General features: G+C 73.5%; 37 protein-coding genes, 1 rRNA gene and 2 pseudogenes. 24 read left to right on the top strand and 16 right to left on the bottom strand.

The features are described 5' to 3' along the window. Nucleotides 1-976 (bottom strand): serine/threonine-protein kinase (locus ACYVO2_RS32550; protein WP_461011682.1); only part of this gene is annotated, 976 nt, incomplete at its 3' end. After that, entirely contained in the window at nucleotides 969-1,754 is a 786-nt protein-coding gene (locus ACYVO2_RS32545) for a serine/threonine protein kinase (RefSeq protein ID WP_461011681.1), read from the bottom strand. The genes ACYVO2_RS32550 and ACYVO2_RS32545, both read right to left, overlap by 8 nt. A 149-nt stretch (nucleotides 1,755-1,903) precedes the next feature. Between ACYVO2_RS32545 and ACYVO2_RS32540 the strand changes: the two genes are divergently transcribed. The 4 genes from ACYVO2_RS32540 to ACYVO2_RS32525 all read left to right on the top strand — a co-directional run bounded on the left by ACYVO2_RS32540 (nucleotide 1,904) and on the right by ACYVO2_RS32525 (nucleotide 5,430). After that, nucleotides 1,904-2,305 carry a peptidase inhibitor family I36 protein gene (locus ACYVO2_RS32540; protein ID WP_461011680.1) on the top strand — a complete coding sequence of 134 codons (402 nt, stop codon included), beginning with the start codon at nucleotides 1,904-1,906 and terminating at the stop codon, nucleotides 2,303-2,305. Next, complete coding sequence (locus ACYVO2_RS32535; protein WP_461011679.1) at nucleotides 2,290-3,222, top strand: hypothetical protein; 933 nt, start codon at nucleotides 2,290-2,292, stop codon at nucleotides 3,220-3,222. The genes ACYVO2_RS32540 and ACYVO2_RS32535 overlap by 16 nt, the downstream gene beginning before the upstream one ends. A 100-nt stretch (nucleotides 3,223-3,322) precedes the next feature. Continuing rightward, complete coding sequence (locus ACYVO2_RS32530; RefSeq protein WP_461011678.1) at nucleotides 3,323-4,030, top strand: response regulator transcription factor; 708 nt, start codon at nucleotides 3,323-3,325, stop codon at nucleotides 4,028-4,030. Next, nucleotides 4,027-5,430: a sensor histidine kinase gene (locus ACYVO2_RS32525; RefSeq protein ID WP_461011677.1), complete on the top strand. Its 1,404-nt coding sequence runs from the start codon at nucleotides 4,027-4,029 to the stop codon at nucleotides 5,428-5,430. Before ACYVO2_RS32530 ends, ACYVO2_RS32525 begins: the two co-directional genes overlap by 4 nt. Before the next feature lies 1 nt (nucleotide 5,431). Here the strand turns inward: ACYVO2_RS32525 and ACYVO2_RS32520 are convergent, their stop codons facing one another. Beyond that, a complete protein-coding gene (locus tag ACYVO2_RS32520) occupies nucleotides 5,432-5,851 on the bottom strand; it encodes an ATP-binding protein (RefSeq protein WP_461011676.1) in 420 nt (139 codons plus the stop codon). Nucleotides 5,852-5,960: 109 nt separating this feature from the next. Between ACYVO2_RS32520 and ACYVO2_RS32515 the strand changes: the two genes are divergently transcribed. The 3 genes from ACYVO2_RS32515 to ACYVO2_RS32505 all read left to right on the top strand — a co-directional run bounded on the left by ACYVO2_RS32515 (nucleotide 5,961) and on the right by ACYVO2_RS32505 (nucleotide 7,555). Beyond that, nucleotides 5,961-6,812, top strand: a complete 852-nt coding sequence (locus ACYVO2_RS32515) for a helix-turn-helix domain-containing protein (RefSeq protein WP_461011675.1) — start codon at nucleotides 5,961-5,963, stop codon at nucleotides 6,810-6,812. A gap of 10 nt (nucleotides 6,813-6,822) precedes the next feature. Continuing rightward, on the top strand, nucleotides 6,823-7,011 hold the full coding sequence (locus ACYVO2_RS32510; protein WP_461011674.1) for a DUF397 domain-containing protein: 189 nt from the start codon (nucleotides 6,823-6,825) through the stop codon (nucleotides 7,009-7,011). A gap of 133 nt (nucleotides 7,012-7,144) precedes the next feature. Then, nucleotides 7,145-7,555: a hypothetical protein gene (locus ACYVO2_RS32505; RefSeq protein ID WP_461011673.1), complete on the top strand. Its 411-nt coding sequence runs from the start codon at nucleotides 7,145-7,147 to the stop codon at nucleotides 7,553-7,555. A 57-nt stretch (nucleotides 7,556-7,612) separates the two neighbouring features. Here the strand turns inward: ACYVO2_RS32505 and ACYVO2_RS32500 are convergent, their stop codons facing one another. The 3 genes and pseudogenes from ACYVO2_RS32500 to ACYVO2_RS32490 all read right to left on the bottom strand — a co-directional run. Next, complete coding sequence (locus ACYVO2_RS32500; RefSeq protein ID WP_461011672.1) at nucleotides 7,613-8,554, bottom strand: DMT family transporter; 942 nt, start codon at nucleotides 8,552-8,554, stop codon at nucleotides 7,613-7,615. A 221-nt stretch (nucleotides 8,555-8,775) separates the two neighbouring features. Next, nucleotides 8,776-9,165 carry a VOC family protein gene (locus tag ACYVO2_RS32495; RefSeq protein WP_461011671.1) on the bottom strand — a complete coding sequence of 130 codons (390 nt, stop codon included), beginning with the start codon at nucleotides 9,163-9,165 and terminating at the stop codon, nucleotides 8,776-8,778. A gap of 191 nt (nucleotides 9,166-9,356) precedes the next feature. After that, nucleotides 9,357-10,052: pseudogene (locus ACYVO2_RS32490) on the bottom strand (SAM-dependent methyltransferase); the annotation flags it as partial. A gap of 547 nt (nucleotides 10,053-10,599) precedes the next feature. Here ACYVO2_RS32490 and ACYVO2_RS32485 point away from each other — a divergent pair. Beyond that, nucleotides 10,600-13,410 carry a helix-turn-helix transcriptional regulator gene (locus ACYVO2_RS32485; RefSeq protein ID WP_461011670.1) on the top strand — a complete coding sequence of 937 codons (2,811 nt, stop codon included), beginning with the start codon at nucleotides 10,600-10,602 and terminating at the stop codon, nucleotides 13,408-13,410. Nucleotides 13,411-13,496: 86 nt separating this feature from the next. Here ACYVO2_RS32485 and ACYVO2_RS32480 read toward each other — a convergent pair. Further along, nucleotides 13,497-14,921: pseudogene (locus tag ACYVO2_RS32480) on the bottom strand (S8 family peptidase); the annotation flags it as partial. Between the two features lie 379 nt (nucleotides 14,922-15,300). Beyond that, on the bottom strand, nucleotides 15,301-16,143 hold the full coding sequence (locus tag ACYVO2_RS32475; protein ID WP_461011683.1) for an NAD(P)-dependent oxidoreductase: 843 nt from the start codon (nucleotides 16,141-16,143) through the stop codon (nucleotides 15,301-15,303). Nucleotides 16,144-16,449: 306 nt separating this feature from the next. On the opposite strand from ACYVO2_RS32475, the gene ACYVO2_RS32470 reads away from it, so the two are divergent. Next, entirely contained in the window at nucleotides 16,450-16,779 is a 330-nt protein-coding gene (locus ACYVO2_RS32470; RefSeq protein ID WP_461011669.1) for a winged helix-turn-helix transcriptional regulator, read from the top strand. A 182-nt stretch (nucleotides 16,780-16,961) separates the two neighbouring features. Here ACYVO2_RS32470 and ACYVO2_RS32465 read toward each other — a convergent pair whose 3' ends face one another. Beyond that, on the bottom strand, nucleotides 16,962-18,788 hold the full coding sequence (locus ACYVO2_RS32465; protein ID WP_461011668.1) for a bifunctional metallophosphatase/5'-nucleotidase: 1,827 nt from the start codon (nucleotides 18,786-18,788) through the stop codon (nucleotides 16,962-16,964). 321 nt (nucleotides 18,789-19,109) lie between these two features. On the opposite strand from ACYVO2_RS32465, the gene mshD reads away from it, so the two are divergent. The 7 genes from mshD (at nucleotide 19,110) to pstB (ending at nucleotide 28,732) form a co-directional block, all read left to right on the top strand. Then, on the top strand, nucleotides 19,110-20,024 hold the full coding sequence (gene mshD / locus ACYVO2_RS32460; RefSeq protein ID WP_461011667.1) for a mycothiol synthase: 915 nt from the start codon (nucleotides 19,110-19,112) through the stop codon (nucleotides 20,022-20,024). A 697-nt stretch (nucleotides 20,025-20,721) separates the two neighbouring features. Then, a complete protein-coding gene (locus tag ACYVO2_RS32455) occupies nucleotides 20,722-22,959 on the top strand; it encodes an RNA degradosome polyphosphate kinase (protein WP_461011666.1) in 2,238 nt (745 codons plus the stop codon). Next, complete coding sequence (locus tag ACYVO2_RS32450; protein ID WP_461011665.1) at nucleotides 22,940-24,067, top strand: CHAD domain-containing protein; 1,128 nt, start codon at nucleotides 22,940-22,942, stop codon at nucleotides 24,065-24,067. Before ACYVO2_RS32455 ends, ACYVO2_RS32450 begins: the two co-directional genes overlap by 20 nt. A gap of 380 nt (nucleotides 24,068-24,447) precedes the next feature. Next, a complete protein-coding gene (gene pstS / locus ACYVO2_RS32445; RefSeq protein WP_461011664.1) occupies nucleotides 24,448-25,578 on the top strand; it encodes a phosphate ABC transporter substrate-binding protein PstS in 1,131 nt (376 codons plus the stop codon). Nucleotides 25,579-25,744: 166 nt separating this feature from the next. Beyond that, nucleotides 25,745-26,824 (top strand): phosphate ABC transporter permease subunit PstC, encoded by a 1,080-nt coding sequence (gene pstC / locus ACYVO2_RS32440; protein WP_461011663.1) that lies wholly within the window; start codon nucleotides 25,745-25,747, stop codon nucleotides 26,822-26,824. Continuing rightward, nucleotides 26,821-27,894, top strand: coding sequence for a phosphate ABC transporter permease PstA (gene pstA / locus ACYVO2_RS32435; RefSeq protein WP_461011662.1), 1,074 nt, complete (start codon nucleotides 26,821-26,823; stop codon nucleotides 27,892-27,894). The genes pstC and pstA overlap by 4 nt, the downstream gene beginning before the upstream one ends. A 61-nt stretch (nucleotides 27,895-27,955) precedes the next feature. Beyond that, nucleotides 27,956-28,732: a phosphate ABC transporter ATP-binding protein PstB gene (gene pstB, locus ACYVO2_RS32430; RefSeq protein WP_461011661.1), complete on the top strand. Its 777-nt coding sequence runs from the start codon at nucleotides 27,956-27,958 to the stop codon at nucleotides 28,730-28,732. Nucleotides 28,733-28,872: 140 nt separating this feature from the next. On the opposite strand, the gene ACYVO2_RS32425 is transcribed toward pstB, so the two are convergent. Together ACYVO2_RS32425 and ACYVO2_RS32420 are read right to left on the bottom strand one after the other, a co-directional pair. Further along, complete coding sequence (locus ACYVO2_RS32425) at nucleotides 28,873-29,868, bottom strand: inorganic phosphate transporter (protein ID WP_461011660.1); 996 nt, start codon at nucleotides 29,866-29,868, stop codon at nucleotides 28,873-28,875. Between the two features lie 5 nt (nucleotides 29,869-29,873). Then, complete coding sequence (locus ACYVO2_RS32420; RefSeq protein WP_461011659.1) at nucleotides 29,874-30,494, bottom strand: DUF47 domain-containing protein; 621 nt, start codon at nucleotides 30,492-30,494, stop codon at nucleotides 29,874-29,876. A 239-nt stretch (nucleotides 30,495-30,733) separates the two neighbouring features. On the opposite strand from ACYVO2_RS32420, the gene ACYVO2_RS32415 reads away from it, so the two are divergent. Then, nucleotides 30,734-31,144 carry a metal-sensitive transcriptional regulator gene (locus tag ACYVO2_RS32415; protein ID WP_461011658.1) on the top strand — a complete coding sequence of 137 codons (411 nt, stop codon included), beginning with the start codon at nucleotides 30,734-30,736 and terminating at the stop codon, nucleotides 31,142-31,144. Nucleotides 31,145-31,246: 102 nt separating this feature from the next. Here the strand turns inward: ACYVO2_RS32415 and ACYVO2_RS32410 are convergent, their stop codons facing one another. Both ACYVO2_RS32410 and ACYVO2_RS32405 read right to left on the bottom strand, forming a co-directional pair. Then, entirely contained in the window at nucleotides 31,247-31,432 is a 186-nt protein-coding gene (locus ACYVO2_RS32410) for a hypothetical protein (RefSeq protein WP_461011657.1), read from the bottom strand. 157 nt (nucleotides 31,433-31,589) lie between these two features. Beyond that, nucleotides 31,590-32,507, bottom strand: coding sequence for a hypothetical protein (locus ACYVO2_RS32405; RefSeq protein ID WP_461011656.1), 918 nt, complete (start codon nucleotides 32,505-32,507; stop codon nucleotides 31,590-31,592). Nucleotides 32,508-32,641: 134 nt separating this feature from the next. On the opposite strand from ACYVO2_RS32405, the gene ACYVO2_RS32400 reads away from it, so the two are divergent. Then, nucleotides 32,642-32,815, top strand: a complete 174-nt coding sequence (locus tag ACYVO2_RS32400; RefSeq protein ID WP_461011655.1) for a hypothetical protein — start codon at nucleotides 32,642-32,644, stop codon at nucleotides 32,813-32,815. A gap of 36 nt (nucleotides 32,816-32,851) precedes the next feature. Here ACYVO2_RS32400 and ACYVO2_RS32395 read toward each other — a convergent pair whose 3' ends face one another. Further along, complete coding sequence (locus tag ACYVO2_RS32395; RefSeq protein WP_461011654.1) at nucleotides 32,852-33,532, bottom strand: phosphatase PAP2 family protein; 681 nt, start codon at nucleotides 33,530-33,532, stop codon at nucleotides 32,852-32,854. A 133-nt stretch (nucleotides 33,533-33,665) separates the two neighbouring features. Continuing rightward, a complete protein-coding gene (locus ACYVO2_RS32390; RefSeq protein ID WP_461011653.1) occupies nucleotides 33,666-34,670 on the bottom strand; it encodes a C40 family peptidase in 1,005 nt (334 codons plus the stop codon). Between the two features lie 312 nt (nucleotides 34,671-34,982). Between ACYVO2_RS32390 and ACYVO2_RS32385 the strand changes: the two genes are divergently transcribed. The 6 genes from ACYVO2_RS32385 (at nucleotide 34,983) to ACYVO2_RS32360 (ending at nucleotide 42,077) form a co-directional block, all read left to right on the top strand. Beyond that, on the top strand, nucleotides 34,983-35,291 hold the full coding sequence (locus tag ACYVO2_RS32385; protein ID WP_461011652.1) for a hypothetical protein: 309 nt from the start codon (nucleotides 34,983-34,985) through the stop codon (nucleotides 35,289-35,291). 79 nt (nucleotides 35,292-35,370) lie between these two features. Beyond that, nucleotides 35,371-36,165 carry a hypothetical protein gene (locus ACYVO2_RS32380; RefSeq protein ID WP_461011651.1) on the top strand — a complete coding sequence of 265 codons (795 nt, stop codon included), beginning with the start codon at nucleotides 35,371-35,373 and terminating at the stop codon, nucleotides 36,163-36,165. After that, nucleotides 36,155-37,384 (top strand): hypothetical protein, encoded by a 1,230-nt coding sequence (locus ACYVO2_RS32375; protein ID WP_461011650.1) that lies wholly within the window; start codon nucleotides 36,155-36,157, stop codon nucleotides 37,382-37,384. Before ACYVO2_RS32380 ends, ACYVO2_RS32375 begins: the two co-directional genes overlap by 11 nt. Before the next feature lie 3 nt (nucleotides 37,385-37,387). Continuing rightward, nucleotides 37,388-38,920, top strand: a complete 1,533-nt coding sequence (locus ACYVO2_RS32370) for an SCO6880 family protein (protein WP_461011649.1) — start codon at nucleotides 37,388-37,390, stop codon at nucleotides 38,918-38,920. Between the two features lie 27 nt (nucleotides 38,921-38,947). Continuing rightward, the gene (locus ACYVO2_RS32365; protein WP_461011648.1) at nucleotides 38,948-40,303 is read left to right on the top strand and encodes an ATP-binding protein; all 1,356 of its coding nucleotides are present in this window, start codon (nucleotides 38,948-38,950) and stop codon (nucleotides 40,301-40,303) included. Between the two features lies 1 nt (nucleotide 40,304). Further along, nucleotides 40,305-42,077: a type IV secretory system conjugative DNA transfer family protein gene (locus ACYVO2_RS32360; RefSeq protein WP_461011647.1), complete on the top strand. Its 1,773-nt coding sequence runs from the start codon at nucleotides 40,305-40,307 to the stop codon at nucleotides 42,075-42,077. 136 nt (nucleotides 42,078-42,213) lie between these two features. Here ACYVO2_RS32360 and rrf read toward each other — a convergent pair. Then, a 5S ribosomal RNA gene (gene rrf / locus ACYVO2_RS32355) occupies nucleotides 42,214-42,282 on the bottom strand; the annotation flags it as partial.

The following is a 42,282-nucleotide window of genomic DNA, read 5'->3' as shown; positions in this document are numbered from 1 at the left end:
CCCCGCCCAGTACAACGGCATCAAGCTCTGCCGCGCCGGATCGCCGTGGGCGCCGGGGCCGGGCCCGGCCGCCGAGCGCGGCCACCCGCGCCGCCAGGGCGTCCGCGGTCAGCGGGGCGCGGGAGGCGTGGTCGGGCGCCAGGCACTCGGTGATCAGCTCCCGCCACGGCGCGGGCACCCGCTCGTCCAGGCGCAGCGGGGCCGCGCCGCGGGCGTAGGACTGGGCGGCCATGGCGCGGGCCCGCGCGGTGGCGCCGACGAACGGGTGCAGCCCGCCGGTGAGCACCTGGTGGGCGACCACCCCGAACGCCCAGATGTCCGCGGTGGGGCGCACGGCGGCGCCGCGTTCGCCGGTGCGCTGCGACCACCACTCGGGCGGCACGTGGTCGAGCGAGCCGAGCGGCGGCAGGTAGGCGTGGGTGCCCTCCAGTTCGGCGGTGAGGCCGAAGTCGGCCAGCCACACCTCGCCGGAGGGGGACAGCAGGATGTTGGCGGGCTTCAGGTCGCCGTGCAGCCAGCCGTGGGCGTGCATGTGGGCCAGGCCCGCGCCGACGCCCACCAGGATCCGGGCCGCGTCCGGCACCGGCGCGCCGGGCTCCGCGGCGGCCAGCAGGTCCGCGACGCTGCGCTCGGCGCGGGCCATGACCAGGGCGGTGACCCCGTCCAGGGCCGGGCGCTCGGGGTCGCGCAGGATGACGGCGGCGAGGGTGCGCACCAGGTTGGGGTGGTCGGCCTCGCGGCTGAACCGCACCTCGCGGCGGACCAGCTCCTCCATCGACGCCCGCTGGCCCGGCGACAGCAGGTCGGTGCGCAGCAGCTTGACGGCGGCCGGGGTGCCGTCGGCGATGTGCTCCGCGGCGTGCACGGTGCTCCAGCCGCCCGCGCCGATCCGGCCGGTGATCCGCCACTCGGCGATCCGGTGGCCCGGGGGCAGGTCGATCTCCCCGCCGGAGGTGGGGTCCGCGCCCTCACGCACCGCCGGTGTCCTTCCGGGCCGTCCCGCCGCGCGGGGGCAGCAGCGCCAGGTGCTCCTCGCGGACCAGGCCGAAGCGCAGCGCCAGCGACACCAGCTCCTCCCGCCTGCCGCGGCCCGGCGGCCCCTCGGCGTCGTCCTCGCGCAGCCGGAGCTTGGCCGTGGCCAGGTACTCCACGTGGTAGTTGACGGCCGAGCGGGTCAGGCCCGCGCAGGACGGCAGCGCGCGCAGCCGCTCCAGGACCTCGCCGACGCCGGGCACGGCCGCGCTGGAGGACCGGCGCAGCCGCGGCTCGCACAGCGCCACCAGCACCAGGAAGTACTTCGCCGTCACGTCCAGCGCGAACGGGCTGGTGGTCGGCTCGCCCCTGTGCGGGCCGCCCTGCCCGTCGAGGAAGGCGTGCTGGGGCGCGAACACCTTGAAGTGCGCCGTGCCGTCCGCGGAGGGCAGCACCACGCGGGAGAACTCGAACGGCACGGGCGCGCCGAGCCGCAGCGGCGCCACCTTGATGTGCTCCCCCGCCCCCTCCAGGTTCTCCACCACGTAGGTGGCGGTGCGGCTGAAGTTCGACAGCCGCCAGTAGTCCTCGGCGGCGGCCACCTCGCCCGCGCGGCGGGACACCCCCGGGTCGGGCAGCGGGATGTCGGCGGGGCTGCCCGGCTCGCCGCGCCCGAATCCGGCGGTCTGCCCCGGGCCCATGTGCAGCAGGCGGGGCCGGGCGGGAGGGTCGCCGGGCCGCCCGGGCGCGGGCTCGGGCAACTGAACGATCACCGTGTCCACTTTCCCCCTCTTCCCGCCCGAACGGACAAGGTATAGCGCACGGTCCTGACAGACGTCAGGACCCATGGGCCGGTTCCGTTCCTAGGCTGCCTGCGTCACCGACCCGGGACCGTGCCCCGGTCCCGGAACGACCGCATACGGGGGTACTCGTGAAGAAGCTACGGAGACTGCTCGTCGTGGGGGCGCTGACCGCCGCGGCCACGTTCGGCAGCATCGGCACGTCCCAGGCGTACCGCACCAACGGGGTGTGCGAGTACCCGGAGCAGTGCTTCTACTGGGACGGGAACCTCCAGGGCTCCATGTACGACGACTGGTACTACGAGTACGACTTCGCGGACCTGCGCTTCCTGAGCCCCGGCCTGGGCCAGGGCCAGCGGGTGAAGAACAACACCGCCTCGGTGCTCAACCGCTGCCCGCGCAACACCTACGTCTACTACGACGAGGGCTACCAGGGCGCCTACGACACCGTTCCGGGCAACAGTTGGATCAACCTGTTCCACACGTGGAACAACAACGCCTCGTACACGGCGCCCGGATGCGCCGACTACTGACCGGACCCGGCGGCCGGGCCCCGCTTCGCGGGGGACGGGGCCCGGCCGCCGCCGTCGCCGTGCTGATCGTCGCCGCCACCGCGGCCTGCGGCTCACCGGGCTCTCCCGCCGCCCGCGCGGACCGGCCGGACGTCACCGCGACGCCGCAGGTCACCGACGCCGCCCGCCTCACCCTGCCGGTCCGGCGCCACCAGTTCACCGCGGCCGAGCTGAACCGCGTCCTGGCGGCCCGCGACGTGCTGGCCGGGCGCTGCGTGCAGCGGTTCGGCCTGGACTTCCGCCCGCGGACGGAGCCCGCCGCGCGGCCGCCGTTCACCCCCACCGAGCGCCGCTACGGCCTCGCGGACGCGGAGCTGGCCGCCTCGCGCGGCTACCACCTGCCGCCGGACGCCCCCGCCGACACCGGGCAGCGGCCGCAGCGGCCCACCGCCGACGAGCAGCTCGTCCTGTTCGGCCCGGGGCCGTCCGACAGCACGGCCTCCTTCCGCGGCACCCCGCTCCCGGAGAACGGCTGCATGGGCGAGGCCGAGCGGAAACTGGCGGGCGACCGGCCGCTGGGCGACGCCGCCGAGATCCGCAACGTCAACGTGGGCAGCCTGAAGGACGCCCAGGGCGACCCGCGGGTGAAGGACGTGTTCGCCAAGTGGTCGCGGTGCATGGCCGAGCGGGGCCACACCTACGCGCACCCCTTCGAGCCCGCCCGGGAGTTCACCGGCCCGCGGCCGACCGAGCGGGAGATCGCCACGGCGGAGGACGACGTGGCGTGCAAGCGGCGCACCAACCTGGTCGGCGTCTGGTACGCGGTGGACGCCGCCCGCCAGCGCGAGATCCTCGCCGCCGGGGGCGACGAGCTCGAGGCCGCCGAACGCCACAAGGCGGCCCAGCTCACCGCCGCCCGGGAGGCGCTGGGGAAATGACGGGGAAGTGAGCGGGCGCGGGCGTGGCCCCGGGGCGAGCGCGGCGGATCCGGCGCCGCGTTAAGACGGCTCTCATCCTGGCGGCGCACAATCGTCTGCCATGGACGACACCGGTGGACGCGCCCGCGTCCTCGTCGTGGACGACGAACCCGCCGTGCGGGAGGCCCTGCGCCGCAGCCTGGCCTTCGAGGGCTACGAGGTGGACCTCGCCCCCGACGGCCTGGCCGCCCTGGAGCTGGTCGCCGCCCGCGCCCCCGACGTGGTCGTGCTGGACGTGCTGATGCCGCGCATGGACGGCCTCACCGCCGCCCGCCGCCTGCGTGCCTCCGGCAGTCGCGTCCCGGTGCTCATGCTCACCGCCCGCGACACCGTCGGCGACCGCGTCACCGGGCTCGACGCGGGCGCCGACGACTACCTGGTCAAGCCGTTCGAACTGGACGAGCTGCTGGCCAGGCTGCGCGCCCTGCTGCGCCGCAGCGCCCTGCCCGCCGCACCCGGCGCGGGCACCGTCCTCGCCCACGGCGGCCTGCGCATGGACTGCGCCGCCCGCGAGGTCACCCGCGCCGGGCACCCCCTGGACCTGACCCGCACCGAGTACTCCCTGCTGGAGATGTTCCTCGCCCACCCCCGCCAGGTGCTCACCCGCGAGCAGTTGCTGCGGGCCGTGTGGGGCTTCGACCACGAACCCGCGTCCAACTCCCTGGACGTGTACGTGATGTACCTGCGCCGCAAGACCGAGGCGGGCGGCCTGCCCCGGCTGCTGCACACCGTGCGCGGCGTCGGCTACGTGCTGAAGGCCGACGCGTGATCCGCGCCCTGCCGCTGCGCTCCCGGCTCGCGCTGCTCACCGCGGTCGCGGTCGCCGCCGCGGTGGCCGTCTCGGCGTTCGCCTGCTGGCTGATCACCCGCGGCCAGCTCCGCCAGGAGCTGGACCAGGCGCTGGTGGACAGCGCCCGGCCCCGGGTGTCCTCGGTGCTGCTGGAGGAGATCGGCTGCCACGACCGGCTGGTGCGGATCGGCACCCGCCCCCTGCTGCCCACCCCGTTCGACGTGGCCACGCAGTTCGTCACCCCGGACGGCACGCGCTGCGCGCTCACCCCCGGGGAGCCGGTGCGGGTCGCCGCCACCGACCGGGCCGTGGCGTCCGGGCAGCTCGGGACGGTGCTGCGGGACGGCGAGACCGAAGACGGCCGCCCGGTCCGGGTCCACATCACCCACGATCCCCGGCTCGGCGGCGCCCTGATCGTGGCCCGCCCGCTGGGCGAGACCAACGACGCCCTCGGCAGCCTCGCCCTGCTGCTGACGGCCGTCGCCGCGGTCGGCGTGCTCGGCGCGGGCGCGGCCGGGCTGCTGGTCGCCCGCACGGGCCTGCGGCCGGTGGACGAGCTGACCGGCGTGGTCGAGCACATCGCGCGGACGGAGAACCTGGACACGGCGATCCCGGTGCGGGGCGAGGACGAGATCGCCCGGCTGTCCCGGTCGTTCAACACGATGACGCGGGCACTGGCCCTGTCCCGGGAACGGCAGCGGCAGTTGATCGCCGACGCCGGGCACGAGCTGCGCACCCCCCTGACGTCGCTGAGCACCAACGTGGACCTGCTGCTGCGCAGCGAGGAGTCCGGCCGAGCCCTGCCCCCCGACGACCGGCGGACCCTGCTGGTGAGCGTGCGGGCGCAGATGCGGGAACTGGCCAGCCTGGTCGGTGACCTGCTGGAGCTGGCCCGGCCGCAGGGCACGGGCGGGCCGCCGCCGGGGGTGGTGGCGATGCACGAGGCGGTGGAACGGGCCGTGGAGCGGGCCCGGCTGCGAGGGCCGGGCCTGCGGATCCGCGCCGAGGTCGGGCCCTGGTACGTCCGGGCAGACCCGGGCGCGCTGGAGCGGGCGGTGGTGAACCTGCTGGACAACGCGGTGAAGTTCAGCCCCGCGGGCGGCGAGGTGACGGTGCGGCTCGCCGCCGGGGAGCTGACGGTCCGGGACCACGGCCCTGGGATCGCCCCCGACGAACTCCCCCACGTCTTCGAACGCTTCTGGCGCAGCCCCTCCGCGAGGAGCCTGCCCGGCAGCGGCCTCGGCCTGTCCATCGTGGCCCGCACCGTGGCCCACCTGGGCGGCACCGTCCACCTGACCCCGGCCCCGGACGGCGGCACGACGGCGACGGTGCACGTCCCCGGCGCACCCACGGCTCCCCCGCCCGGACGGGCCGCATGAGTCAGGCCGCCATCTCGAACCAGAGCAGCTTCCCCCCGACACCGAACAGCTCCTCCGTGAGGGCGTAGCCACCCCAGTCGTCCGCGAACCGCTTCACCAGCAGCAGCCCGCGACCGTGCTCGGCGTCGGGATCGCCGGGATGGTCGAGGACATCGAGCCCGTCGTCGTCGAACAACACGGGAAAGGCCGGATCGGTGTCCCACACACTGACCCGAAGCCTCCCCCCGAGCCCCCGCACCCGCATGGCGGAGGGCCCGCCGGAGTGCACGTAGGCGTTGGTGACCATCTCACTGACCAGCATCTCAGCGGTGCAGAGCGGCCGGGTGAGGTCGTGCGCCTTGAGCACGGCCCGGAGGGTGGCCCGTGCGATGCCGGGGGCGCGGGGGTCGTGGGGGAGGTGGAGGGTGTAGGCGAACTCCATGCGAAACCTCCTGCGACGGAGAGGAGTTGAGTGGAGTACTGCCACAATGTAGGGCATGCGCCTTAAACTCTGAACCACGCAAACCCGAAAGAGTGAACCGGGGGCCTGGATGCCACTTCGAAGCACCTCGACCGCAAGGCAGCAGCGCCTCGGGATCGAACTGCGCAAGCTCCGCGAGCGAGCAGGACTTTCGTCAACGGAGGCGGCACGCAGACTCGGCACAAGCCCGACCCAGATCAGCAACATCGAGGCCAGCCGCCTGGGCGTGAGTGCCGAGCGGCTGCGGGCGATGGCCTATGTGTACTCCTGCTCGGACCAAGCCCTGATCGACGCCTTGGCAGCGATGACGGGGGAACGCAAGCACGGATGGTGGGAGCAGTACCGCAACATCCTTCCCGCGCAACTGCTTGAGTTCGCCGAGCTCGAGTACCACGCGACGGAGCTACAAACCGCCACAGTGCTCCACATCCCTGGCCTGTTGCAGACGGTGGACTACGCGCGGGCCCTCTTCCGTGAGGTAATGACGCCGCTCTCCCCACCGGAGGTGGAGCACCGGCTCTCGTTCCGCATCAAGCGGCAGGAAGTGCTCTACCAGGAGGATCCGCTGCCCTTCACGGCGATCGTCCACGAAGCTGCGCTGCGGATGAGGTTCGGCTCCGAGGAGACAACCCGGGAACAGCTCCAGCACCTCATCGACATGGGCGAGCGCGATAACATCACGGTCCTGGTCATTCCCTTCAGCGGGAGGGGATTTCCAGGCACGGGCCAGTCCATCGACCACCTGTACGGCCCAGTTCCGCAGCTCGACACCGTTGTGGTGGAGAACCATCACGGCAGCGACTTCGTCAGCGCTGAGGCGCAGCTTGAGAAGTATCGCTACGTGTTGGGCCGCATGGAGGCAACTGCCCTCAAGCCCGCAGAGTCACGCGACCTGATCCACCAGATCAAGCAAAGCATGTGAAAGGCACGCAGTGTCCGCCCTCAACTGGCAGAAGTCGTCCTACAGCGTCGAGTTGGCCAACTGCATCAACGTCGCCACCACCCCCCAAGGAACGATCGCCCTCCGTGAGAGCGACGACCCCGACGTCATAGTCACCGTCTCCCCCGACGCCTTCGGCGGACTCATCCAGAGCCTCAAGGCCGGGCTCGGCCCGGTCTGACGGCTCAAGTCCTCACGGAGCCCCGCTCGTTTGACACTTGACCGTCAAGATCGCTTCTGGGTTAGGCTGCCGCGAACGTCAGCCCACAGCGGGAGCGTCCCGCCGTGGGCACGTCAACGGGAGGAACCGCCACATGAAGTTGCGCAAGAGCAGGGTCGCCTTCGTCACGCTCGCCGCGTTCGGCATGGCCTTCACCATGGCCAACTCCGCGAGTGCCGCGTCCTTCAGCTACGGCGCCTACGAAGGCGGCGGCTACGGGTACTGGAACCAGGACCCGGGTGACACCCCGATCAGCTTCGACGCGCCCGGCGACTCCATCGCCGCGTGCGACACCGCGCGGGACGGCTGGGGCATCGAGGTGCGGCTGGACATCGGCCGGGACGGCGACATCGACCGCAAGGTCAGCACCCGCGGCTACCAGGCCCCGCACTGCTCGGGCTGGGCCAGCGGCGACATCACCGAGGGCACCCCGATCCGCATGTACGTCGTGAAGGTGTCCGGCACCACCGACTACCACCCCGTCTACAAGGACGGCAACGCGTAAGGCCGCTCGGCGGTGACGCACCCGGTCGGGGCCGAACCCCGACCGGGTGCGCTGTTTCTACGCGCGGCCGCGGCGACCCCGCCGTCCCCGGGGAGCCGTCAGGACGGCCAGGCCCCCGGCGAGCACGGCCAGGCCGCACCAGGACGCCGCCGGGAGGCGTTCGCCCAGGACGGCCACGCCCAGCACGGCCGCCACGGCGGGTTCGGCCAGGGTGAGGGTGGTGGCCACCGAGGCGGGGGTGCGGCGCAGGCCGTGGCCGTACAGGCGGTAGGACAGGAACGTGGTGAACACCGCCAGGTGCGCGGCCACGGCACCGCCGCGGAGCGAGAGCAGCCAGCCGGTGCCCGCCGACAGGGCGACCGGCAGCACCAGCAGCCCGGCGGCGCCGAACATCGCCGCCATCACCTGGCCCGAGGCGTGCCCCCGGGTGATGAGCCGCCCGCCGACCAGCGAGTAGACGGCGTACAGCAGGCCGCCCAGCGCCGCGAGCCCCGCGCCCGCCACGTCGATGTGCGAGGTCCCGCCGCCCAGGACCAGCAGGGCGCAGCCCGCCACCGCGGCGAGGGTGGCGCAGGTCCACCGCCCGGTCGGCCGGGTCCCGGTGGCCGCCCACTCCAGCAGGCCGCTGAAGACGGGGGCGCTGCCCAGCGCGAGCACGGTCGCCACGGCGACGCCCGTCCTGGCCACGGCCGGGTAGTAGCACAGCGGGTACCCGGCCACGGCCACGGCGCCGATCAGCAGCAGCCACCGTTCGCCGCCGGTGCACGCGGCGGGGAGCCGCCGCGCGGCGGGTGAGGCGAGCAGGTGCAGCAGGCCGCCGAGGGCGAGCCCGGCGGCGCCGACCGCCGCCGCCGAGGCGCCCGACGGCGCCAGGGAGCTGACCGCGCCGCTGGTGCCCCACAGCACGCACGCCGCGAGGATGGGCAGGGAGCCGCCGAGGGCGCGGGGCGCGCGGGGGCGCTCGGCGGAAGAGGGCAGGGGGAGTGTCTGATCCGACACGTCGTGAACTCCGTCGTCGAAGGGTGCGGAACCGGCTTCGCGAGCGGGCGCACGACTTCGGTCCCCGGCTGCCCGAAGCGGTCAGCGGGGGACGCGGAGCGAGTCTGTCAGCGTGTGCGCCCGGTCAGGCGCACAGCGGCGGCAGAACGACGTGCCAGTAGGTGTTCACGCGGTGATCGTACACAGGGGGCGGGCGGTCGCGCCCGCCCCCCGGGCCGGGCTCAGACCTCGGCGTCCTGCGGGTACCAGCGCAGCTCCACCGTGTTGCCGTCCGGGTCGCGCACGTACAGGGACTCGGCGTCGCCCCGCGCGCCGAAGCGGCGGCCCGGACCGTCCAGGACGGTGAACACGCCGGAGGCGACGACCTCCGCCCAGTCCACCGGCTCCACGACCAGGCAGATGTGGTCCACGTTGGACTCGCCGCGCGGGCCGCTGACCAGGTCGATGATGGTGGTGGGGCTGACGCGGACGGACGGGAACGGGACCTCGCCGGCGCGCCACTCCGCCACCCAGACCGGCGCCAGGCCGAGGGTTCCGCAGTAGAAGTCCAGGGAGCGCTCGACGTCCTCGACGTTGAGCACCAGGTGGTCGAAGTCCTTGACGCGCAGCATGCGGCGGCCCTCCGGTGGTGCTGTGCCCGGCCCTCGCGGCCGGGCGGGTACCCGCCAGTTGTACCCGCGGCGGTGGACGGCGCGGACGCCGGGGCGGGTGCGGGGCGCGGAAAGCCGAGCGGGCCGCCCGGGCGCTGGTGCGCCCGGGCGGCCCGCCGTGACGGGGTGCCGTCAGGAGGGGGACGGGATCACTCGGTCGGCCGCAGGACGTAGCCCGTGTACCGGTAGTCCCCGCCGTGGTCGCGGCGGACGGCGATCTCCCGCTCGGTCCAGGCGAGGGCCTCGGCCATGCCGGGAGCGGAGCGGTCGGCGGCGGCCGCGCGGGCGGCGAGCGGGGTGTAGTACTCGTCCCACCAGTCGCTCTCCGGCTGCGGCAGGACGGCGGCCACCTGGTAGCCCGCCTCCCGTGCCGCCGCCGCGTTCTCCTCGGGCGCGCGCAGCGGGTACATCGGCTCCCAGAACGCGCGGGCCTCGGCGGACGGGCCGGGCACGGCCCACTCGCACTCGGTGAGGACCAGCACGCCGCCCGGCGCGATCAGGCGCCGCCACAGGCGCAGGGCCCGGTCGAAGCCGATGTTGTAGGCGGAGCTCTCCGCCCAGACGGCGTCGAAGCCGCCGTCCGGGTACGGCAGGTCGTCCATGGAGCGGTTGACGGTGGTGATCCGGTCGGCCAGGCCCCGCTCCGCGGCGGCCAGCGCCAGCTCGTCCAGGAACGGCTGGTGCAGGTCCACGGCGGTGACGTGCGCCCCGGCCTCCTCGGCGAGGAGCAGGCCGGAGCGGCCGGGGCCGCAGCCCAGGTCCAGGACGCGGGGCCGCTCGGGCAGCGGCGCGGCCAGGGCCAGCAGGCGGCGGGTGGTCGCGTCGGAGCCGGGGGCCTGGCGGGGCAGGCCGTGGTGGAGGGCGAAGAACGCCTCGGTGACGGCGTCGCCGGAGGCGGTGTTCCCGCCGGTGGGCTCGCCGGCCTGGCCGGTGGCGTGCTCGTCGATGTGTTCGTTCGTGTGCTCGGACAACGTGGTCGAGTCCTTCGGGATGGGCCCCGGGACAGGGAACGGCGCCGTCCGCCCGGTTGCGGGCGGCAGATCGGGCGCGGGGTTCAGACCGGGGCGTGGGACGTGAGGATGGTCCGGAACGCGCTGCACACGGCAGCGGCCTGCACGGCGGCCATCGATCTCACCTCCCGTTTCCCTCACGCGTCTGGTTGTCCGACGATCGAACTCTAGCATGATCGGTTCGATGGTGGGTGTGTGGTGATGCGTCACTTCGCGGACGGGCGGCAGCGCGCCGCCCCGGTCCTGGCCGCCCGGGACCGGGGCGCGCCGATGAGATCCGGGTCACGCCCGGGGGACCGGGGGGCGCCCGTTCGCGTATCAAGGAGCGTGCAGTACCCGACCCCGTCCGCCCCCGCGGCGCCCCGGCAGGACCCGGAGGCGCGCCATGCCCGATGACCTGGCCCCGGACACCCCCGCCCAGGAGCTGACCGGCCGCGACGAACTGCTGCGCCGAGCCGAGGACGCCCTGCGCGAGCACCGCAGCCTCACCCTCACCGGCCCCGCGGGCGCGGGCAAGACCGCGCTGCTGCGGGCCCTCGCGGCCCGGGCCTCGGCGCGCGGCCACCGCGTGGCGTCCGCCGCCCCGCACCCCGCCGACCGGGCGCTGCCCGGAGCGGCCGCCGCCGCGCTGCTGGCGGGGCTGCCCGAGCGGGCCCTGGACCGGCTGCCGCCCCCGCAGCGCACGGCGGTGGCCGTGCTGCGCCGGGAGGAGCCGGGCGGCGCCGCCGGGGCCGACGTGATCGCGCTGCGCCTCGCCGTCGCCGACGTGCTGCGCGCCCTCGCCGCCGACCGGCCGCTGCTGCTCGTGGTGGACGACGCCCAGTGGCTCGACGACCTCAGCGCCGACCTGCTGCGCGCCGCCCTCGCCGCGGTGCCGGGCGGCGCCGCGCGGGCACTGCTCGCCGCCCGGCCCCCCGTCCCCGACCCGCAGGCCGGGCCGCTGCTGCCGGTCCCGCCGCTGACCGCCGACGACGTGGCCGACCTGCTGCTGCGGCACGGCCTGCCCGTCCGCCTCACCGGCCGCGTCCACCTGGCCGGCGGGGGCAACCCCGCGCTCACCCTCGCCCTCGGCCGGGCCCTGGCCGAGGGCTCCGGGGACCGGGCGTACGCCGCCGACCTGCCGCTGCCCGAGCCGGCCCGCCGCACCGCGCGGGAGCTGCTGGCGGCGCTGCCCGACCCGGTGCGCCGCACCCTGCTGTACGCCGCGCTGGCCGGGCGGCCGACCGCGGAGCTGCTGCGGCGGGTGGCCGGGCCCCGGGCGGAGGCCGACTGCGCGCTCGCCGAGGAGGCCGGGGTGGTCGCGGTCGAGCCGGACGGCACGGTGTGCTTCACCGCCGGGCTGCTCGCCGCCACGCTGACCGCCGACGCCGGGTACCGGGCCCGCACCTCGGCGCACGCCGCGCTCGCCGCCGCCGTCACCGACCCCGTGCAGGCGGTGCGGCACCGGGCCCTGGCCAGCGGCGCCTGCACCGAGGAGCTGGCCGCGGAGCTCGCCGCCGCCGCGGCCGCCCGCCGCCGCGCCGCGGACCGGGTGCTGGCCGCCGAGCTGGGCCGCCTCGCCGCCGACCGCACCCCCGCCGACCGGGCCCGCGCCCGGCTCGCCCGGCTGGTCGCCGCCGCCGAGGACGCGGGCCTGGCCGGCCGGGCCGACCTGGCCCGGCGCGCCGCCGAGGAGATCCTGGCCCGCGACACCTCGCCCGCCGACCGGGTGCGGGCCCACCTCGCCGTCATCGACGCCGCCGGGCAGGCCCTGGACGACCTGGACGACACCTACGCGCACGCGCTGCACGACGCGGCGGGCGACCCCGGGCTGCTGGCCGCCGTCCACCTGCGCCTGGCCGCCCGCAGATCGCTGCGCGACGGCGACCTGGCCGGGTCGCGGGACGCCGCCGCCACCGCCGCCCGGCTGGCCGCGCTCGTCGGCGACCCGGCCACCGAGGCCATGGCGTACACCGTGCAGGCCCGCCGGGCCCGCGCCCTGGGCAGCCCCGACGCCGGGCGCCTGCTGGAGCGGGCCCGGGTGCTGCCCGCCACCGACCGGCCGCCGCTGATCCGGGACTCCCCCGCGTTCGAGGCCGCCCGGCACGCCCTGTACGACGACCGGCTCGCCGAGGCCCGCGCCCTGACCCTGCCGCTGCTGCCCGCCGCCGAGCGCGCGGGCTCCGCCGAGGACGTGATCGCCGCGCTGCGCCTGCTGGCGGAGATCGAGGCCAGAGCGGGCCGCTGCGCGACGGCGCTCACCCACGCCCGGCGCGCCGTGGAGCTGACCGCGCGCGCCGGGCTCTCGCTGGGCCCCGCCTGGTACACCGCGGCGCTGGCCGAGACCGCGGGCGGGTCGTTCACCCGGGCGGCGGCCTGCGCCCGGCGGGGGCTGCGGGCGTCCCGGGAGGAGGGCGACCGGCTGTTCCTCACCCGCTGCCACCACGCGCTGGGGGTGGCGCTGCTGGCGACGGGCGACACGGCGGCGGCGGTGGCCGAGCTGGACCGGGTGCGGGAGCTGGAGACCGGGCGCGGGGTGGTGGACCCGTCGATGCTGCGCTGGCCCGGGGAGCTGGCCGAGGCGCTGGTCGCGGCGGACCGGCCGGAGGAGGCGGCGCTGCTGATCGGGCGGGTGCGGCCGGTCGCGGCGCGACTGGGGCGGGACGGGGTGCTGGCGGGGCTGGACCGGGCGTGGGCGGGGGTGGTGGCCGCGGAGGGGGACGCGGGGGCGGCGACGGCGCTGCTCGACACGGCGGCGGAACGTTTCTGCGGGCTCGGGCTCCCGGTCGAGCGGGGCCGCGCCCTGCTGGCCCTGGCCCGGGTGGAGCGCCGTCGCCGCAGGCGGGCCGCGGCCCGCCGGGCGCTGCGGGCGGCGGTGGAGGTGTTCGCGGCGGCGTCGGCCGAGCCCTGGCGCCGGCTCGCCGAGGCCACCCCGCCGGGCCCCGACGGCGGGCTCGGCCCGGCCTCGGCGCCCGCGCCGCCGCGGGAGGGCAGCGGGTGGGACGCGCTCACCGAGGCCGAGCGGCAGCTCGCCCTGCTGGTCGCCGAGGGCGCCACCAACCAGGAGGCGGCCGGGCGGCTCTTCGTCAGCGTCAAGACCGTCGAGGCCCGGCTGACCAGGATCTACCGCAAGCTCGGCGTGCGCTCGCGGGCCCGCCTCGCCGCCGAGGTCCGCGACCGCGACCCGCTCCGGCGGGGGCGGCCGTGGCCGCCGTGAGAGCACCGTTGCGAACACTGGTGCGGGACGCCGAGAGGGCCGTGCACCCGCCGGTGCACGGCCCCTCGGTGGTCAGCGTGCCGTCACGACCCGAGCAGCGCCCGCAGGGTCGCCGTCGCGTCCGCCAGGCCGGTGCCGCAGCCGCCGGAGCAGGTGCCCGGCAGCGCCCGCGCGCTGGACTTGATCAGCGACTCGGTCCGCGCCGGGGTGATCGCCGGGTCCGCCGACTTCAGCAGCGCGGCCAGGCCCGCGATGTGCGGCGCGGCCATGCTGGTGCCCTGGTAGAAGGCGTAGCTCTCCGACGCGGGCACCGTGGTGCCGGTGTTCAGCGTGGACAGGATGCCGTTGGCCCGCACGGCCGTCTCGCCGCCGGGCGCGGCCACGTCGACGGTGGTGCCGTAGTTGGAGTACTGCGCCCGGTTGCCCTCGCGGTCGGTGGCCGCCACGGTGATCACGTTGGAGCAGTTCGCCGGGACGGAGCTGCTGGCGTTCCGGTTCTCGTTGCCCGCGGCGACGACGACGGCGGTGCCGCGGCCCACCGCGCCGTTGATCGCGCTCTGGATGGCGGAGTTGCACGTGCCGCCGCCGCCCAGGCTCATGTTGATCACCTTGGCCGGGGTCGGGTTGGCGGGCACGCCCGCGACCGAGCCGCCGGAGGACCAGGTGATGGCGTCGATGATGTCGGAGAAGCTGCCGCCGCACTTGCCGAGCACCCGCACCGGCTGCACCTTGGCGTTGTAGGCGATGCCCGCGATGCCCCGGCCGTTGTTGGTGGCCGCGGCGACGGTGCCCGCCACATGGGTGCCGTGCCAGGAGGAGTTGCTCGCCGGGGCCCCGTTGCACTCGCCCGCCGCGTTCCAGTCGCCCTGGTCCCTGGGGTTGGAGTCGCGGCCGCCGCCGTCGCGGGCCGCGGTGGCGTCGGAGATGAAGTCGTAGCCCGCCACCACGTTGGCGTCCAGGTCGCTGTGCGGGACGACGCCGGTGTCGATGACGGCGACGGTCACGCCCCGCCCGGTGGAGCGGTCCCAGGCGCCGGGCAGGTTCATCCCGGCCCCGGTGCCCGCCAGGTCCCACTGCTCGGGGTAGCGGGGGTCGGTGGGCACGGCCAGGGGCTTCGCCCTGAGGTCGGGGACGGCGTAGGCCACGTCCGGGTCGGCCAGGAACTTCTCGACGACCTGGTCGGCGGCCTTGTCCGACAGCTTGCCGCCGAGGTCCACCAGGACGGCCCCGGTGCCGAGCCGGCGCTTGAACGCCAGCTCCTCGCCGGTCCCGTCGCCCTTCGCGGCCGCGTCCTTCCGGGCGGCGGAGTTCGAGTCGTCCTCGGGGGCGCTGTCCTTGTAGCCGACGATGAGGCGCTCGACGGGGGCCTCGGCGGCGGAGGCGGCGGGCGCGGCGGAGGGACCGGCCGCGGGGGTGGCCGCGGCGCCCGGGGCCAGGGCCAGCGAGCCCAGCAGCGCGCCGGACGCGGCGAGGACGGGTATGAGGGCGCGTTTCGGCGCGGAAGTGGTCATGCGCAAGGTCGTCTCACCCTGAGAGTGTCGTGGGCATGCCAAGCCAAGGGGTGGAGGGATGCCCGGGGAACCGGATGGGGGGAACGGGGCGACGAGCGGCACTCCGCGGCCAGCGGGCGGAGAGCGGGGCCGTGCGGCCTGGGATCTTCCAGGCTCTTTCCGGCCGCCCCGGCCAGACTTCGTCGTCGGGTGAACAGACCGTAACCAGCCAGGAGCCGAGCGGGAAACGGGGGAAACCCTTGCTGTGGGGTGAGGGTGCGGCGCCGTGGGGGTGGGGACCGGGGCGGCCGGGCGTGCCGGCGGGCGGGCACCGTGGTGGTGCCCGCCCGGCCGCCGCCGTCCCGCCGGGGAGACCCTTCGGTCCCCGGGCGGCCCGGTCCTACGCCGTCCGCTCCGGCTTGCGCAGCACCTCCACCAGCGCCGAGATGCTGTGGTCGCGGTGCCCCTCGGCGACGGCGCGGCGCAGCAGGTCGTGCATGGGCGCGTGCCAGGAGACGTCGATGTCCGCCTCCGCGCCGAGTTCGAGGTCGTAGGCGATGCCCTCGTGGAACAGGCCCAGGGAGGAGGCGGGCTCGGAGTAGTCGCCCGAGTCGATCTCCTCCGCCAGGCTCGGCAGGACGGACGCGATCATCTCCAGCCACTTGGCGCTGTACCGCACCATCGTCTCCGCCCGCAGCCCGCGCGCGGTCACCAGCGCGGCGCCCTGGAAGAAGCCCATCAGGGCGGGCAGCAGCATGCCGCCCACGGCCATCTCGTAGAGCGCGGCGAGATCCGGCTCGGCACCCAGGTGGACGGTGTCGCCGCCGAGCACCCGCAGCGTCTCCTCATATTCCTCGAAAACCGCCCGGTCACCGCTGTAGTACAAAAGCGTGTCGGGCTTTCCCACGGCCGAGGGCACATTCTTCACCGCCCCGTCGAGGAATCGGGCGCCGCGCTCGGCCGCCCACGCGGCCATCCCCCGCGCCCCCGCCGGGCTGCCGCTGTTCAACGTGACCAGGGCCCGCCCGGCCAGGGCGCCGTCCGCCGCCCCGAGCGCCTCCACCGTGGCGTCGTATGTCGTCAGACAGGCCACGACCAGCTCGCTCGCCGCGACCGCGGCCTCCGCGGACCCGGCGTGCACGGCCCCCTTGGCGACGAGCGGCGCCGCCTTCCGCGCGGTACGGTTCCAGACGGTGACCGGGTGCCCGGCGTCGAGAAACGCCTCGGCGAGCGCGGCGCCCATCGCGCCGAGCCCGATGACGGTCACGGGGACGGGGTTGTTCTCAGTCAATTTATTCCACTCCAGCAGGCGGCAGGGCATCGGGGGGCGAACAACGGGTGGCGAATCACGGGTGACGAACAACCGGCGACGAACAACCGGCGACGAGTACTCGGCAACGAATACCCGGCGACGAACGCCGGGAAAAGCAGCCGGAAAACACTCCCGGAAACGCGGGATTCAACGCCTCCATGCTGGGGCTTCGCAAACATTCCCACAAGTACCTACAATTCTGTTCGGTACGCACATTTCTGTCAGTGAGGGCCGTGCATGAAGAAGCGCACCTACGTCTGCGGGCTCGACGCCGCCTTGGACGTCATGGGAGGGAAGTGGAAGGCGCTGATCCTGTGGGCGCTGCTGGACGGCCCGCTGCGCTTCGGGGAGGTCAGGCGCGCCGTCCCCGGCATCAGCGAGCGGATCCTCACCCTCCAGTTGCGGGAGATGGAGAACAGCGGCCTGGTGCACCGCGAGGTCTACCCCGAGGTCCCGCCGAAGGTGGAGTACTCGATGACCGACTTCGGCCGCTCCCTGCTCACCGCGCTGATGCCGCTCGGCGAGTGGGGGGAGCGGAACATGGCGCGCATCGAGTCCATCCCCTGACCCGCCCGCCCCTGTCCGCCCGACCCGCCTGTCCGCCCGGCCCCGCCCGGCCCGCCGCGCGTCCGCCAGGGCGCCGTGGGCCGCGGGCCGTCCGGAGAACGCCGAGGGCCGGCCCGACCCGCCGTGCGGATCGGACCGGCCCCATGTGCCGCGGCGCGCGAGCGCGGGCGCGGGCGCGGGCGTTACCTGATGACCGTGATCCGGTCGGTCGCCGGAGGCGCCAGCGGCGCGCCCGCGGAGGAGTGCGCCCCCAGGTACGCCAGCAGGATCTCCAGGTCGGAGGCGCCCACCAGCTTGTTCTTGCCCTCCTTGAACACCGGGAAGCCGTCGCCGCCGCCGCCGAGGAACTCGTTCATCGCCACCCGGTAGGTCTTCGCCGGGTCGATCGGCTCCCCGTTCAGCCGCACCGAGTCGGTGACCACCCGGGCCGCGCCCGACTTGGTCAGGTCCAGGGTGTAGGTCAGGCCCCTCGAGACGTGCAGGATCCGCGGGTTCGCCTCGTTGGACCCGCTGACCTGCTGCTGGAGCGCGGTGACGAGCTGGGCGCCGGTGAGGTCGAGGACGTTCATCATGTTGGTGAACGGCTGGACGGTGAACGCCTCCGCGTAGGTCACCACCCCGTCGCCCTCCGCCCCCGACGCCTTGTACGCCAGGTCCGAGCGCACCCCGCCCGGGTTCATGAACGCGATCTGGGCGCCGCCCTTGTCCGGCACGGCCAGGCCCTCAAGCTGCGCGTCCGCGATCACATTGCCCAGCGGGGTCTCCAGCGTGCCCGCGCCCCGGCCGTTGACGTCGGCGGAGATCCAGCCCACCGGCCGGTTGGCGACCGGCGCGGCCAGCTTCTGCCAGCGCTCGATCAGCGCGGTCATGTCGGACGCCTTGGGCTGGTCGCGCCGCACCACGTGGTTGGCCGCCGCCACCGACGTGCGCACGATGTCACCCGTCCGGCGGTCGTAGCGCATCTCCAGGTCGGTGTAGAGCCGGCCGAAGGACGCCGCGCTGGTCACGGTGCGCGGACGGCCCGCCGGATCCGGGACTGTGCACGCGTACGCCTGGTGGGTGTGGCCGGTGACCACCGCGTCCACCTGCGGGGACAGCTTCTCGGCGATGTCCACGATCGGGCCGGAGATGCCCGCGCCGGGGCCGGGGCTGTCGCAGTCGTAGTCGTACGCGGAGCCGGACGGCGGCAGCCCGCCCTCGTGCACCAGGGCCACGACCGACTTCACCCCCTGGCGCTCCAGCACCCGGGTGTACTTGTTGATCGTCTCCACCTCGTCGTGGAACTTCAGGCCCTTGACGCCCTCGGCGGTGACGATGTCCGGCGTGCCCTCCAGGGTCACCCCGATGAAGCCGACCCGCACGCCGCCCTTCATCTCCTTCACCCAGTAGGGCTTCAGGATCGGCTTGCCGGTCTTCTCGTCGGTGACGTTGGCGGCCAGGTAGGGGAAGTCCGCGCCGGCGAACTCCTGGCCCGGCTCGGCGCAGCCGTCCTTCGGGTGGCAGCCGCCGTTCTGCATGCGCAGCAGCTCGGCCCGCCCCTCGTCGAACTCGTGGTTGCCGACGCCGGACACGTCCAGGCCCAGCTTGTTCATGGCCTCGACGGTCGGCTCGTCGTGGAACAGGCCGGACAGCAGCGGGCTGCCGCCGATCATGTCGCCCGCGGCGGCCGTGATCGAGTGGGAGTGGCCCGCGCGGGCCTTGCGCAGCGCCGTGGCCAGGTACTCCACACCGCCCGCCGGGGTGGCGACGACGGTGCCGTCGGGGCGCTTCTCGGTGATGGTGCCGGAGGAGCCCTGCGGCGGCTCCAGGTTGCCGTGCAGGTCGTTGAAGGCCAGCAGTTGGACGTCGACGATCCGGCCGGGGCCGCCGTGACGGTCCGCCGCGGAGTCGGCGGTCGCCGCGGGGCCGGAGGCCAGCAGCGCGCCGGCCGCGGCGAACACGGCGGCGAAGGCGACCGGCGCGGTCAGCTTGCGGGTGCGGCGCCTGGAAGGCGCGGGAGACGCGGTCATGGGTCCCCTTGGGCGAGGTGCGAACGAGTGGGCGGGCTCGGGGCAGGTGGGCCGGGCGTGCTCGGCGGTCGTGCGGGCGCGGCCCGACCCCGCGGGCCGCCCGCGGTGCGGGCGGCCCGCGGATCGTTCGGCCGTGACCCGTGGACCCGATGCGGACACGGCCACGGCGCGGGCCGCAGCCTACGGTTTACGCGCGTAGATGTCAGGAGCGGGACGGTAACGGAGACGTTGCCGGTTCCTGACGCCCACGCACCTCCGCGCGCCTGCCCCGCCTCCCCGCGCTGCACCCCCGCCGCCGCCACCCGCACGTAGGCTCGCCCCATGAGCACCAGTGCGGGACCCGACCGCAGCATCGACACACGCGACGAGCTCAGCGACGACCTGGCGCGGGCCGTGACGGAACTCATCGAAGAGGCCGCCGCGCACGACGGCCGCTCACCCGTGTCCGAGCAGGGCCTGCTGCACCTGCGCAGACCCCGCGAGGGCGTCCGCCACCTGCTGCTGCGCGACCGCGGCGGCGAGCTCACCGGCTACGCCCAGTTGGAGGACACCGACCCCGTGGAGGCGCCCGCCGCCGAGATGGTGATCCGGCCCGGGCACCGCTGCCTCGGGCACGGCCGGGCCCTGGGCGGCGCGCTGCTCGCCGTCTCGGGCAAGCGCCTGCGGGTGTGGGCGCACGGCGGGCACCCCGCGGCGCGGCGCCTGGCCGGGGCGCTCGGGCTCACCCTGTTCCGCGAGCTGCGCCAGATGCGCAGGCCCCTGGAGGGCGGCCCCGCCGTCCCCGAGCCCGCGCTGCCCGAGGGGGTGAGCGTGCGGACGTTCCGGCCGGGCCGGGACGAGGACGCGTGGCTGGCCGTCAACGCCGCCGCGTTCGCCCACCACCCCGAGCAGGGCTCGTGGGGCCCGCGCGACCTGGCGGACCGGATGGCCGAGCCGTGGTTCGACCCCGAGGGGTTCTTCCTCGCGGAGCGGGACGGCCGCCTCGTCGGCTTCCACTGGACGAAGATCCACAAGGCGGAGCGGCTCGGCGAGATCTACGTCCTGGGCGTCCACCCCTCCCAGCAGGGCACCGGCCTGGGCAAGGCCCTCACCGCGGTCGGCCTGCGGCACCTGGCCCGCACCCAGCCCACCGCGATGCTGTACGTCGACGCGGACAACACGGCCGCGGTGACCGTCTACGAGCGCATGGGCTTCACCGTCCACGACGTGGACCTGATGTACCGCACCGAAACCTGACCCGCCCCGCTCACGCGGGGGTCGGGGGGAGTGGGGCCGGGGTCCTCCGGAGGCCAGGGGCTTCGCCCCCGGCCCCCACCGGGGCTCCGCCCCAGGCCCCGCTGCGGTTTCACCGCGATCGGGGCGAGGTACGGGGCGGGTTCCGTACCGGACGGACAGGACACGAGACCAGCGCCCAGACTCAACCGGACCAGAGCAGGGCGGGTCCCACGCAGGCCAGGGCCTTCACCCACCGGGGTTCCGCCCCGGGCCCTGTGCGGCTTCGCCACGGTGGGGGCGGGACGCCCCCGAAGGGCCGCACGGCGCCGGGGGCGGGCCCCGGGGCCGGGCCCTCAGCGGTCCGGGGCGCTCGTACCCGGGCCCCGCGCCGCCGGGGAGCACCGTCCCAGCCCCGCCGCGGAGGGGCGGCGCCGGGTCGTCGAGACCCGAAGGTGACAAAAGGGCGCCCCGACCTGGTCGGGCACCCCTACGGCTCCCTGGCGCTTTCCTGAGCGCCATGTCCGCGTTACCGGATCTTCAAACTCCCTTGCGAGCATCGCCGGATGCAGCCCGCAGTCGTCCACGCCCCCGACCCCCGCCCCGGCGGCCCCGGCCCGTCCGGCCGCGGGCCGGACGGACGGACAATAGGGGCGACGAGGTGATGGCCGGGCGACCGCGCCCGGGCCACCACGCCGCACCGCAGGAGGAGCAGGCCGCGATGACCCACCCGACCGCAGCGAGCGCCGCCGACCAGGAAGGCGCCCCCGGCGACAGCCCGGCCACCGACACCCGCGGCGGACTGCGCCTCGCCGACACGTCCCGCCCCGAGCCCGTCGCCCGCCCCGAGTTCACCCACGACCACGACGAGGCGGACGCCCTGCCCGAGGGCCGCTTCCTGGAGCGCGAGCGCAGTTGGCTCGCCTTCAACGAACGCGTCCTGGAACTCGCCGAGGACCCCGAGACCCCCCTGCTGGAGCGCGCGAACTTCCTGGCGATCTTCGCGAACAACCTCGACGAGTTCTTCATGGTCCGGGTCGCCGGCCTCAAGCGCCGCATCGCCGCGGGCGTCGCCCACCGCTCCGCCTCCGGCCTGCGCCCCCGCGAGGTGCTGGAGGGCATCTGGTCCCGCAGCCGCGAGCTGATGGCCAGGCACGCCGCCTGCTTCACCGGCGACGTCGCCCCCGCGCTCGCCGCCGAGGGCATCGAGATCATCCGGTGGAACGACCTGACGGAGAAGGAGCAGTCCCGCCTGTTCACCCTCTTCCGCCAGCAGATCTTCCCCGTCCTCACCCCGCTGGCCGTGGACCCGGCGCACCCGTTCCCCTACATCTCCGGCCTGTCGCTGAACCTCGCCGTCGTCGTCCGCAACCCGATGAGCGGCCACAAGCACTTCGCCCGGGTGAAGGTGCCCCCGCTGCTGTCCCGCTTCTACGAGGCGTCCCCGCAGCGCTACGTCCCCCTGGAGGACGTCATCGGCGCCCACCTGGAGGAGCTGTTCCCCGGCATGGAGGTGCTGGCCCACCACACCTTCCGGGTCACCCGCAACGAGGACCTGGAGGTGGAGGAGGACGACGCGGAGAACATCCTCAAGGCCCTGGAGAAGGAGCTGATGCGGCGCCGCTTCGGGCCGCCGGTGCGCCTGGAGGTCGAGGAGACCATCGCGCCCGACGTGCTCGACCTGCTGGTGCGCGAGCTGAAGATCTCCGACGCCGAGGTGTACCCGCTGCCGGGCCCGCTGGACCTCACCGGCCTGTTCGTCATCACCGGCCTGGACCGGCCCGAGCTGAAGTACCCCAAGTTCGTCGCCGGCACCCACCGCGACCTCGCCGAGGTGGAGACCGCCTCCCCGCCGGACGTCTTCGCCGCCATGCGGGAGCGGGACATCCTGCTGCACCACCCCTACGACAGCTTCTCCACCTCCGTGCAGGCGTTCCTCGAACAGGCCGCCGCCGACCCCGACGTGCTGGCGATCAAGCAGACGCTGTACCGCACCTCGGGCAGCACCTCGGGCGACTCCCCGATCGTGGACGCCCTCATCGACGCCGCGAAGTCCGGCAAGCAGGTGCTGGTCCTGGTGGAGATCAAGGCCAGGTTCGACGAGCAGGCCAACATCAAGTGGGCCCGCAAGCTGGAGGAGGCCGGCTGCCACGTCGTCTACGGCCTGGTCGGGCTGAAGACCCACTGCAAGCTCTCCCTGGTCGTCCGCCAGGAGGGCGACCAATTGGTGCGCTACTCCCACGTCGGCACCGGCAACTACCACCCGAAGACCGCGCGCCTGTACGAGGACCTGGGCCTGCTCACCGCGGACCCGCGGGTCGGCGCCGACCTGTCCCACCTGTTCAACCGGCTCTCCGGCTACTCCCGCCGGGAGAACTACAACCGCCTGCTGGTCGCCCCCCGCTCGCTGCGGGACGGCCTGGTCGGCAGGATCACCAAGGAGATCGCGCACCACCGCGCCGGCCGGCCCGCGTATGTGCGGATCAAGGTCAACTCCATCGTGGACGAGGCCTTGATCGACGCCCTGTACCGCGCCTCCCGCGCCGGGGTGCCGGTCGACCTGTGGGTGCGCGGCATCTGCGCGCTGCGGCCCGGCGTGCCGGGCCTGTCCGAGAACATCCGGGTGCGCAGCGTGCTCGGCCGCTTCCTGGAGCACTCCAGGATCTTCGTGTTCGGCAACGGCGGCGACCCGGAGGTGTGGATCGGCAGCGCCGACATGATGCACCGCAACCTGGACCGCCGCATCGAGGCCCTGGTCAGGGTCACCAACCCGGCCCACCGCACCACCATCAACCACCTGATGGAGCTCGGCATGTCGGACGGCACCGCGTCCTGGCACCTCGGCCCGGACGGGGTGTGGACCCGTCGCAACACCGACTCCGAAGGACAACCCCTACGGCATGTACAGGAGCTCCTTATCAACGCCCGGAAGCGCCGACGTGGCCCGGCGAACCCCTGAGGCGCAGGTAGCCGCCACTGCCTCCGCCCAGACCGCCGAGCCCGTCCAGGCCGTCACGTCCACCGTCGCCCCGTCCTCCGTCGGCGCGCCCACCATCGGCGCGACCGTCGCCACCGCCGTCCCGGACCAGCGCCCGGGTCCGCCCCCGGCCGTCCGCGGGCAGACCTCCGGCGCCCTGCTCGCCAGGCATCTCAACGAGCAGGCCGCCGCGTTCCTGCGGGCGCTGCGCCGCAGGGAGGACGACGAGACGGAGGCGCTGCGCGCACTGCTGCGCGCCGCCCGCCGGATCGGCGGCAACCTGCACACCTACCAGGCGCTGACCGACCCCGAGTGGGCCCGCGACCTGCGAGAGGAGCTCGCCTGGCTGGTCACCGAGCTGCTGCGCGAGCACAGCAGCGCCGCCCGGCTCGACCGGCTGCTCGGGGCGCTGCGCCGGCTGTGCGGGGGCATGGGCCCCGAGCTGCCCGTCGCCGGGGCCGCCCGCGCCGGGGCGCTGCTGGAGCGGCAGCTCACCCTGGCCCGCACCCGGGGCCACTCCGCGGCGCTGCGGGCCATCGGCTCCTCCCGCTTCCACGCGCTGGCGGACTCCGTCGCGGTCCTCGCCTCCGAGGTGCCGCTCACCGGGGACGCCGACGCGCCGGCGGAGGAGGCGCTGCTGCCCCTGGCCGAGGCCGCCCACCACAGGCTCGCCGAGGCCGCGGACGCGCTGCCGCTGGGCCGGGCGGGGACGGCGTACAACGGGGAGGGGCTGCTCGCCGCGCTGCACGCCGAGCCGGGCGCCCCGGACGAGGCGGGGGACGAGGGGCGGGACGCGCCCTGGCACCGGGTGCACCTGCTGGCCACCGTCAGCCGCTACGCCCTCGAGGTGTGCGGCACCGCCGCGGACGCGCCCGGGGCGGAGCGCCTGGAGCGCGCGGGGATGGTGCTCGAGTTGCACCGGGACGCCGCCGAGGCCGCCGCTGCCGCCGCCGCGGCGGCCCGCACCCCGCGGATCGCCCCGGCCACCGCCTACGCGCTCGGGGTGCTCCACGCCGACCAGCGCCGCGAGGTGGAGGCCGCCCGGTACACCTTCAGCAGGCTGTGGCACGGCCCCGCCGGGACGGGGTGAGCGGCGGGCGGGTCGGCAGGGGGACAGGGGCGCCGCGCCGCGGGCCGGGCGCGGCGCCACCCTCCGTTCACCACCGCGCGGGGGCGCCGCCAGGTGCCGTCCGGCGGCCTCCACCGGGTCGCGCGCGCACCGCACCACAGGCGCTCGGGCATGGGCGAGCGCGCCCTTGCGCGCGCCTCGCGCGCCCCTTGAGTCGCCCGTGAACCAATCGTGACCTAGGACCCCCCACCGCAAGTCACGGTTCACCGCGCGTTCATTCGGAGCCGTCGGCTCCTTCACCTCTCCGGCCTAGCGTTCCCAGCGTCAGCGACCGGAGTGGTTGCTGGATCATGCAAGAGCCCCGAGCGATCCAGGGGTTTTCCAGTTAAAGGGGACACACAGTGAAGCTCCAGCGCATCGGCCGTTCCAAGGGCATCGCTCTCGGCGCCGTGGCGGTCGTCACCTCGCTGACGCTCGCGGCGTGCGGCTCTGACGACAACTCCGGGGAACCCAGCGGGGACGGCTCGAAGGCCGCGAACGCCGCCGACATCACCTGCGGCGACAAGGGGCAGATCCTCGGCGCCGGCTCCAGCGCGCAGAAGAACGCGATGGACCAGTGGGTCAAGGACTTCCAGGCCGCATGCTCCGGCACCACGATCAACTACCAGGCCAACGGCTCCGGCGCCGGCATCCAGAACTTCCTGTCGGGCAAGGTCGCCTTCGCCGGCTCCGACGCCGCGCTGAAGCCGGAGGAGGTCGAGCAGTCCAAGAGCACCTGCAAGGGTGGCCAGGGCATCAACCTCCCGATGGTCGTCGGCCCGATCGCGCTGGGTTACAACATCGACGGCGTGGACAACCTCGTCCTCGACGCCGAGACGATCGCCAAGATCTTCAACAACGAGATCAAGAAGTGGGACGACGAGGCGATCAAGAAGCTCAACCCCGAGGCCAGCCTGCCGAGCCTGCCGATCCAGGCCGTCCACCGCTCGGACGACTCGGGCACCACCAAGAACTTCACCGCCTACCTCGGCAAGACCGCCCCGAACGTCTGGAAGTACGAGGCGGACAAGAAGTGGCCCGCCAAGGGCGGCCAGTCCGCGGACGGCTCCTCCGGTGTGGCCGCCCAGGTCAAGCAGGGCAGCGGCACCATCGGCTACTTCGAGATCTCCTACGCCGAGGCCAACCAGATCAAGACGGTCAGCCTGGACACCGGCGCCGGTGACCCGATCGTCCCCTCCACCGAGGCCGCCTCCAAGGCGATCGCCGAGGCGAAGATCGTCGGCACCGGCAACGACCTGGCCATGGACATCGCCTACGACACCAAGGCCGCGGGCGCCTACCCGATCTCCCTGGTGACCTACGAGATCCTCTGCGACAAGGGCAACAAGGCGGACACCCTGAAGTCCGTCAAGGCCTTCCTCGAGTACACCGCCAGCGAGGCCGGCCAGCAGTCCATCGCCGACAAGGGCTACGCGCCGCTGCCGACCGAGGTGGCCGAGAAGGTCCGCAAGGTCATCCCGACCCTGTCCTGACCCACCCCAGGCACGACGGCCGGTCCTGCCCCGCGACACAGTCTTCCCCGCGTGCCCCACGGCAGGGCCGGCCCCCCTCCCGCTCGACCAGCAAGTCCGGTGCACCGCCGCCAGGAGCCCCGCCCCACCACCCGCACGGGCGCGGCTCCGCCAGACCGGAGAAACCATGGACATATCGCCGTCCCCCAAGACGGACCCCACCCAGGCAACCGACAGCCCCGTACAGGACGCCGTGCCGCCGCCGGCCGATGCCCCGCCCCCCGGCCACGACGGCGCCGCCGCGCCCGCCCTCGCGCTTCCCGTGAGCAACCCGGGCAAGGTCCGCCTCGGCGACCGGATCTTCTCCGGAGCCGCCCGCGGCTCCGGCATCACCCTGCTCGTCGTCATGGCGGCCATCGCCGCGTTCCTGACCTACCGGGCCGTCATCGCGCTCGGCAAGAACGAGGGCGACTTCCTCACCACGTACGAGTGGGCCCCCAACGCCGACCCGCCGGTCTTCGGCGTCGCCGTCCTGGCCTACGGCACCGTGGTCAGCGCCATCATCGCGATGATCGTGGCCGTGCCGATCGCCGTCGGCGTGGCCCTGTACATCTCGCACTACGCGCCGCGCCGCCTCGCCCAGCCGCTGGCCTACGTCATCGACCTGCTCGCGGCCGTGCCCAGCATCGTCTACGGCCTGTGGGGCGCGCTGTTCCTGGTCCCCCACATGGAGGGCCTGCACACCTGGCTGGACAAGTACTTCGCCTGGACGGTGATCTTCGACCAGACCACCACGGGCCTCACCCCGCGCACCCTGTTCACCGCGGGCATCCTGCTGGCGATCATGATCCTGCCGATCGTCACCAACGTCAGCCGCGAGGTCTTCCTCCAGGTGCCCCGGATGCACGAGGAGGCCGCCCTGGCGCTCGGCGCCACCCGGTGGGAGGTCATCCGCACCGCCGTCCTGCCCTTCGGCCGCTCCGGTGTGATCAGCGCCTCCATGCTCGGCCTCGGCCGGGCGCTCGGCGAGACCATGGCCGTGGCCACGGTGCTCTCCCCCGCCCCGATCCTGTCCGCGCACGTCCTGGACATCGGCGGCGGCACCATCGCGCAGAACATCGCCGCCAACTTCGGCGAGGCCACGCAGTTGGGCCGCGACGCGCTGGTCGCCTCCGGCCTGGTGCTGTTCCTCATCACCCTGCTGGTGAACGGTGCCGCCCGCATGGTCATCGCCCGGCACAAGGAGTACTCGGGGGCCAACGCATGAGCACCGTGACCGACAAGCCGACGGCCGACGCCGTCGCCCCGCTGCCCGCCTCCCTGGCCGGCAACCGGCTCCCCGCCTGGGCGCCCCTCGTCACCGCCCTCGGCGCCGTCGCGGTCGCCGTCGCGGTCGGCCTGCCCGTCGGGCTCAGCGGCATCCAGTGCGGACTCGTCGCCGCCCTGCTGTTCATCGCCGGCGTGCACGGCCTCTCCGCGCGGATCGAGGGCAACCGCAGGGCCAAGGACCGGCTCGCCACCAACCTGGTGTGGGGCTGCTTCCTGCTCGCGGTGATCCCGCTGCTGTCGCTGCTGGAGTACACCATCCGCAAGGGCGTCAAGGTCCTCGACGGGTACTTCCTCACGCACTCGATGAACGGCGTCGCCACCATCGAACCCGGCGGCGGCATCTACCACTCGCTGCTGGGCACCCTGGAGCAGGTGGGCCTGGCCACCCTCATCGCCGCCCCGATCGGCCTGCTCACCGCGGTGTACCTGGTCGAGTACGGGCGGGGCCCGCTGGCCAAGGCGGTCACCTTCTTCGTCGACGTCATGACGGGCATCCCGTCCATCGTCGCCGGCCTGTTCATCCTGTCGTTCTGGATCATCTGGCTGGACTTCGGCTACTCCGGCTTCGCCGGTTCCATGGCGCTGGCCATCCTGATGATGCCGGTGGTCGTCCGCTCCACCGAGGAGATGCTCAAGCTCGTCCCCAACGAGCTGCGCGAGGCCAGCCTCGCCCTGGGCGTGCCCAAGTGGCTGACCATCCTCAAGGTGGTCCTGCCCACCGCCATCGGCGGCATCGTCACCGGCCTGATGCTCGCGGTCGCCCGCATCACCGGCGAGACCGCCCCGGTGCTGCTGCTGGTCTACGGCGCCAACACCATCAACGGCAACCCGTTCGAGGAGCCGCAGGACTCCCTGCCGCTGTACATCTTCCAGCAGTGGAAGAACGGCAACGACGCCTCCTACGACCGCGCGTGGGCCGCCGCCCTGGTGCTGATCTCCCTGGTCATGCTGCTGAACCTGCTGGCCCGCGGCGTCGCCCGCTGGAAGGCCCCCAAGTCCGGTCGCTGACGCGCACCGACACCACCGGTCGACTCGACGAAGAAGCACACGAGAAGAGACTCACGACACCATGGCCAAGCGAATCGACGTCAGCGGCCTCTCCGCCTACTACGGTGGCACCAAGGCCATCGAGGACATCTCGATGACCGTGGAGCCGCGCTCCGTCACCGCCTTCATCGGCCCCTCCGGCTGCGGGAAGTCCACCTTCCTGCGCACCCTGAACCGCATGCACGAGGTCATCCCCGGCGCCCGGGTCGAGGGCAAGGTGATGCTCGACGACGAGAACCTCTACGGGCCCGGCGTGGACCCCGTCTCCGTGCGCCGCACCATCGGCATGGTCTTCCAGCGGCCGAACCCCTTCCCCACCATGTCGATCTACGACAACGTGGCCGCGGGCCTGAAGCTCAACGGCATGCGTCGCAAGAGCGCCCTGGACGACCTGGTGGAGAAGTCCCTCAAGGGCGCCAACCTGTGGAACGAGGTCAAGGACCGCCTCAACAAGCCCGGCGCCGGCCTGTCCGGTGGCCAGCAGCAGCGGCTGTGCATCGCCCGCGCCATCGCGGTCGAGCCGCAGGTGCTGCTGATGGACGAGCCGTGCTCCGCGCTCGACCCGATCTCCACCCTCGCCATCGAGGACCTGATCGGCGAGCTGAAGGAGCGCTTCACCATCGTCATCGTCACGCACAACATGCAGCAGGCCGCCCGCGTCAGCGACCGCACCGCGTTCTTCAACCTCGCGGCGGTCGGCCAGCCGGGCAAGCTCATCGAGATCGACGACACCGAGCGGATCTTCTCCAACCCGTCCGTCCAGGCCACCGAGGACTACATCTCCGGCCGCTTCGGCTGACAGACGGCTTCGCGGCGCTGCATGGCGGTGCCGCCGCGAAGCACGGGACCCGTCCCCTGCCTGGGGGGACGGGTCCCGCCTTTTCCGGGGACGGGGCGGTGGGGGACGGCGGGCGCGGCCCGGGTCCGCCGTCCGGCCGCCTAGCCGACCAGCAGGTCCGTCACCCACCACACCAGGGCCGCCACGCCCGCCGCCGCCGGCATGGTCAGGAACCAGCCCGCCACGATGTTCTTCGCCACGCCCCAGCGCACCGCCGAGAACCGCTTCGTCGCCCCCACGCCCATGATCGCCGAGGTGATGATGTGCGTCGTGGAGATCGGCGCCTTGAAGATGAACGCCGTGGTGTACAGGATCGACGACGCCGTGGCCTCCGCCGCGAACCCCTGCGGCGGGTCCAGCTCGATGATCTTGCGGCCCAGCGTCCGCATGATCCGCCACCCGCCGGCGTAGGTGCCCAGCGACAGCATCAGCGCGCAGGCGAACTTCACCCAGATCGGGATGCCGTGGTCGTCGTGGTACCCGCCGGCGATCAGCGCCATCACCACGATGCCCATGGTCTTCTGCGCGTCCTGGATGCCGTGCCCGAGCGCCATCCCCGCCGCCGAGACCGTCTGGGCGATCCGGAAGTGCCGCTTGGCCTTGTGCGGGTTCGACCTGCGGAACGTCCACAGGATCGCGACCATCACCAGATAGCCGACGCCCAGCCCGATCAGCGGCGAGACCACCATCGGGATGACGACCTTCTCCAGCACCCCGTCCCAGTGGACCGTGCTCGACGCGGCCAGCGCCGCGCCCACCAGCCCGCCGAACAGCGCGTGCGAGGACGACGACGGCAGGCCGAAGTACCAGGTGATCAGGTTCCAGCTCACCGCGCCGACCAGGGCGGCGAAGATGATCACCAGTCCTTCGTGGCCCTCGGGCGTGGCGATGAGCCCCTTGCTGACGGTCTTGGCCACGCCCTCGCCCAGGAACGCCCCGGCGAGGTTCATCACCGCGGCCATCGCCAGCGCCGCCCGCGGGGTCAGCGCCCGGGTGGAGACGGAGGTGGCGATGGCGTTGGCGGAGTCGTGGAAGCCGTTGGTGTACGTGAAGAGCAGGGCGACGCCGACGACGACGATGAGACCAGCGAGTTCCACTGAAGTCAGGACTCCTTGACGGCGATGGTCTCAACCGTGTTCGCCACGTGTTCGAACGCGTCCGCCGCCTCTTCGAGCACGTCCACGATCTGCTTGAGCTTGAGCACCTCGATGGCGTCGTACTTGCCGCTGAACAGGTGCGCGAGCAGCTTGCGGTGGATCTGGTCCGCCTGGTTCTCCAGCCGGTTGACCTCGATCCAGTACTCGGTGAGGTTGTTCATCGTCCGCAGGTGCGGCATGGCCTCGGCGGTGAGCTCCGCGGCCCGGTTGAGCACCTCGACCTGCTGCTCGACCCCCTTGGGCAGCTCCTCGACGTTGTAGAGCACGACGAGGTCCACCGCCTCCTCCATGAAGTCCATGATGTCGTCCAGCGAGGACGCCAGGGTGTAGATGTCCTCCCGGTCGAAGGGGGTGATGAAGGAGGAGTTCAACTGGTGGAAGATGGCGTGCGTCGCGTCGTCGCCCGCGTGCTCCGCTGCCCGCATCCGGTCGGCGATCTCGGAGCGCGCGGAGGCGTCTGCGCCGAGCAGTTCCATCAGGAGCTTCGAACCCGTGACGATGTTGTCCGCGGACGCGGCGAACATGTCGTAGAAGCTCGTCTCCCTGGGGGTCAGACGAAAGCGCACCTGATATCTCCGTGTTGCGTCCGATGTGGTCGGGATGATGCTAGGCGCTGTGAGCCGCGACCGTTCATACCGGGGGTGCCCGCGCCCCCTCCATTTACCCGTTCGCGGCGGGTTGAACGCGTCCGGGGCCTCCGCCGGGCCCCCACCCCACCGGAGGCGCACGGCGGCGAAAGGCGCTAGCATACCCAATGGGGGTATATCGGGGCAGGCCCGCGCAGAGCGGGGGCGGATCTCAGCCAATGGGCGGGACAGGAGAACCTGTGGACACACAGGCCACGCAGGCCACACCGGAGAGCACAGGCACCACACCGGACGGGTCCGGGCAGGCACCCGACGCCTGCGCCGCGACGGGCGCCACCGCCGGCGGCGGGCACGGCTACAGCAAGCAGAAGGACCAGCACCTCAAGCGGCTGCGCCGGATCGAGGGCCAGATCCGCGGGCTCCAGCGCATGGTCGAGTCCGACGTCTACTGCATCGACATCCTGACGCAGGTGTCGGCGGGCACCAAGGCCCTCCAGTCGTTCGCGCTGAGCCTGCTGGAGGAGCACCTGCGGCACTGCGTGGCCGCCGCCGTCGAGGAGGGCGGCCCCGAGGCCGACGCCAAGGTCGCCGAGGCCACCGCCGCCATCAAGCGCCTGCTGGGCACCTGACCGGGGCGGGCCGCGCCGCCGCCACCACGGGTGGCGGCGGCGCCGGAGGGCCTCAGCCGGAGGGCTCGGCCCCCCGGCTGAGCCCTCCGGCCGGCGACCCGTTCAGCACGGCCCCGCCGAGCAGAGCTGGCCGCCGTCGGGGCGGCCCACCTGAAGAACCTCGTCGATCCGGTCGCGGCTGAGCCGTTCCTCACCGGCGGCCGATGCCGCGATCATCAGCTCACCGCACAGCTCGATCTCTGCCAGGGCCACAAGGTCGTGGACCCCTGCACCACGCGGCGACGTCACGTGCACCACCTCCTCGTCATGGATGACGGCACTGAAGCTGAGCTTCCAGACTAGGGACCGGCGCACCGCCCGCGCATGGCACGGACGGACCATTTGGCACCGCCCGCCGGAGCACGCGCGGCCCGGTCCGGATGAGCCGGGGCCGCCGGCGACGCGCCTAGGAGCGCGCCCGGCCCCGCGCCGCGGGCGAGACGATCCGGCCCGCGTAGATGTCCCCCGGCCTGGGCAGCTCGATGTCCACCTCGCTGCCGAAGTCGTACAGGCGGGTGACCGACACCACGCGCACCTCGTTCCCCGCGCCGCCCACCGAGCTGGCACTGCGGAACGTGAACTCCTGACGCACCTCACGCAACCGCCCCCGTTCGTCAAGACAGGCGTCGAACGGCACCCGCGTGACCGTGAAGCTCCGCAGCGCCGCCCGCAGCGCCCCCGCCGTGTCCCGCGGCGCCGTCCGCGCGGCCCGGCCCATGTCGGCCGTGCCCCGCAGCCGCCGCACCCGCACCCCGTCCAGGACCCGCTCCCCCACCAGTTGCACCCCGCGGGCGCCGCGCAGCAGCTCCGCGGCGGTCACCGGGTCGGTCGCGCCGCCCGTGACCAGGTTGCCGTCGGCCAGCCGCGCCGTCTCCACCCGCACCCACTTGCCCCGCGGCACCTCCGCGCCGCGGTTGCGCATGTACAGGGCGCCGGGCACCACCAGCTCCGTGATCGGGCCCCGCTCCGCGCCCGCCGTGCCCGGCAGCGTCACCACCAGGCGCCCCCGGCGCGCCGCGTAGTCGAACCGGCCCTCGCCCCGGATCGTCACCCGGGTGCCCCCGTTGACCATCCGCATCGTGGTGCGCACCTTCGACGTGCCCGCCCTGGCCAGCACCCGCGCGGCCCGGCGCACCGCCGCCCCCGGGTCCTCGACCACCACGTCGGAGGACAGGGCGCGGCGCTCGTTCACCGCGGCCCCCGCGGAGCAGCCCGCCAGGCAGCAGGCGCCGCACACCGCCGCGAGCCCGAACGCCGCCAGCCGGAGCGCCGCCGGCCGGAGCGCACCCGCACCGGAGGGCGACGACCCGTGCTCGCCGTTCATGCGCGGCAACCCCCTGGGAGAAGAATCCATTCGGTTAACGAGCCCGCCCGGCGCCGGTCACGGCCGGGCGGACCCGTCCACCGCGCGGCGGGGGCCCGCGGCGGCGCCCCGCGGGCGCTGGCTACCGTGGCCCCGTGCACCCGAAAGCGCCGGAGCCCGCCTCCCCTCCCCCGCGGCACGACACCACCACCACGGAGCGGGGCTCGTTCTGCACCGCCCGCTGCGTGTGCGGCTGGTCCGGCCCCGCGCGGCGCAGCCGGGAGCTCGCCCGCCGCGACGCCGCGCGCCACGCGGAAGCGGGCTCCTGAGGCCCTCCGGCCCGCCCGCGGGAGCGCTCCCGGGGGTCAGGCCGCCAGGTCGGTGCTGCGGCTGCCGGCCGGCTCCGTGCGCGGCGCGGCCTCCACGGCCCTGGGGCGCGCGGCCACCAGCGGGCGCAGCGGGGAGCGGGCCACCGCGGAGGTCAGCGGGGTCAGCAGGGCCAGCGCCAGCGGCGCGAGCAGCAGCGCGGTCGCCGTGCCGAGCGCGAACCCGCCGATGACGTCGGACGGGTAGTGGACCCCCATGTAGACCCGGGCGAACCCCTGGAAGAACGCCACCGCGATGGCCACCAGGCCGAGCTTCCTGCTCACCAGGAACAGGCCCACCGCGATCGCCATGCCGAGCGTGGCGTGGTCGCTGGCGAAGGAGTAGTCGGTCTTGCCCTCCACCAGCACCTCGAGCCCGGCGTGGTCCAGGAACGGCCGGGGCCGCTCCACCAGCCCCCGGATCGGGATGTTGAACAGCAGGGCGACGCCCGCGGCCAGCCCCGACCACAGCACGGCGGCCACCGCCGCGGGCGCGTCCGGCCGGCGCCGCGCCGCCAGCCAGGCGGCGACGGCGAGCAGGCCCAGCAGGCCGACGCACCCGTACTCGCCGATCAGCTCGACGGCCCGGTCGGCCGAGTGCGGGGCCCGCTCGGCGACTCCGTTGATGTCGTAGAGCAGGCTGACGTCGGGGTTGGAGCTCTGATCGACGAGTCCAGCCATGCGCAACCCCTTGCTCCGTTCGGTATCGGCCTGCCCCCGCGGACAACGAGAGCAGCGGTATCCAGCGTTCCGCTTCCCGGGCCGCGATCACGCGAAGTTACCGAAAGGTGATCGAACGGAGTCCTGAAGCGGATCAGGCGCGGTCCGGGAGCGCGTCGGCGCCCTCCCGGGTCACCCTGGTGGCACCGAAGTAGTCCGGGGTGTCGATCTTGTCGAACCTGATCACCGCGCCGGTGTAGGGCGCATTGATCATGTATCCGCCGCCGACGTAGATGCCCACATGGTGGATGCTCCGCGGGTTCTGGAGATCGTACGCGAAGAACACCAGGTCCCCCGGCTGGAGTTCGTCCCGCTCCGGGTGCTGGCCGGCGTACCACTGGTCGTTCGCCACCCGCGGCAGCTCGATCCCCACCGACGCGTACGCCGCCTTGGTCAGCCCCGAGCAGTCGAACCGGCCGCCCTCCTCCGGGGTGCCGTCACCGCCCCACAGGTACGGGGTGCCGAGCTTGTCCTGCGCGTAGTAGATCGCGCCCGCCGCCTGCGACGAGAACGACACCGGCTCCGTCCGGGCGGCGAAGCTCTTCTCCAGCGACCTGATGCGCTTGACGTAGTTGCGGGTCTCGGTGATGTTCGGCACACCGCCCGCCGCGATGACCCGGTACGGACCCGCGTTGTAGGCCGCGAGCATGTTCGCCACCGGGTCGCCCGGCACGTCGGCCACGTCCTTCGCCAGCGTGCAGTCGTACGACGCCGCCGACGGGATCGCGTCCGCCGGGTCCCACACGTCGCGGTCCCCGTCCCCGTCCCCGTCCATGCCGTGGGTGGCCCAGGTGCTCGGGATGAACTGCGCTATCCCCTGCGCCTCCGCGTGGCTCTGCGCCCGGGGGTTGAATCCGCTCTCCTGGTACAACTGGGCGGCCAGCAGCGGCGGCGATATCGCGTCGCACAGCCGCCCCCACTTCTGCACCAGGGACGCGTACGCCGCGGGCACCGTGCCCTTGGCCAGATTCAGCGCCCTGCCGTCCCGGGAGACGCCCGCCGGCGTCAGGGCGTACGTGCCCACCACGAGCAGCACCACGAACCCCGAGAAGAGCGCCAGACCGCCGCTGACGGCGAACCAGACCTTGCGCCCGCCCACTGCCGGCCACCTCCCCTCCCGGGCCGCCACCGCCCCCGCGGCGGGCCCTCCCGTCGCCCGCGGTCATTCTCGCCGCCACCGTTGCCCAGCGCAATCATGCGTGCTACACAGAGTGAACGACATGACCCTGCGCACACGCAACCGCTCCAGTCTGCCCCCAACGGGCCCCGCGCACACCGCGATCGAGACAGAAAAGACGCCAAGTCGACAACACGGAACGGGATTTCCGCTCAGGATAGTGAGCCAGGATAGTTAAGGTGCCCTCGTATGCCCGGCGGGGAGCGCCGCAACCGACTCGAGGTGGTGAAAACCATGAATCTCAGTGCCGAGAAGGGTGACATCGAGGTCATCATCGGTGGGATCGCCCCGGACTGGGGGCCTTTCGGCACCCTGGGCACCGAGGCCCGGGTGATGGTCGAAGTCGTGATGGCCGTGGCCATCCTCATCTGCATGGCCATCGCCATCTGGGGCGCGGCCAAGCAGCGCATCGGCGCGACGGCCATGCGCGACACCTTCAGCGCGGAGCAGGGCAAGGGCCTGATCATCGCCGGACTGACCGGGGTGTTCATCATCGGCTCGCTCGGCACCCTGTTCACCATCGTCTACGGGATGGCCGTATAGCCGGCCCGCCCCCTACGCCACCGCCCGTCCCCGTGCCGGTCCCACCACGGCAGCGCCTGTCCCCTTGAGGTCCTGAAGCATGTCCAGCGACGACGGTCCCCACACCAGAACCGTGCTGCCCGAGGACGACCAGCAGGACGGGACGGCGTCACGACCGCGCCCGCTGCGATCCCTGCTGATCACCGTCACGGTGCTGACGCTGCTCGTCGTCGGCATCGCCGTCCTCAACCGCGCCGACGGCGGCACCGGCGACCAGGCGGCGGGCGGCGACGGCACCCGGCACTCCAACCCCACGGCCCCCTCGGGCGTCCCCCCGGTGACCACCACCGCGAACGGCTTCCCGAAGGGCTTCGACCAAACCGCCCAGGGAGCCCAGTCCGCCGCGGCCAACTACGCCGTGGCCCTGGGCTCCGACCGCATGTTCAAGAAGACGGACCGGCACTCGATCATCGACGCTATCTACACCCCGGAGCAGGCGCGGGTCCGCAAGGCGGAGCTGGACAAAGGATTCTCTGCCGCCGTCCTCCGCAACGCCGGCCTGGACCAGGACGGCGACGCCCCCGACGGCATGACCTTCGTCTCCCGGACGGTGCCGGTCGGCACCAGGGTCGAGAAGTTCGAGAAGGACGCGGCCACGGTGTCGGTCTGGTGCACCGGCCTGTTCGGCATGGCCGGCACCGGCTCCAAGGACCCGGTGCGGACCGACTGGTTCACCATCACCTTCGAACTCCGGTGGACCGGCGGCGACTGGAAGATCGTCAAGGACACGGACGAAGAGGGCCCCGCCCCGGTGGACGGCGACGTCCCCGCGGCGGGGGCGGAGGAGATCGCGGGGGCCGTCGAGGAGTTCGGGGGTTTCACCTATGCCCGCTAGCCACCGCCTGCGCAGGCTCCTCACCGTCACGAGCGTGACGGCGACCGGGGTCCTGCTGCCGGCCGTCGCCGTCGCGGCGCCGGACCCCGACACCAACTGCGACGAGCTGCCTCCCGGTCTCCAGAAGCACTGTGACGGCAGCGAAGGCGACCGCGCCGACCCCACCCAGACCCTCGACCCCCTCCAATCCCTCGCCAACGGCTGCGCCGAAGCCGCCCGCTGGGTCATCGACCAGCTCTCCAAGGCCGTCAACGAGACCACCGCGGTCGACTTCACCAACGCCAGCTTCGTCCGCCAGTACGCCGTCGTCTTCGGCGCGTCCACCATCCTCACCCTCATCCTGTGGATGCTGGCCGTCATCAAGCGCGCGGTGCGCGGCGTCCCCTTCCACGAGGCGGTCCTCGAGGCCGTCGGCTTCCTCTGGCTGACGGTCGTCGCCTCCGCCTTCACCCCCTTGGCCCTGTACTCCCTGGTGAAGGTCACCGACGGCGTCACCGAGGCGATCGCGGTCGGCACCAAGTCCGACACCACCCTGTTCTTCGACAACTTCGCCAAGGCGCTGGAGCCGAACAACGAGATGGGCGGCGGCCCGGTCATGCTGATCGTGGTCTCCCTGGTGTCCATCGTCGCCGCCGCCATCGTCTGGCTGGAGCTCCTCATCCGCGCCGCCCTGCTCTACGTCGGCGCCCTGCTCGGCACGGCCGTCTACTCCGGCCTGGTGGACAAGAAGCTGTGGGGACACGTCAGGCGCTGGGCGGGCATCATGATCGCCGTGCTCCTGGTCAAGCCGGTCATCGTCATCGTCCTCGGCCTCGCCGGGGCGATCACCGAGAACTCCGAGGACTCCGAGTCGTACTCGGCCGTCTTCTCCGGCCTGGCCATCATCCTGCTGACGATCTTCGCCAGCTTCATGATCTACCGCTTCGTCCCCGGCTTCGGCGACGACATGTCCAAGCTCCTGGAGGCCCGCAAGACCGCCCTCCAGGCCCCGGCCGCCGCCGTCATCAACAGCCCGGCGTCCACCGTCAGGCAGGGCATCAAGACCCACAGCAGCCGCCCCGAGCCGCAGGCGGCGCGCCCCTCGGGCGGCAGCGGCTCGAACGCCGTCTCGTCCGGCATCGCCGCCCACAGCTCCCGCGGCTCGCAGACGGGTGGCTCCCCCGGCCGCCCCGCGGCGACCGCACCCCGCACCCCGCAAGCACCGCACGACAGGAGGTGACCGGTGACCACGCAGCCCGTAAGCCCGCGCCGCACCTACCTCATCGGCAAGGCCCGCCCGAACGCCATCGTCGGCAAGAACCGTGAGACCGGCGAGATCGTACTCATCATCGCCGGCGGTTTCCTCGGCATGATGAGCGGCCTGCTGATCCCGGTGCTGATGCTGCGCATCATCGGCCTGGTCGGGTTCCCCTTCCTGGCGTTCGCCGCCGTCTACGTGCCCTACCGCGGCCGCACGTTCTACCGCTGGGCGGAGATCAACCGCACCTTCCGCCGCACCACCCGCAACCGCGCCACCGCCGTCTACCGCTCCGCCGCCCCCGAGGCCGGCATCCGCATCGACGGCCGCGAGGTGGAGATCGGCCCGCCCCCCGGCATCGGCCGCGTCACCTGGCTGTCCGCGCCGTTCGGCCCGGACGAGATCGCGGTGCTGCTGCACATGGACCGCCGCACCGTCACCGCGGCCATTGAGATCGAGGGCCCCGGCGTCGGCCTGCGCGACTCCGAGGACCAGGAGGCGCTCGTCGACCGGTTCGGCACCCTGCTCAAGCACGTGGCCAACGGCGACGGGTTCGTCACCCGCCTCCAGATGCTGGCCCGCACCCTGCCCGCCGACCCCGACGCGCACGCCAAGGACGTCGAGCGCCGCGGCGACCCGTCCTCCCCCGACTGGCTCCAGGACTCCTACGAGCAGTTGCTGTCCATGGTGTCCACCTCCAGCGAGCAGCACCGCGCCTACCTGGTGGCGTGCATGCACTACAACCGCGACCTGGCGAGCGAGGCCAACGCGCTGGCGAAGGCGTCCCGCTCGTCCCGCGACGCCGGCCTGGCCGCCGTGATGGCCCGGGAGCTCACCGACATCTGCGCCCGCCTCGCCGAGGCCGACATACGGGTCCGCCAGCCGCTGGGCCAGGCCCGCCTGTCGTCCCTGATCCACTCGATGTACGACCCGGACCACCCGATCGACCACATCCAGGCGATGACCCGCCGCAACGCCTGGCCGGCCGAGCTGGACGCCACCCACCCGCAGTACCTCCAGGCCAAGACCCGAGAGTCCGTCACCCGCGAGCCGTGGTGCCACGCCACCGCCTGGATCAAGGAGTGGCCGCTCACCCCGGTCGGCGTCAACTTCCTCGCCCCGCTGCTGGTCCACACCCCCGACGTCATCCGCACCGTCGCCGTCACCATGGACCTGGAGCCCACCGAGCTCGCCATCGAGCGCATGCTGACGGAGAAGACCAACGACGACGCCGACGCCAGCCGCGCCGCGAAGATGAACAAGGTCGTCGACCCCCGCGACATCGCCCACTCCGGGCGCGTGGACCAGCGCGGCGAGGACCTGGCCAGCGGCGCCGCCGGCGTCAACCTCGTCGGCTACATCACCGTGTCGTCCCGCAACCCCGAGGCGCTGGCCCGCGACAAGCGCACCATCCGCGCCTCCGCCGGCAAGAGCTACCTCAAACTCGAGTGGTGCGACCGCGAGCACCACCGCGCTTTCGTCAACACCCTGCCCTTCGCCACCGGCATCCGCCGCTAGGATCCCTACACCTCCAAGGAGGGGCCGATGCCCGGTTTCGAGCCGATCACCGCCATCACCGAGGCGTTCACCAGCTTCCTGTTCGGGAGGGTGGAGACCACCCGGCTGCCCGTGCGCACCTCCACGGGCCAGGCCCAGGCCGTCTACCTGCCCACGGCCGCGCCCGGCCTCGGCGACTCCGGGGTGATCATCGGCCGCGAGGTCTACTCCGGCAAGGGCTACATCTACGACCCGTTCCTCCTCTACGGCCAGCAGTTGCCCGCCCCGCACTGGCTGGTCCTCGGCGAGTCCGGCAACGGCAAGTCGTCGCTGGAGAAGACGTACGTCCTGCGGCAGTTGCGCTTCCGGGACCGGCAGGTCGTCGTCCTGGACGCGCAGGGCGAGGACGGCGTCGGCGAGTGGAACCACATCGCCCAGGCGCTGGGCATAACCCCCATCCGTCTGGACCCGGCCGCCGCGCTCGGCGGCGGCATCCGCCTCAACCCGCTCGACCCGGCCATCACCTCGACCGGCCAGCTCGCCCTGCTGCGCACCATCATCGAGGTCGCCATGGGCCGCGGGCTGGACGAGCGCGCCGGCTTCGCCCTGAAGGTCGCCCACACCCACGTCCACGCCGCCGTCACCGACCGCCAGCCGGTCCTCTCCGACATCGTGGAGCGCCTGCGCCACCCGGTGGTGGAGGCCACCGAGGCGATGAACGTGGGCCTCGAGGACGTGCGCAACTGGGGCCTGGACGTGGCCCTGGTGCTGGACCGCCTCGTGGACGGCGACCTGCGCGGCATGTTCGACGGCCCGACGACCATCGGCATCGACCTGGACGCCCCGCTGATCGTCTTCGACCTGTCCCACATCGACCGCAACTCCATCGCCATGCCGATCCTCATGGCGATCGTGGGCGTGTGGCTGGAGCACACCTGGATCCGGCCGGACCGCAAGAAGCGCATCTTCCTGGTGGAAGAGGCCTGGCACATCATCAACAGCCCGTTCGTGGCGCAGTTGTTCCAGCGGCTGCTGAAGTTCGGCCGCCGCCTCGGCCTGTCCTTCGTCGCCGTCGTCCACCACCTGTCGGACGTGGTGGACGGCGCCGCCGCCAAGGAGGCCGCGGCCATCCTGAAGATGGCCTCCACCCGCACCATCTACATGCAGAAGGCGGAGGAGGCCCGCGCCACGGGCAGTGTCCTCGGCCTGCCCCGCTGGGCCGTGGAGATCATCCCCACCCTCACCCCCGGCATCGCCGTGTGGGACGTCAACGGCAATGTGCAGGTCGTCAAACACCTGGTCAGCGAGGCCGAGCGCCCGCTGGTCTACACCGACCGCGCCATGACGGAGGAGGCGTCCGAGCGCGCCGTGGACAAGCAGTTGGCGGACGACGCGGTGGCGTGAGATGACCACACCGCCACCCCGCCGCGAACCCCGCGACAGAGGGGGCATCCCCGACGGCGCGCTCGTCGGATTCCTCGCCGTCCTGCTGGGCAGCGTCACCCTGGTCTGGCTGGCCACGGGCCTGGCCGCGGTGCTCCAGCACGGGCGGTGGCCGGACATCACGTTCACCCACAGCGCGCCGGCCCTGCGCCGCCTGGTGACCGAACCGTCGGACGTGGACGCCGCCTGGCGCCACCCCGACCCGGTCCAGGGCCTGCCCTCGACCGCCGTGTTCTGGACCACCCTGGGCATCCTGCTGGCGCTGCTGCTCGCCGTGGTCCTGCTCGGCATGATCGGCTGGACCCGCTTCCGGGCCCCGGTCAAGGCCCAGCGCGCCGCCAGGGAGCGCGCCGCCCAGGCCGCCGCGGCCACTCCCCCGCCGGCTGCCGCCGCCCCGGCCGCCGTCCCCGCCCCGGAGCCCGTCCACGCCCCCGCCACGGCCCCCCAGCCGCCCCCGCCCGCCGCGCCCGCGCCGCCGGTCCCGCCGCCGTCCGCGACCCCGCCCGCCGCTCCCCCGGCCGACGTCCCGCACCCGCTGTCCGAGGCGGCCCTGGTGCCCCGCGCCCGCGACATCCGTCCCGAGATCCCCGTGATCGGCCGCTCCCTGCACGACCCGCTGGCCTACGCCATCCCCCTGGGCCGGGACACCGCGACCGCCACCGACCTGTACGGCGGCCTGGACCGGACGTTCCGCGTGCTCGCCCCGCCCGGTGCCCGCGCCACCGCCCGGCTCCTGCACGCCGCCGTGTCGGGCGCGCCCGGCCCGGTCCTGCTCACCTGCACCGGCCCCGCGGCCGTCGAGGCCACCAGGGCGGCCAGGGAGAAGCTGGGCCCCCTCCTGGTCTTCGACCCGCTCCAGCTCACCGGCGCCACCCAGCGGCTGCGCTGGTCCCCCGTGCAGGGCTGCGAGAACCCGGCGACCGCGGACAACCGGGCCCGCGCCCTCCTCGAGCCGGTGCGTCCCCTGGCCCGGACCCTGCCGGCGGATCGCCACACCCAGCAGACCGCGCACACCCTGCTGCGCTGCTGGCTGCACGCCGCCGCCTTGGACCACCGACCCGTCCGCCAGGTCCACCGCTGGGCCAACGGGCAGGCGTCCCGGGACCCGGTGAAGATCCTCCGCACCGCCAAGGACGCCGCCGCCGACTGGGCGGGCACCCTGGAGTCCCTCCTCACCGGCCACGAGCAACAGCTCGACGACGCCAGGGCCCTGACGGCCCGTGCCCTGGAGTGCCTGACGCAGTTGCACGTCCTGAACTCATGCAGCCCTTCCGGTTCCGATGCCTTCCGGATGGAATCGTTCTTGCGTGAACGGGGAACCATCTATCTGGTCGGTGAGGCCATGGAAGCGCGCTCCAGCAGAGAACTGCGCCTGCACCCGGGTGCGATGCCGCTGCTGACGGCGCTCGTCGAAGACGTGGTCGAGCACGGCCGGCGCATGGCCGCCAGGTCATCCTCCGGTCGGCTCGACCCACCACTGCTCCTGGCCCTGGACGACGTGGCCACCCTGGCCCCCGTGCCCGTGCTCCCCGACCTGATGTCCGTCGGCGGCAGAACGGGCCTCCCGACGATCGCCGTCCTCCGCTCGGACGAGCAGGCCCGCCACCGCTGGGGCGACCGCGGCGCGACCGTCATCGAGCAGTCCGCCGCCCTGCACATCGCCATCGACTCCACGACGACGGAGACCGCCACGGTACGCCTGGAGGACCAGGCGGCCTTCCGGACGAGCCTCTGACAGTCCCCCGGCAGCGGAAGCGGGAGCGGCAGCCCGAGACGCCCGAGACAGGGGCATCGGCTCACCGAAAACGCAAACAAAAAAGGCTTCGGTTCCCGGGTCAATGACCCAAGGAACCGAAGCCTTTTCAAAGTGAGTCCGGCGGTGTCCTACTCTCCCACGAAGTCCCCTCCGCAGTACCATCGGCGCAGTAGAGCTTAGCTTC

It is taken from the genome of Streptomyces capparidis (genome assembly GCF_054782095.1).
Note: the sequence above shows the minus strand (reverse complement) of the source record. Positions and strands in the feature narration are given on the sequence as shown.

Excerpts from the sequence above, each read along its gene's own strand:
- ACYVO2_RS32535 (WP_461011679.1), top strand. The coding sequence starts at position 2,290 with ATGCGCCGACTACTGACCGGACCCGGCGGCCGGGCCCCGCTTCGCGGG.
- ACYVO2_RS32530 (WP_461011678.1), top strand. The coding sequence starts at position 3,323 with ATGGACGACACCGGTGGACGCGCCCGCGTCCTCGTCGTGGACGACGAA.
- ACYVO2_RS32520 (WP_461011676.1), bottom strand. The coding sequence starts at position 5,851 with ATGGAGTTCGCCTACACCCTCCACCTCCCCCACGACCCCCGCGCCCCC.
- ACYVO2_RS32515 (WP_461011675.1), top strand. The coding sequence starts at position 5,961 with ATGCCACTTCGAAGCACCTCGACCGCAAGGCAGCAGCGCCTCGGGATC.
- ACYVO2_RS32505 (WP_461011673.1), top strand. The coding sequence starts at position 7,145 with ATGAAGTTGCGCAAGAGCAGGGTCGCCTTCGTCACGCTCGCCGCGTTC.
- ACYVO2_RS32495 (WP_461011671.1), bottom strand. The coding sequence starts at position 9,165 with ATGCTGCGCGTCAAGGACTTCGACCACCTGGTGCTCAACGTCGAGGAC.
- ACYVO2_RS32485 (WP_461011670.1), top strand. The coding sequence starts at position 10,600 with ATGCCCGATGACCTGGCCCCGGACACCCCCGCCCAGGAGCTGACCGGC.
- ACYVO2_RS32475 (WP_461011683.1), bottom strand. The coding sequence starts at position 16,143 with ATGGGCGCCGCGCTCGCCGAGGCGTTTCTCGACGCCGGGCACCCGGTC.
- ACYVO2_RS32470 (WP_461011669.1), top strand. The coding sequence starts at position 16,450 with ATGAAGAAGCGCACCTACGTCTGCGGGCTCGACGCCGCCTTGGACGTC.
- ACYVO2_RS32465 (WP_461011668.1), bottom strand. The coding sequence starts at position 18,788 with ATGACCGCGTCTCCCGCGCCTTCCAGGCGCCGCACCCGCAAGCTGACC.
- mshD (WP_461011667.1), top strand. The coding sequence starts at position 19,110 with ATGAGCACCAGTGCGGGACCCGACCGCAGCATCGACACACGCGACGAG.
- ACYVO2_RS32455 (WP_461011666.1), top strand. The coding sequence starts at position 20,722 with ATGACCCACCCGACCGCAGCGAGCGCCGCCGACCAGGAAGGCGCCCCC.
- pstC (WP_461011663.1), top strand. The coding sequence starts at position 25,745 with ATGGACATATCGCCGTCCCCCAAGACGGACCCCACCCAGGCAACCGAC.
- pstA (WP_461011662.1), top strand. The coding sequence starts at position 26,821 with ATGAGCACCGTGACCGACAAGCCGACGGCCGACGCCGTCGCCCCGCTG.
- pstB (WP_461011661.1), top strand. The coding sequence starts at position 27,956 with ATGGCCAAGCGAATCGACGTCAGCGGCCTCTCCGCCTACTACGGTGGC.
- ACYVO2_RS32415 (WP_461011658.1), top strand. The coding sequence starts at position 30,734 with ATGGGCGGGACAGGAGAACCTGTGGACACACAGGCCACGCAGGCCACA.
- ACYVO2_RS32405 (WP_461011656.1), bottom strand. The coding sequence starts at position 32,507 with ATGAACGGCGAGCACGGGTCGTCGCCCTCCGGTGCGGGTGCGCTCCGG.
- ACYVO2_RS32395 (WP_461011654.1), bottom strand. The coding sequence starts at position 33,532 with ATGGCTGGACTCGTCGATCAGAGCTCCAACCCCGACGTCAGCCTGCTC.
- ACYVO2_RS32385 (WP_461011652.1), top strand. The coding sequence starts at position 34,983 with ATGAATCTCAGTGCCGAGAAGGGTGACATCGAGGTCATCATCGGTGGG.
- ACYVO2_RS32380 (WP_461011651.1), top strand. The coding sequence starts at position 35,371 with ATGTCCAGCGACGACGGTCCCCACACCAGAACCGTGCTGCCCGAGGAC.
- ACYVO2_RS32375 (WP_461011650.1), top strand. The coding sequence starts at position 36,155 with ATGCCCGCTAGCCACCGCCTGCGCAGGCTCCTCACCGTCACGAGCGTG.
- ACYVO2_RS32365 (WP_461011648.1), top strand. The coding sequence starts at position 38,948 with ATGCCCGGTTTCGAGCCGATCACCGCCATCACCGAGGCGTTCACCAGC.
- ACYVO2_RS32360 (WP_461011647.1), top strand. The coding sequence starts at position 40,305 with ATGACCACACCGCCACCCCGCCGCGAACCCCGCGACAGAGGGGGCATC.